Annotated in this window: 52 protein-coding genes (1 of these 52 cut by a window edge); 26 read left to right on the forward strand and 26 right to left on the reverse strand. The window is 42.4% G+C overall.

The window, feature by feature from the left end; all coding sequences use genetic code 11:
* Window positions 1–113 precede the first annotated feature (113 nt).
* A complete protein-coding gene (locus MKY24_RS26410; RefSeq protein ID WP_339201171.1) occupies window positions 114–1622 on the forward strand; it encodes an aminotransferase class V-fold PLP-dependent enzyme in 1509 nt (502 codons plus the stop codon).
* An 80-nt stretch (window positions 1623–1702) separates the two neighbouring features.
* Window positions 1703–2221, forward strand: coding sequence for a DUF1036 domain-containing protein (locus MKY24_RS26415; RefSeq protein ID WP_339202416.1), 519 nt, complete (start codon window positions 1703–1705; stop codon window positions 2219–2221).
* A 36-nt stretch (window positions 2222–2257) separates the two neighbouring features.
* Here MKY24_RS26415 and MKY24_RS26420 read toward each other — a convergent pair whose 3' ends face one another.
* Both MKY24_RS26420 and MKY24_RS26425 read right to left on the reverse strand, forming a co-directional pair.
* Window positions 2258–5755, reverse strand: coding sequence for an SIR2 family protein (locus MKY24_RS26420; RefSeq protein WP_339201172.1), 3498 nt, complete (start codon window positions 5753–5755; stop codon window positions 2258–2260).
* Between the two features lie 439 nt (window positions 5756–6194).
* A complete protein-coding gene (locus MKY24_RS26425) occupies window positions 6195–7247 on the reverse strand; it encodes an LLM class flavin-dependent oxidoreductase (RefSeq protein ID WP_339201173.1) in 1053 nt (350 codons plus the stop codon).
* 251 nt (window positions 7248–7498) lie between these two features.
* On the opposite strand from MKY24_RS26425, the gene MKY24_RS26430 reads away from it, so the two are divergent.
* Complete coding sequence (locus MKY24_RS26430) at window positions 7499–8254, forward strand: AIM24 family protein (protein ID WP_028540921.1); 756 nt, start codon at window positions 7499–7501, stop codon at window positions 8252–8254.
* Window positions 8255–8294: 40 nt separating this feature from the next.
* Here MKY24_RS26430 and MKY24_RS26435 read toward each other — a convergent pair whose 3' ends face one another.
* Window positions 8295–8633, reverse strand: a complete 339-nt coding sequence (locus tag MKY24_RS26435; RefSeq protein ID WP_068939219.1) for a zinc ribbon domain-containing protein YjdM — start codon at window positions 8631–8633, stop codon at window positions 8295–8297.
* A gap of 261 nt (window positions 8634–8894) precedes the next feature.
* Window positions 8895–9761 (reverse strand): SDR family oxidoreductase, encoded by an 867-nt coding sequence (locus MKY24_RS26440; protein WP_068939221.1) that lies wholly within the window; start codon window positions 9759–9761, stop codon window positions 8895–8897.
* A gap of 138 nt (window positions 9762–9899) precedes the next feature.
* Here MKY24_RS26440 and MKY24_RS26445 point away from each other — a divergent pair, with 138 nt between their 5' ends.
* On the forward strand, window positions 9900–10790 hold the full coding sequence (locus MKY24_RS26445) for a YegS/Rv2252/BmrU family lipid kinase (RefSeq protein ID WP_075155097.1): 891 nt from the start codon (window positions 9900–9902) through the stop codon (window positions 10788–10790).
* A gap of 18 nt (window positions 10791–10808) precedes the next feature.
* On the opposite strand, the gene MKY24_RS26450 is transcribed toward MKY24_RS26445, so the two are convergent.
* Window positions 10809–11351 (reverse strand): hypothetical protein, encoded by a 543-nt coding sequence (locus MKY24_RS26450; RefSeq protein ID WP_023991046.1) that lies wholly within the window; start codon window positions 11349–11351, stop codon window positions 10809–10811.
* Window positions 11352–11446: 95 nt separating this feature from the next.
* Between MKY24_RS26450 and MKY24_RS26455 the strand changes: the two genes are divergently transcribed.
* Both MKY24_RS26455 and MKY24_RS26460 read left to right on the forward strand, forming a co-directional pair.
* Window positions 11447–12361, forward strand: a complete 915-nt coding sequence (locus MKY24_RS26455) for a phosphatidate cytidylyltransferase (protein ID WP_339201174.1) — start codon at window positions 11447–11449, stop codon at window positions 12359–12361.
* Between the two features lie 88 nt (window positions 12362–12449).
* Window positions 12450–12617, forward strand: a complete 168-nt coding sequence (locus MKY24_RS26460; RefSeq protein ID WP_339202417.1) for an EamA family transporter — start codon at window positions 12450–12452, stop codon at window positions 12615–12617.
* 47 nt (window positions 12618–12664) lie between these two features.
* Here MKY24_RS26460 and MKY24_RS26465 read toward each other — a convergent pair whose 3' ends face one another.
* Complete coding sequence (locus tag MKY24_RS26465) at window positions 12665–14671, reverse strand: PTS fructose transporter subunit IIABC (RefSeq protein WP_339201175.1); 2007 nt, start codon at window positions 14669–14671, stop codon at window positions 12665–12667.
* Window positions 14672–14836: 165 nt separating this feature from the next.
* Complete coding sequence (locus MKY24_RS26470) at window positions 14837–16789, reverse strand: BglG family transcription antiterminator (protein WP_028540925.1); 1953 nt, start codon at window positions 16787–16789, stop codon at window positions 14837–14839.
* A gap of 150 nt (window positions 16790–16939) precedes the next feature.
* Here MKY24_RS26470 and MKY24_RS26475 point away from each other — a divergent pair, with 150 nt between their 5' ends.
* The 3 genes from MKY24_RS26475 to MKY24_RS26485 all read left to right on the forward strand — a co-directional run bounded on the left by MKY24_RS26475 (window position 16940) and on the right by MKY24_RS26485 (window position 19097).
* The gene (locus tag MKY24_RS26475) at window positions 16940–17668 is read left to right on the forward strand and encodes an SDR family oxidoreductase (RefSeq protein ID WP_339201177.1); all 729 of its coding nucleotides are present in this window, start codon (window positions 16940–16942) and stop codon (window positions 17666–17668) included.
* A complete protein-coding gene (locus tag MKY24_RS26480; RefSeq protein WP_023991051.1) occupies window positions 17662–18132 on the forward strand; it encodes a MerR family transcriptional regulator in 471 nt (156 codons plus the stop codon). The genes MKY24_RS26475 and MKY24_RS26480 overlap by 7 nt, the downstream gene beginning before the upstream one ends.
* 89 nt (window positions 18133–18221) lie before the next feature.
* The gene (locus MKY24_RS26485; protein WP_053326457.1) at window positions 18222–19097 is read left to right on the forward strand and encodes a GNAT family N-acetyltransferase; all 876 of its coding nucleotides are present in this window, start codon (window positions 18222–18224) and stop codon (window positions 19095–19097) included.
* 49 nt (window positions 19098–19146) lie between these two features.
* Here MKY24_RS26485 and MKY24_RS26490 read toward each other — a convergent pair whose 3' ends face one another.
* Entirely contained in the window at window positions 19147–19326 is a 180-nt protein-coding gene (locus tag MKY24_RS26490) for a GNAT family protein (protein WP_231517142.1), read from the reverse strand.
* Between the two features lie 111 nt (window positions 19327–19437).
* On the opposite strand from MKY24_RS26490, the gene MKY24_RS26495 reads away from it, so the two are divergent.
* Window positions 19438–20568, forward strand: a complete 1131-nt coding sequence (locus MKY24_RS26495) for an RDD family protein (RefSeq protein ID WP_339201179.1) — start codon at window positions 19438–19440, stop codon at window positions 20566–20568.
* 153 nt (window positions 20569–20721) lie between these two features.
* Here MKY24_RS26495 and MKY24_RS26500 read toward each other — a convergent pair whose 3' ends face one another.
* A complete protein-coding gene (locus tag MKY24_RS26500) occupies window positions 20722–21810 on the reverse strand; it encodes a DUF2920 family protein (RefSeq protein ID WP_339201180.1) in 1089 nt (362 codons plus the stop codon).
* A gap of 437 nt (window positions 21811–22247) precedes the next feature.
* Between MKY24_RS26500 and MKY24_RS26505 the strand changes: the two genes are divergently transcribed.
* A complete protein-coding gene (locus MKY24_RS26505) occupies window positions 22248–23288 on the forward strand; it encodes a sugar diacid recognition domain-containing protein (RefSeq protein ID WP_028540929.1) in 1041 nt (346 codons plus the stop codon).
* A gap of 138 nt (window positions 23289–23426) precedes the next feature.
* Here the strand turns inward: MKY24_RS26505 and MKY24_RS26510 are convergent, their stop codons facing one another.
* Both MKY24_RS26510 and MKY24_RS26515 read right to left on the reverse strand, forming a co-directional pair.
* A complete protein-coding gene (locus MKY24_RS26510) occupies window positions 23427–24572 on the reverse strand; it encodes a glycerate kinase (protein ID WP_076295176.1) in 1146 nt (381 codons plus the stop codon).
* A gap of 21 nt (window positions 24573–24593) precedes the next feature.
* Entirely contained in the window at window positions 24594–25889 is a 1296-nt protein-coding gene (locus MKY24_RS26515) for an SLC13 family permease (protein ID WP_339201181.1), read from the reverse strand.
* A 317-nt stretch (window positions 25890–26206) separates the two neighbouring features.
* On the opposite strand from MKY24_RS26515, the gene MKY24_RS26520 reads away from it, so the two are divergent.
* The 4 genes from MKY24_RS26520 to gnd all read left to right on the forward strand — a co-directional run bounded on the left by MKY24_RS26520 (window position 26207) and on the right by gnd (window position 31353).
* On the forward strand, window positions 26207–26938 hold the full coding sequence (locus MKY24_RS26520) for a GntR family transcriptional regulator (RefSeq protein WP_068939234.1): 732 nt from the start codon (window positions 26207–26209) through the stop codon (window positions 26936–26938).
* On the forward strand, window positions 26931–28469 hold the full coding sequence (gene gntK, locus MKY24_RS26525; protein WP_339201182.1) for a gluconokinase: 1539 nt from the start codon (window positions 26931–26933) through the stop codon (window positions 28467–28469). Before MKY24_RS26520 ends, gntK begins: the two co-directional genes overlap by 8 nt.
* Before the next feature lie 27 nt (window positions 28470–28496).
* Entirely contained in the window at window positions 28497–29843 is a 1347-nt protein-coding gene (locus MKY24_RS26530; protein ID WP_023991059.1) for a GntP family permease, read from the forward strand.
* 106 nt (window positions 29844–29949) lie between these two features.
* Window positions 29950–31353, forward strand: coding sequence for a decarboxylating NADP(+)-dependent phosphogluconate dehydrogenase (gene gnd, locus MKY24_RS26535; protein WP_023991060.1), 1404 nt, complete (start codon window positions 29950–29952; stop codon window positions 31351–31353).
* A gap of 168 nt (window positions 31354–31521) precedes the next feature.
* Here gnd and MKY24_RS26540 read toward each other — a convergent pair whose 3' ends face one another.
* From MKY24_RS26540 to MKY24_RS26565, 6 genes are all read right to left on the reverse strand, one after another.
* The gene (locus tag MKY24_RS26540) at window positions 31522–32409 is read right to left on the reverse strand and encodes a class I SAM-dependent methyltransferase (protein ID WP_023991061.1); all 888 of its coding nucleotides are present in this window, start codon (window positions 32407–32409) and stop codon (window positions 31522–31524) included.
* A gap of 245 nt (window positions 32410–32654) precedes the next feature.
* Complete coding sequence (locus MKY24_RS26545; protein WP_071558016.1) at window positions 32655–33026, reverse strand: multidrug efflux SMR transporter; 372 nt, start codon at window positions 33024–33026, stop codon at window positions 32655–32657.
* Window positions 33026–33577, reverse strand: coding sequence for a TetR/AcrR family transcriptional regulator (locus MKY24_RS26550; RefSeq protein WP_023991063.1), 552 nt, complete (start codon window positions 33575–33577; stop codon window positions 33026–33028). The genes MKY24_RS26545 and MKY24_RS26550 overlap by 1 nt, the downstream gene beginning before the upstream one ends.
* Before the next feature lie 240 nt (window positions 33578–33817).
* The gene (locus MKY24_RS26555) at window positions 33818–34774 is read right to left on the reverse strand and encodes an endo-1,4-beta-xylanase (RefSeq protein WP_023991064.1); all 957 of its coding nucleotides are present in this window, start codon (window positions 34772–34774) and stop codon (window positions 33818–33820) included.
* A gap of 323 nt (window positions 34775–35097) precedes the next feature.
* Window positions 35098–36036: an alpha/beta hydrolase gene (locus MKY24_RS26560; RefSeq protein WP_028540937.1), complete on the reverse strand. Its 939-nt coding sequence runs from the start codon at window positions 36034–36036 to the stop codon at window positions 35098–35100.
* 24 nt (window positions 36037–36060) lie between these two features.
* On the reverse strand, window positions 36061–37122 hold the full coding sequence (locus MKY24_RS26565; RefSeq protein ID WP_339201184.1) for an LLM class flavin-dependent oxidoreductase: 1062 nt from the start codon (window positions 37120–37122) through the stop codon (window positions 36061–36063).
* Between the two features lie 318 nt (window positions 37123–37440).
* Here MKY24_RS26565 and MKY24_RS26570 point away from each other — a divergent pair, with 318 nt between their 5' ends.
* The 3 genes from MKY24_RS26570 to MKY24_RS26580 all read left to right on the forward strand — a co-directional run bounded on the left by MKY24_RS26570 (window position 37441) and on the right by MKY24_RS26580 (window position 40543).
* A complete protein-coding gene (locus MKY24_RS26570) occupies window positions 37441–38022 on the forward strand; it encodes a TetR/AcrR family transcriptional regulator (protein WP_028540939.1) in 582 nt (193 codons plus the stop codon).
* Window positions 38023–38248: 226 nt separating this feature from the next.
* Window positions 38249–38695 carry a GNAT family N-acetyltransferase gene (locus tag MKY24_RS26575; RefSeq protein WP_076264598.1) on the forward strand — a complete coding sequence of 149 codons (447 nt, stop codon included), beginning with the start codon at window positions 38249–38251 and terminating at the stop codon, window positions 38693–38695.
* Between the two features lie 402 nt (window positions 38696–39097).
* Entirely contained in the window at window positions 39098–40543 is a 1446-nt protein-coding gene (locus tag MKY24_RS26580) for a DEAD/DEAH box helicase (protein ID WP_339201185.1), read from the forward strand.
* A gap of 63 nt (window positions 40544–40606) precedes the next feature.
* On the opposite strand, the gene MKY24_RS26585 is transcribed toward MKY24_RS26580, so the two are convergent.
* On the reverse strand, window positions 40607–41119 hold the full coding sequence (locus MKY24_RS26585) for a HEAT repeat domain-containing protein (RefSeq protein WP_028540941.1): 513 nt from the start codon (window positions 41117–41119) through the stop codon (window positions 40607–40609).
* 254 nt (window positions 41120–41373) lie between these two features.
* On the opposite strand from MKY24_RS26585, the gene MKY24_RS26590 reads away from it, so the two are divergent.
* Both MKY24_RS26590 and MKY24_RS26595 read left to right on the forward strand, forming a co-directional pair.
* Window positions 41374–41964 (forward strand): sigma-70 family RNA polymerase sigma factor, encoded by a 591-nt coding sequence (locus tag MKY24_RS26590; protein WP_209940698.1) that lies wholly within the window; start codon window positions 41374–41376, stop codon window positions 41962–41964.
* Window positions 41925–42992: a DUF4367 domain-containing protein gene (locus MKY24_RS26595; RefSeq protein ID WP_023991072.1), complete on the forward strand. Its 1068-nt coding sequence runs from the start codon at window positions 41925–41927 to the stop codon at window positions 42990–42992. The genes MKY24_RS26590 and MKY24_RS26595 overlap by 40 nt, the downstream gene beginning before the upstream one ends.
* A gap of 92 nt (window positions 42993–43084) precedes the next feature.
* Here the strand turns inward: MKY24_RS26595 and MKY24_RS26600 are convergent, their stop codons facing one another.
* Window positions 43085–43660, reverse strand: coding sequence for a histidine phosphatase family protein (locus MKY24_RS26600; protein ID WP_023991073.1), 576 nt, complete (start codon window positions 43658–43660; stop codon window positions 43085–43087).
* A 189-nt stretch (window positions 43661–43849) separates the two neighbouring features.
* Here MKY24_RS26600 and MKY24_RS26605 point away from each other — a divergent pair, with 189 nt between their 5' ends.
* Window positions 43850–45034: a methyltransferase domain-containing protein gene (locus MKY24_RS26605; protein WP_023991074.1), complete on the forward strand. Its 1185-nt coding sequence runs from the start codon at window positions 43850–43852 to the stop codon at window positions 45032–45034.
* A gap of 1 nt (window position 45035) precedes the next feature.
* A complete protein-coding gene (gene nudK / locus MKY24_RS26610) occupies window positions 45036–45998 on the forward strand; it encodes a GDP-mannose pyrophosphatase NudK (protein WP_076156729.1) in 963 nt (320 codons plus the stop codon).
* 69 nt (window positions 45999–46067) lie between these two features.
* Here the strand turns inward: nudK and MKY24_RS26615 are convergent, their stop codons facing one another.
* Window positions 46068–46991 carry an AraC family transcriptional regulator gene (locus MKY24_RS26615; RefSeq protein WP_068939247.1) on the reverse strand — a complete coding sequence of 308 codons (924 nt, stop codon included), beginning with the start codon at window positions 46989–46991 and terminating at the stop codon, window positions 46068–46070.
* Between the two features lie 185 nt (window positions 46992–47176).
* Between MKY24_RS26615 and MKY24_RS26620 the strand changes: the two genes are divergently transcribed.
* Window positions 47177–47923, forward strand: a complete 747-nt coding sequence (locus MKY24_RS26620; protein ID WP_053326473.1) for an SDR family oxidoreductase — start codon at window positions 47177–47179, stop codon at window positions 47921–47923.
* A 10-nt stretch (window positions 47924–47933) separates the two neighbouring features.
* On the opposite strand, the gene MKY24_RS26625 is transcribed toward MKY24_RS26620, so the two are convergent.
* From MKY24_RS26625 to MKY24_RS26650, 6 genes are all read right to left on the reverse strand, one after another.
* Window positions 47934–48059, reverse strand: coding sequence for a hypothetical protein (locus MKY24_RS26625; protein ID WP_280780765.1), 126 nt, complete (start codon window positions 48057–48059; stop codon window positions 47934–47936).
* 285 nt (window positions 48060–48344) lie between these two features.
* Window positions 48345–49844, reverse strand: coding sequence for a malate:quinone oxidoreductase (locus MKY24_RS26630; RefSeq protein ID WP_028540946.1), 1500 nt, complete (start codon window positions 49842–49844; stop codon window positions 48345–48347).
* Window positions 49845–50260: 416 nt separating this feature from the next.
* Window positions 50261–50542 (reverse strand): hypothetical protein, encoded by a 282-nt coding sequence (locus MKY24_RS26635; RefSeq protein WP_339201186.1) that lies wholly within the window; start codon window positions 50540–50542, stop codon window positions 50261–50263.
* Window positions 50543–50732: 190 nt separating this feature from the next.
* Window positions 50733–52157: an L-arabinose isomerase gene (araA, locus tag MKY24_RS26640; protein ID WP_339202418.1), complete on the reverse strand. Its 1425-nt coding sequence runs from the start codon at window positions 52155–52157 to the stop codon at window positions 50733–50735.
* 34 nt (window positions 52158–52191) lie between these two features.
* Complete coding sequence (locus MKY24_RS26645) at window positions 52192–52887, reverse strand: L-ribulose-5-phosphate 4-epimerase (protein WP_023991082.1); 696 nt, start codon at window positions 52885–52887, stop codon at window positions 52192–52194.
* A 1-nt stretch (window position 52888) separates the two neighbouring features.
* Complete coding sequence (locus MKY24_RS26650) at window positions 52889–54502, reverse strand: FGGY-family carbohydrate kinase (protein ID WP_339201187.1); 1614 nt, start codon at window positions 54500–54502, stop codon at window positions 52889–52891.
* A 290-nt stretch (window positions 54503–54792) separates the two neighbouring features.
* Here MKY24_RS26650 and MKY24_RS26655 point away from each other — a divergent pair, with 290 nt between their 5' ends.
* The 3 genes from MKY24_RS26655 to MKY24_RS26665 form a co-directional block, all read left to right on the forward strand.
* Complete coding sequence (locus tag MKY24_RS26655; protein ID WP_023991084.1) at window positions 54793–55881, forward strand: GntR family transcriptional regulator; 1089 nt, start codon at window positions 54793–54795, stop codon at window positions 55879–55881.
* Between the two features lie 121 nt (window positions 55882–56002).
* Entirely contained in the window at window positions 56003–56890 is an 888-nt protein-coding gene (locus MKY24_RS26660) for a LysR family transcriptional regulator (protein WP_264454352.1), read from the forward strand.
* Window positions 56891–56981: 91 nt separating this feature from the next.
* A protein-coding gene (locus MKY24_RS26665) for an NAD(P)H-binding protein (protein ID WP_209940703.1) crosses the window boundary here: on the forward strand, window positions 56982–57671 show its 5' portion. Its footprint extends 252 nt past the window's final position; only the first 690 of its 942 coding nucleotides appear in the window; the start codon lies at window positions 56982–56984; the stop codon falls past the right edge of the window.

The following is a 57671-nucleotide window of genomic DNA, read 5'->3' on the forward strand; positions in this document are numbered from 1 at the left end:
GCTGTTGGATGAGGCCTTTATTGTGACTAAATGATGACACTCGCCTATTTTTTTTAACCTATTCGGGCCTACCTACGTACCCTAAGAAGACAGAACGACTTGGGAGGCGCCGTATGCTCATGGCTCGAATTGGAAGCAGTAATTGTAGGTATCAGCCTTCTAACGAGGCTTATTTCCAAAGGTATCGTGAAAGTACAATCGGATATCACCAGACCTTTGAATCTCCATATGGGCAAAAAAAGCTGATTTATGCGGATTGGGCAGCCAGCGGCCGTCTGTATGGACCCATCGAGTCGAAAATAGCTAATGAATTAGGCCCTTTTGTGGCGAACACGCATACGGAGTCTAATTTGACAGGTACTCTGATGACCCAAGCCTATGAAGAAGCGAAACAAATCATTAAAAGCCACGTTCATGCCAATGAACATGATATCATCCTGTTTGCCGGGTCCGGTATGACAGGTGCAGTGAATAAGCTTCAGCGACTGCTAGGATTGAAAATACATGAAAAATTAAAGCCCCTCTACCCCATCGCCGAAAAAGAACGTCCCGTTATTTTCGTTACACACATGGAGCACCACTCCAATCATATTTCCTGGGCAGAAACCATTGGAGACGTTGTGTGTCTTCCTCCAGGTCCTGGCGGGATGGTCGATCCAACTCATCTCGAACGACTGCTGCTTCAATTCCGGCATCGCCCTATCAAAATCGGCGCCTTTACCGCCTGCTCCAATGTTACAGGGTTCGAAGTGCCGATTTACCAGCTAGCCCGCAAAATGCACGAACATGGCGGCGTTTGTTTCGTTGATTTTTCGGCAAGCGCACCTTATACCGAGATCAACATGCACCGCACAGATCCCCTTGAGAAACTGGACGGGATTGTATTTTCACCCCACAAATTTCTTGGGGGTCCCGGTACAAGCGGCGTTTTAATTATGGATTCGAGGCTGTGCCTCAATTGTGCTCCAGATCAGCCAGGAGGGGGCACAGTTAGCTGGACCAATCCTTGGGGTGGATACGAGTATAAAGAGAATACTGAAGCCCGTGAGGATGGAGGGACGCCTGCCTTTCTACAGGCCGTTCGAACGGCGCTCTGCATTCGGCTGAAGGAACAAATGGGACAGAAGCGCCTGTTGGAGCGCAAAAAGGAACTGACATCTCTATTACTAAAGAGCTTGAGTACCATACCAGACCTACACATTTTAGGAAGAAGTAGCCAAGAACGAATGGGAATCGTTTCTTTCGTTGTCGGCCATATTCACTATAACCTGATTGTGAAACTATTGAATGATCGGTTTGGCATTCAGGTCCGGGGCGGCTGCTCTTGTGCAGGCCCCTACGGACATTATTTGCTGGGCATCGACCAGCAAACATCTAAACAAATGACAGACCTGATCCATGCGGGAGACTTATCTCGAAAACCGGGCTGGGTGCGTCTGTCGCTCCATCCCATGATGACGAATCAGGAAGTCTCCTATATCGCCTCTTCCATACGGGCAATCGTGGAAAACATCATGACCTGGCAAAAAGATTATACCTATCAACCAGAATCAAACGAATGGCGATCTATGCATGAACATCACAAAATAGACATCAGCAAATGGTTCAATTTCAGCGATTAAGAGACTCCTGTCCGTTCCCTTCTTTCAAAATTCTCATAGGATACACTGTAAATTACTATATGAGGAAAGAAGTGACGACAATGGGTCTCAATTTTCGCAACAGTACTAGTGCAGCTATCTTTGTAGTCTTTGCCTACCCGGACTTCAGCTGTACTCCTGTTAACTACTCTAAAGCAGGCTGGTACCGTGTTAACCCCGGACAGACTATTCAGGTTTGGAGCGGCTTCGCAGGAGGTAATACGTTCTTTTACTACGCTGAAGATGATTTTGGACGCGAATGGCGGGGTTCATATTTCACTCAAGTTCCTGAAAATGCCTTCAATTGGTGCTGGGATACAGGCTGTACCACTTGTAGAAGCGTGGGACTGCGGAGAATCGCAGTTAGTCCGTTCGTCTTGGACTACACCATCAACTTTGTAACGAGCAGCAGTCAAAGAAAACCTGCATCATCCACACTCCGCATGACATTGCCTTCCAAAGCAACCCAAGAGAAACCTATTTTGCGCAGAGTTCCTGCAACACCTAAGAGACTAAAACAAGGAAAGCCTCAATTACAGAAACGCATCTCGCATAAAAAACGGACAAAGAATAGAGAATAAAATTTGTAGAAACAAAACATCAGCTAACATACATTTTCAATTGCATATATTCTGGTTTTTTGGGTAATATTCAGCAATTATTCCATCAAGCGTTAAATCGCTTGGAATTTCATATATCGATTCTTTGTAAGGTTCATTCGAACCAGTTATTAAACAATCAAATTTATGAATTAGCACTCTATAGTAATTTTCACGAGCTAGAAGTAGCCCTTTCTCTATCCATTCATTTCCCCCATCAAGGTTGTGATCAAGCAAATATTTAGCATAATAATAGACTGCTTCGGTATAATAATATCTAATTGGTTGTAGATCATCTATTGCAGATTCATAATAATTTCGTGCTTTCTCAGTATCATCTTCGATAAAAGCAAGCATTAATAACTTTAATCCTGAAGTATAGGAGTTAGTTACTACTAATTTATTAACTATCTTTTTTTCTATCCTGCCTTGCTTAGCTTTTATATAATTCGTCTGCATCAGCTCTGTATATTGCTTTTTATACAAAGATTCAATATATTCATCTAACAACTCTTTATCTAATGAATTGGTATTGTACTGAACTTCAAACGTAAAGAACGGCAAGTCGTTCCCTAGTTTATTTAATTTTAAATATTTCTCATATTCACCTGTATGAAATAATAACTCATTAAGAAACAAATGATTGTGGAAATCATTCTGCTTATTAATAACAAGCTTCCTTATCTCTTGAACGTTTCTGTATTTATACACATTAATCACATTAACCAAGATATAATATTGAACTGGATCATTAGCGTCTAACAAGTGCATGCTATCTATTGGTATTAATTTTTGGAGCTGAATATACGCTTCTTCAAAATCCCCTTCGTAATAATTTGAGGTTATTAATATAGAATCTAGTAAAATATCTGCTTTTTCAATATTTTCAAAATACCTTTTCAATTGTGGAATTCTTATATCGAAGTAGTTAGTTCGATTAATGTGTCTGGCCCAATAAAATACTCTAAATATGAACACTAACTTCTCTAATTCATCCCCATCATATAAGTTAAGGTAACTAATACATTTGGAACAATTTTGAATGTTCTGATCAAAAACTCGTGATCCAAGGGAATTGTCTGAAAATGAAAAAATTTTATCCACTACGAAATTAATAAAATTAAAAGCCCTCTCATAAAATTCAACCTTTTCAGCGCTTGTTCTTTTAAGGAATTGATGTTCAGCAAACCTACCAATTATTGATTGTAGTTTAATAAATCCTTTATTTATTTCAATTAATGACTTGTTCTCAAGAGCATTTATTTCCCTATCTGTTATTCTTCTAGCATCTTTTTTGTAATACCCTTGTGAAAAGAATTTTTTCACATTACTCATGTGAATTCCATCAGGAAACAAAGACAATGTCTCAAATAGAAGTTTCTCATTTGGTAAAAGCCTTTTGTAAGAATATGCTATAGATTGATAAAGTGACTTTGAACGTTCTATGTTTGCATCAGCCATATCATCAAAAATATCATCGTATCCTGACTCTGTGATACTAAAAAAGTCGGTCTCAAGTTCATTTTTTAATAGTTGCATGTTTTTTGACTTTGGGATAACTTTAGTGATAATTTTAATTGCTAAAGGATTGTTGTTTAATAGCTTTCCGAGTATATCCTCTTTTAGTACTTTAATATCGTCATTATTAATACTTGATTTGTGATACTTGTAAAATAGCTGTAGCGCCTCCTCATTCGTAAAAGCTCTGAGTTCGTGTCTTTCTTCGAATTCCAAATCTATCCATTCTCTCGATGTAATCACCACATCTGAATACTCACAAATAAAAGTTAATAAAATCTTAATTGCTTCTATATCTTCAATGTACAAAAGTGGTTCAAAATTATCTAAAATTATTAATCCATCTATTCTTATGTTATTCTGTGAAATATGATCTTTAAGATTAATTGAGCTATCAATCTCAAAGCACTGAGATATTTTGTATTCAAAGGACTGATAATTATTTATAAATTCACAGTCTATAAAAAAAATACCGTCAATATAATGTCCTCTTTCAAAAAGGTCAATTGCCACTTTTTTTATAGTAGCGGTTTTTCCAATCCCACCAGAACCCTTAATTGTTAAAATTTTGTTATTTATATCAATTAACTTTCTAATTATATCTTCTAAATCTGTTTTTCTACCTACAAAATTAATTAGATTTTTACTATCAATGCTACCAGATAGTTTTACCTTGCAACGATCACTCGGCATTGAGATTTGTGGATTTCCTTTGTTAAAAGAATTTATCGAGAAGTATTTCTTATTTACAATCAATGATTTATCTATTAATTCAAACGCTCTTTTTTGGAAAAATTTAAATATAAATCCGCTCAAATCTCCACTCCAATTAACAAGTATCGGAATTTTAATGTCATGTACATTTAAAGCAGACTCTTTATCAATAAATATTAAAACACCTTTTAAATGATCAGTAATTAAGTTCTCTTCTATTTCTTGAAATGTGACAAGCTTACTTTTTAAATATTTATCTTCAATCACCAATTTATTTCTTACAATCTGAGAAAACAAAATAATATAATCATATCCGTCTAAATTTCGAAGTGTATCAATTGAAAAGTGAAAGCAATCGATTATAACTTTGTATTTAATAAATTTCTTTATAATCTCTTCAAATGTATAAAGGATTTCTCTATCAATTGGGGTACTAATTAGGATTGCTATCGATGTTTCTGTTTTAGTTGTAGTTTCTATCTCCTCTTTTACTAGTTCTAATACAGAACTTGTTCGCTGTTGGTTATCCTTAATTTCTATTAATTTATCAAAAAAAGAATCGAGTTCGTCCCAATCATTTAATTTAATAGGCACCACATCATTTACTTTTCCAGCCAAATCATCCGTAGTAAGAAAAAAATGCCTCCTGGTAAAGCCATTATAAATTTTATTTATATAATCAAACTGTTTTCTTACATATTCGTCAGATAAACTAAAACCAATAAAAAGGATCGTATGCTCAGAAATTAAACTTTTTAATTTCTCAATTGCTGGAGTATCTGTATATAGTTCTTCATAATCATCCCTAAATAAGATGCACTTGCCGGGATTTTCTATACAGCCATGGAGTTTCAACAAGAAGTTTTCCTTCTCTAATAAATTAGATATGTGAAAGGTATTATCAAAAACAACTTTTTTAAAATTTGTAGCTGTCTCAATAATCTTGTCATAATTTGTTGTAATAATCTTTGATGATATTTTCCCCATTTTTTTATGTAATTCAAGATTTAGTTCTCCGATAGGCTTATCAATTTCTCTATCTAACACTTCATAGACTTCCTTCGTTTTGTCTTTAATTTTATCTAAAATCTCCAATGTATCAAACATACCAGATTCCAATCCTTTGATTAGAATTTGGTATTTATCATCATCCACTGAAAGAGAGTTTAATATTTTAGTAACCAGGCCATTCCAATTTGGAAAACCTAATGGTGCAGATAAACCTGCTCCAACAAATAAAATAAGTTTATTTTTATTTATTGCATCTATAATTTGTGAGTTCATAACTTCTCCTTCTAGAAAAAATTTTTTTCAGTAATAAATCATGCATACTGTTGTGATACATCTTTTAATTAGTAAAACATAATTAAACCAGAACGAAGGTGCCCTCTTATACTTCATAAATACTATATTCTAGAAAAATATAATCTTCTATTTACTTTCAAGACCTCCAGAACCCTTTTATAAGTATATTTGATGTTTAACGATGATTCCACTATATTTGTATTTTTATGGTTGAAATTAATGAAACGATATGTTACTGCTATACTTATTTATAGAAAAACAGTTCTTTAGTTTGACTCATTTACATTCCAAAAACATTTTAAATGTCTTTACACTTTATCAAGTTCAGAATATTGCACCAAATGCTAAGAAAATAAGGAGCCCGACCTTATCGCTAATAGTCTGCTCCTTTCACTCTTATTTATATGACGTAACCCGCTTATTTACTCTCGGATTCCCACTTAGATATCTCTTCACGAACCCGTGGTGCTACCTCTGTTCCCAATAGCTCAATAGCTCTCATGACATCATCATGCGGCATCGTACCGACGGGTACGTGCAACAGAAAACGTGTAATGCCTAACTGTTTACGCAGATGAATGATTTTCTTGGCAACCGTATCGGGATCGCCTACATACAACGCTCCTTCAAAGCTGCGTGCGGCATCGAAGCTGGAACGAGTGTAAGGGCCCCAACCACGTTCACGCCCAAGCACATTCATGCTCTGCTGAGTGGAAGGGAAGAACTTATCCGCTGCCAGCTCAGTAGTCTCTGCGATAAAACCATGCGAGTGTGATGCAACCGGAAGCAGCGATGCATCATGACCGGCATGCCTAGCGGCTTTTTTATACAGTTCCACCAACGGGGCAAACTGTACAGGACTACCCCCAATAATCGCCAGAACCAGCGGCAACCCGAGCAAGCCTGCACGAACCACAGATTCCTGATTGCCCCCACTCCCAATCCATACGGGCAAAGGATTTTGAACTGGACGCGGATACACACCCAAATTGTTGATTGCCGGCCGATGTCCGCCTTTCCAGGTGACTTTCTCGGATTCTCGGATTTTCAATAACAGCTCCAGCTTTTCATCGAATAATTCATCGTAGTTATCCAAATCATACCCAAATAACGGAAACGATTCGATAAAAGAACCTCGGCCTGCCATAATCTCAGCTCGTCCATTCGAAATACCGTCCAGTGTAGCAAAATCTTGAAACACACGTACGGGATCATCCGATGAAAGCACCGTAACTGCACTGGTTAACCGAATTCGTTGGGTCTGTGCTGCTGCAGCAGCGAGGATAACAGCCGGAGCAGATGCCGCATAATCTTTACGATGATGCTCCCCCACGCCGTACACATCCAGCCCTACCTGATCTGCAAGCACAATCTCCTCGACCACTTCACGTATACGTTGTGCGTGACTGATAACCTCACCCGTTTGGGTATCCGGCGTTGTTTCTACAAACGTGCTTATACCTATCTCCACTTGTTCTACCCCCTATTTTCATGCCCTATTCTCATACGACTGCTTTCGAAGCCAATCATTTTAAAAACCGATATCTTTATATTGAACCTTTTTCACATCTTTTTCAAGCTCTCCTTTTTTGAGTCTGAAAACCAGCCAAGGGAAGTGTCCAGATTCGCCGCAGGAAAAGAAGTCTCTTTGTCGAATATTTTATGGAATAAAGAAGATTCCCATCCCCACAACATGAATACAACAAGGAGGCACATACATTTATGGCTTTTGTCATTAACAATTTAAAGGATAACAGCAATGTTGCCATGACTGACCAATTAGGTGGATTTACGGTACTAGAATACATAACAGATTTGAGTTCTACCTCGGTTATGGCTGCGAAAGACAATTACTATATGAGCAAAAGTAATATGCGCCGCAAACAGCTCATGATCGAAATCAACAATAGTGAGATTATGATGAAGGCGGGAGCCATGCAATATACTGTGGGTAGCATGGAAATGACTACTGGTGTAAAAGGCGTTGGAGGCTTAATGCGAAACTTGGTGTCCGGTGCTGTAACGGGAACAGGTGCCATTAAACCACACTATAGAGGCACGGGTACGATTATGCTGGAGCCTACTTACCAATATATTTGGCTTATTGATGTCGACAATGATGATATTGCCATCGAAGACGGCTTGTTTTTGGCTTGTGACACGACGCTGGACATTTCCGTCGTTGCACGTAGTAATCTTTCCTCTGCTGCACTGGGTGGAGAAGGGTTATTTAATTTAAGCGCCCGCGGAAAAGGAGTTCTGGCACTTCAAGCTCCAATCCCTTCTGAGGAAGCGGTCGTTATAGAATTGCAAAATGATGTGCTGAAGGTGGATGGTAACTTTGCCCTCATGTGGTCCAATACCTTACAGTTCACCGTCGAAAAATCCGGGAAAACCAAAATGGGCTCGGCTGCTTCCGGCGAAGGGCTGGTAAATGTGTACAGGGGAACGGGAACCGTATGGTTAGCACCATTGTAAATAAAAAAGGAGAAGCCCTCGGCTTCTCCTTTCTTACATTTTAATTCTTTTTTACAAACTCCGATTTTAGCTTCATTGCTCCAAAACCATCAATTTTGCAGTCAATATCGTGATCGCCATCCACCAGACGGATGTTTTTTACTTTGGTGCCGATTTTCAAGACGGATGAGCTTCCCTTCACTTTAAGGTCTTTAATGACAGTTACAGAGTCACCATCCTGCAGGATGTTACCATTCGCATCTTTAACAACCTTTACGTCTTCACTGCTTGCTTCTGACTCGGCAGACCACTCATGAGCGCATTCCGGGCAAATGAAAAGACTGCGATCCTCATAAGTGTACTCTGAATTACATTCAGGACAATTTGGTAAATTAGACATGGTATTATGTACTCCATTCATTTTCAAATTCTATTGCTATGCTAAGCTTCCTTGATAGACCAAGCTTGCTCCAAGTCTTCCTTGGAGTTCCCTACAAGTATATTGGATAATCCGTCACGATTCCACTCATTGATGAAACTAATCTGAGTATTGTTGTACCTTATATGTAAGCGTTCTGTCTACTGAAAATGCCGAGAGGTAAACATGTAACTAAAAAGGACGCTGTCTTCCTAGGCAGCATCCTTTTTTACGGCACGTTTATTATGCTTGGGTTTGCTTGATCAGTTCACTAATTCCTTGACTAAGCGGTGTAAGGGGGCGTTTCAACAGCTTCTCGAAATCGTTGCTTACGACATCCAAGGCTCCTTCACGAATCGCTTGTTGAATACCGACCACAATAGGGATGGCACCTTCCGGGACTCCCGCACCAAGCATAACCTCGGCATACGTAGCATCATCCACCTGCTGTACAGGTACGTCTTTGCCCAGAACCTCAGCAAGTACCGCTGCAAACTCTTCTTGGGTAATCGGCTTACCGGAGAGCTCATATATTGTATTCTCATGCCCTTCGCCAGACAAAACGGTTGCAGCTGCTTGCGCATAATCTGCGCGGGTAGCCCAACCTACTTTACCGGACCCTGCCGAGGTTAGCCAAGGAGCTCCCGCGAGTACGGATTGGATCGTGCCTGACTCATTCTCCAGATACCAATTATTACGCAGGAAGGAGTAAGGAATGCCTGACTCACGAATGAACTCCTCCGTGATGCGATGTACGGGCGCAAGGAATAGAGTGCTGTCAGCTGCATTGGCAGCGCTAGTATAGGCGATGAAGCCTACTCCAGCACGTACAGCAGCATCAACAGCTGCTTTATGCTGACGGATTCTAGTATCATTATCCCCGTCTGCGGATATAATCAGCAGTCGATCTACTCCAGCAAACGCCTGATCCAGCGTCTCCGGTTTATCAAAATCGCCATGACGAACGTCAACACCACGAGACCGTAAGTTCTCTGCTTTTTCTGGATTTCTTACGCTAACAATAAGATCGTTTGCGGAGACAGATGTAAGCAACGTATCTACCACGATGGAACCCAGTTGCCCCGTTGCTCCTGTTAATGCAATTTTCATATGAAATCCTCCATTCAAATTGTATTCACTTTTATATAGTAACTAAAAATATAACACATGTCTAATCTAGAGTCTAAAGGTCTGCTTTTCGGGTAAGAGTTGGTAACCCAGACTTTCCCCATAGAAAGGAACATGTATATGAAGAAAGCTATGATTATTGTAAATCCCTCTTCCGGCAAAGAGGAATCCCTCCAACATGTCAGAAGCGTAGAAGAAATTCTACGTGATCAAGGATACGTTGTTACGGTTAAAGAGACGGCAAAGGAACTGGACGCCACTCGTTTTTGCGTCAATGCGTGTGAGGAAGCTTGTGACCTAGTCGTTTCCATCGGCGGGGATGGCACACTTCACGAAACAATCAACGGTTTCATTGATCAAGACCATCGTCCAAGACTGGGTGTCATTCCCCTGGGGACAGTCAATGATTTTGCCCGTGCCTTGCAAATTCCGCTAAGTCCCGAGCTGGCGATCCGTACACTGACTTCTACCCGCGTGAAAAACGTAGATATGGGTCTCTTAAACGGCCGAATGTTTGCCAATGTTGTTGCCACAGGTTCGCTTGCTGAATCGCTATCAGCTGTATCATCAGACGATAAATCCATGTTTGGCACGTTTGCCTACTTCAAAGAAGGCATGAAAGAGCTTATCAGCCATCCTGCCCACTCACTTATCGTCCGCTACGATGACAATATCTGGGAAGGAAAATCCCCACTCTTTTTGGCTACTTTGACCAATTCAGTTGGCGGATTCGAGAAACTGGCGCCCGATGCGGCTGTTGACGATGGTCTGCTTCACTGCTTTATTTTCAAAAACCTCAATATATTGAACACCGTGACGGCCAGCATATCCTTATTTTTAGGCAACCTGAAGGATCATAGTGATATCGTTTACTTTACCGCAAAGCATGTAAGTGTCAGCTCTGCAGAACCGGTCAGTACGAATGTAGATGGTGAGGAAGGGCCGTCTTTGCCTATCGAGCTTGGTATTTTACCGCGTCATATTGAGGTAATTGTGCCGGAAGAGGTTTAAGTAATGCGGTGCTGATCCTCAAGCTTGAGGATCATACTCGCTCAATTTCCCCTCGTAGATCAAATGGAATCGATCACTTTGACGAAAATCGTCTGGCGTAACAAGAGCGGGCAACTTGTTCCATATTTTTATGCCGGATCGCTGTAAAATTTCCGCAACGAATTGCGAACAAAAATAAGAATTACTGAACTCGACTGGTTCTTTGAGTGCAATACCAATCAAACCCAGTAAGTTATACATATATTTTTGACGACTTCGGATAAATACATGTAAAACTCGCTTCATTTTTTCAACTTCACGGTCGGTTACTTGAAGCTCGTAGATAACACATGTTGTATTCGGAAATCTGCTGTATGTACCTGTCTTAATATCCTCTTTCACGAAACCACCATCCAGAGGGTTATTAGGGGTCTTTCTCCCGAAGCTGTATAACTCCGAAAGTTCCCGGTTGAAGGAAATGGAGGCGTGATTGTATGGCGCTCTCGTATAGCTTTTAATGACTCTCGTAAGAAACGTTCCCGTATTCGTAAGCAAGATAAAGACGGATTGATCTGCTACCATTTACGAAATTTCCCCTTATCAAGTTTGAATTATTCCTTCATAATAACATAGGAGCCTTAATGGAATCCTATTTCGCGATAAGTTGGTGAGTGGTAATGGACAGTTCGCTATTAACGTTAATCCTTATTTTCGCAGCCTTATTGGTCATCCATCTGATTTATATAGTGGTAGTCAAAACACAGCCAGACAAAGACTATGCAGCTATTGGGCTTCGCATCAAGACATGGTGGGGTATGTTCTTTATCTTTTGCTTGGCAACTCTTTTCAATCCGATCGTTTCACTGCTTTCCTTGATGGCACTCACCTTTTTTGCGCTAAAAGAATACTTTTCCATGATTAGATCCAGAAAAGCTGATCGCAGATTGTTTCTATGGGCGTACTTAGCGATTCCCGTACAATTTTATTGGATTTATATCGGGTGGTACGGAATGTTTATTGTCTTTATCCCTATCTATGTATTCTTACTGCTACCGCTCCCGCGATTGATCAACAAAGGAACGGTTGGTTTTTTGCGCAGTGTCAGTTCGACCCAATGGGGGCTCATGCTGATGGTTTTCGGGTTGAGTCATCTGGCCTATTTTCAGTTTGCTACGCCGCAATACGGAGCAAAACTTGTACTTTTTCTAGTGGTACTGACGCAGCTCAATGATGTCGTACACTATCTAGCATCACTCTATTTCGGAAAGCGGAAAATCGTCCCGACATCCAATCCCAATATAACTTGGGAAGGCTTTGCATTCGCTTTTCCCGTAACCATAGCGGCTTCCTATCTTATCTATCCCTATCTGACGCCGTTTGACCTGAAATTTGGAATTATTTTCGGCATGCTGATCAGCTTGAGCGGTTTCTTCGGTAGCTTAACGGTTTCCGTGCTGAAGCGGGATTTATTAATCGGCGATGATGAAAAGTTCGATGCTTTGAAAAAAAGCTATTTAAGTCGGGTGGATAGCTTGACCTACACCTCGCCCGTCTTTTTTCACGTGATCCGTTATTTTTTTGACTTTATGTAGCGATTACATGGCTCAAACCTCGTATGAATAGTGATCATGGAACACGATATCTTGTTATGAAAAGGGCAGCCTATCCTCACGGGGTTGTATTCCCGTCAGTACACTGTTGCTGTCCTATATCATCCTCCGTGATTCCTTCTCATTTGCTCATCTAGCTGGTGCAGGCTTTGTGTTTCTCGGCATCATGCTCATATCACGCGGTGAACGCCGCTTATTCACGCAAAGACTTTTTCAAAGAAAAGAGACTCCCGGCTAAAACTTCGGGAGCCTCTTTTCTTTGATTCAAGTTCTTATCGCTTGGAATTAATGCACCTTATCCAGCAATTGATATGCTTCTTCCTTCGTTTTAACCGCCAGGAGCGCTTCTCTGAAATGATCATCCATCAGCTTACGCGATAACATCTGCAGTACTTTCAGATGCGCATTTTCCTTGCTGTTGCGCGGTACGGCAATCATGAAGATCAGTTTTGCTTCACTTCCGTCTGCACTATTCCAGTCAACACCGCCCTGCTTGATGCCGAAGACCACGCTTGGTTTCAGGACAGCTTCCGATTTGCCATGAGGAATGGCAATATTCATTCCAATGCCTGTGGAGCCTTCTTCCTCTCTGGCTAATATCGCCTGTTTGAAATCACTGGCAGAGCTTACGGCTCCAGTTCTCTCAAGTGCTCTGATCATTTCATCAACCACAGCATCTCGTGTCGTTCCTTCCAGATCCAAATTAATCAGATCCATTGTTACAATATCCGTCAGTTTCTCAATGTGAATGGTTTGCGAAGACACGGCCGGCCCGTTATTTGTGACAGTTGTTGATGCAGATGACTCCGCAGCGGCCTTTGTAGTAATCGCAGATTGTCCAGCCCCTGCGGTGGAATGTCCAGGCATCGCTTCCCCAGCAGCATCCGAAGTTACAGTTGCTGCAATATCCTTTTTCAGCAAGCTTACCAGGACAACCGATACGGCTACGCCGACAATAACGGCGATGAAGAACATAAGCACATGGTCCACTGCACCAAGTACAGCTACAATCGGTCCACCGTGAGCTACCTTATCACCTACATTTCCCAACATGGCGATGACAGAGCCGACCATGGACCCTACCATGATACTGGGAATAACACGCAGTGGATCTTGCGCCGCGAATGGAATCGCACCTTCGGTAATACCGAACAAACCCATCGTGAATGTTGCCTTCCCAGCCTCGCGTTCTTCAGGTGCAAATTTACGTTTGTTGATCATCGCTGCAAGTCCCATCCCAATTGGCGGGATACAAATCGCAACGGCGATCGGGCCCATAATTTCATAATTCCCTTCGCCGATCATAGCCGAACCGAATAAGAAAGCGACTTTGTTCACAGGTCCACCCATATCGAAGGAGATCATCGCACCTAGAATCAATGCCAATAGAATTGAACTTGTACCTTGCATACCTGCAAGCCAACCTGTTAAAGCTTCAAACAATTGTGCGACTGGAGCACCGATTACAAAGACAAAGATTAATCCTACAATTAAAGATGCCAATACAGGGATAATTATAATAGGCATGATCGGCTGTAATGCTCGGCCAACTTTAATTTTCCGAATCCCAAGTGCAACATAACCCGCCAGGAAACCGGCGATAATCCCGCCGATAAATCCAGCCCCCGCTTCACTTCCATAAAAGCTGCCGTTCGCAGCAATGAATCCGCCAATCATACCTGGTGCAAGCCCCGGTCTATCCGCAATACTCATCGCGATAAATCCGGCAAGGATCGGTATCATAAAGGTAAACGAAGCTGAGCCGATATCCTGAACCGTCTTCCAGAATGAACCGTCCGGTATAACCAGACCGCCTGGTGTCTTCTCACCGCCAATCGTCAACGCAATGGCAATGAGCAATCCCCCAATGACGATGAAGGGTACCATATAGGATACACCGTTCATCAAGTGGCGGTAGATGGGATTTTGTTTCGGTTTGTTCTCCTGTGAGCTACCTTCGGCAGAACGTGACTCTGCTTGGTACACAGGTACATTACCCTTCATCACCCGCTGGATCAATTCTTCTGGACGGCGAATGCCATCCTGTACGCCAACGACCAGCAGTTTTTTGCCGACGAAGCGGTCTTTAACTACCGTTTTATCCGCTGCAATAATAATGCCATCTGCCTCACGGATCTCCTGCTCGGTCAGTTGATTTTCGACTCCAATGGATCCTTGTGTCTCGACCTTCATCTCAATGCCCAGCTTTGCTGCTGCCTTTTGCAGATTCTCAGCTGCCATATACGTATGTGCAATTCCGTTAGGACATGAGGTAATCGCCAATATCTTCATAGTCATTCCCCTTCTCTCTGTTGTTTCCGCTTACATTGATAGTATAAACGCCTATCTTGCTGTTATCGGACGAACTTTTTACCGGAACTTTCGGAAAAACGGAATTATACCGGCAAAAAACAGGACTTATCTATAAGTCCTGTTCCAGAGCACAGCTTTTTTAGTTTATCCCTTCATTCTCCCTAATAATCTCATCGCATCGGTCTCCTTAGATAAGGCATGAACCAAAGCAGGCTGCTCACTGATCAGGGACAATTCCTTAAATAACTGGCGCATTTCTTCCCGCCCATCCTGTTTGACCGCAAGCAAGAACACAAGCTCTACTTTCTCGGTTCCCCAGGTAAGCGGCTGCTTCAAGGTAGCGATTACAATGGAGGACTGCCTTATCCACTCAGAACCGCCATGCGGGATGGCTATGCCTCCCCCAATCGTCGTGGCCGACATTTTTTCTCGCGCCAGTACGCTGTCCACATAACCAGGCTCCACATATCCTTTGTCCTCCAGTATTTGCGCCAGCTTGGAGATCAATTGTTCCGGATGCTGCACTTCCTGCTGGGGAAAGACCAAAAAAGGTGTTGTATATTTAAAAAATACCGATTCTTCTGCTGCCCTATGTTCCGGCTCATCCAGTCGTCGGATCACTTGCTCCAGTCGACGTTCGTCCTTGACATCCAGCAAGGGAGAGACGAGAATGTGCGGAATGTTCATCTCTGGGAGATCTACAGTGGTAATGACGAGATCCACCTCCTGGGCTGCCAGATAGTCCTGGACTTCTGCTTTGGAAAGGGTTGTCTCCACATGTACAGCCGGAAATTTACGTTCCACCTTGGTGCGTAGCAGTTGGGACATACCGATGCCCATGTGACACACGATGATGGCTCTCTGGGGATGACTCTCTTTCTGGTGCAATCGCTCCACAGAAGCCTGAAAATGCAGCGTTAAATACGCCGCTTCCTCCTCGGGGAAGGATAGCCGGATCCATTTCCCCACCTCTTCCAGTGTAATAATAACTCGGTCGAACATGTAGGGGTACATCTTCTTGATCTCGGCCAGCATAGGATTGGACACGGTCAACCCATATTGAAGACGGTTCAGGGTCGTATATAAATGGACATTCAACCCTTTCAGTAACATCTTGTCCTTGGAAAAGGCAATCATATTCAGCTCGGACATCCGCCGAACTAACTGCTCAATCAACTCAGGCAAAAGCGGGTGACTATCTGCCAGCTCACCTTGTTTTCCTGTTCTTCCCTCCTGCTGGTAACGGAACTTCCCACTAAGCAGGTGCAGAGTTAAATACGCCGTCTCTTCCTTGGAAAAAGGCACGGCAAACAACTTTTGCAACTGCTGCAAAAAAGACGTAGCCCATGTAAATTCGCGTCTCTCCTGCAAAAAGGCAATGTCCTGCTTGGAGAGCGAAATGGGTTGTCCCATCTTAGTTCGTTTGACCATTAAGAGAATATGCAGCATTAGAGCTTCGAAAGCTTCGTCAGTAAAGCTGAGCTCATGGCGTTTTTGAAATGCTTTTAATTCATGATTTATGGTTGTAATCTCGTGCGATTCAAACTGTTTGCGCATCATCTGTCCTGTTAACTCAGGACTGTCAATCAGCTGGTTCATCCGCGCCAAAGCGATGCGCTTATTTTTCTCAGAGCCTTGAATGGTCAATCCAACGCGCTGCTTGGTAATCAAGGCCAGATCAAAGCTGTGCAGCCAGCCATCGATCTTCTCCATATCTCTACGAATCACCGTCTTGTTCACATAATACTGTGAAGCTAGATCCTGGATGGTCACAGGCTTGGCATTCATCAAGAGCCGATAGGCGAGATGCAGCACCCTTTCCTCATCCGACTCATGTTGGGCTGTACTCTCGTCCGCATACAGTCGATGGAACAATTCATTCTGATCCGCTTCACCCATCTCCAGATAAATGCCGCGTCCCGGCCTTCTCACTAGATTGGCATCAGAATGCTTGACGATATAATCTTCAATTACTTTCAGATCGTTGCGGATCGTCTTTTCAGAGCAGTCGGTCAGATCCGCCAGATCCTGCGCTAACCACAACCGGTCCGGTTCAGTTAACAACATGCGTAAAATTTCCATTTGCCTTTTATTCATTCCATTCTCCCATCTTCCAAAATAAAGAATGTCCAGGGCATTTCGAGCTATATTTTTGCTGGTTTTGTGTTGACTTTAAGTATACTCCAAGTAGTACATTTAAAGCATGGTGGCCGCCAAATTCAAGAATAATGAAAAGAGGAATCGCTCATGACTATTGGGAAAACAGCTCTTATTACTGGGGCCAACAAAGGCATCGGGTATGAAACAGCCAGACAATTGGGGGGGATGGGTATTACAATCCTGATTGGCTCACGGAATGAGCAGAGCGGCCGGGAAGCGGTGGCTAAGTTGGCTAATGAGGGAGTAGAAGCCCGATTGATTTTGTTAGACGTGACGAATCAAAGTACGATTGATTCCGCAGTCCAACAGATCAAACAAGAATTCGGTTCCCTTGATGTACTAATCAACAATGCCGGCATATCTTTAGGAGGAGCCACTCCTCCAAGTCAGTTCTCTTTGAACGATTTAAGAGAAACGTATGAAACGAACTTTTTCGGTTTGGTCGCCGTGACGCAAGCCATGCTACCTTTATTGCAAGAATCTCCTTGTGGTAGAATCGTTAACTTGTCGAGTGGCCTTGGTTCGTTAACCTATAATGGCGATCCTGAGCATGAGCATGCACAATTTAATTTGCTTGCCTACAATAGCAGCAAGGCAGCGGTTAATATGTTCACCGTCACCCTTGCCAAAGAATTCAAAGACTCACCTCTCAAAATTAATTCGGCTGACCCTGGCTTTACCGCCACTGACTTAAATGGCTTTACAGGACTGGGTTCGGTACAACAAGCTGCTGCTGTCGTTGTTCGTTTAGCCACTTTAAATAATGACGGGCCGTCAGGAGGGTTTTTCGACTCGAATGGAGAAGTGCCTTGGTAATCGTTACAATTAAGGAGTGGGATACTTTGCAGGAAATTCCGGAGACCATAACCTCTATTAGTCAAGCTGCAGAACTAACAGGTTTAACAGAAGATACTATACGCTATTATGAGCGAATTGGCTTGCTGCCTTATGCAGAACGAAAGGCTAACGGACACAGGTTCTACAGTAGAGATCAGATTCTGGGGATTATCTTTTTAACCCGATTAAAAGCTACTGGAATGACTATAGAGGAAATGAAGCATTATCGAGAACTTTCGATGCAAGGCAACAGCACCATTCCGATCAGACACTCCTTACTTGAGAAACATAATCAGAAGATTCAACAAGAAATTTCCAGACTGATGGAAACCCAAAAAATTATTGAATATAAGCTCAACCATTATCGTGACCTCTCTACCAATCCTGATCTTAGCGACACGAATTGCAACCCTACAACACCCAGCACCAATCCCCTTTTTTAAGGGGTTTTTTTATTTTCAGCGGGAGATTGATGGAGCTCCCTTAATTCCCTATAATCCAAATATAGTATGAATTTCTAGGGGGAATAACGGTGATCACCTATGTGAGATGCAATGACGTCAGTATGGAACACATTTTCCAAGCATTTTCGCTTGGGTTCTCGGATTATTCCATTCGTCTGACCACGGATCAGGACGATTTCGCAGCACGTTTTTTTGGTCCAGAGGGTAATACACGGAATCACTCTTTCCTTGCCATGGATGAGGATCAACCGATCGGCTTAATTCTTGGCGGTGTCCGGCAGTTCGACGGGTACAAGACCATGCGTTGCGGCACGCTATGCATCGCCCCGGCTTACCGTGGTCAGGGGATTAGCAACAAGTTGCTGGAATTACATAAACAAACAGCCATCTCCGCGGGTTGCCAGCAGCTATGGCTCGAAGTCATCAAGGATAATCATCGGGCCGTCAAATTATATGAAAAGCAAGGCTATCAGCCACGCTATACGCTGAAATACTACAACGGCACTCTGCCCTCCACCCCACCCGCTGCCCTCTCATCTTCGTATATTCTTAAGGAAGTTACATTTGATGACATCGCAGCTTTTCGAAAGACCCTTATCGACTGCCACATCCATTGGCAAAGTGACACACCTTATTACGCCACTAGTACACAGGAAGCTTTTCTCGGCATCTACGAAGTAAATCAAACGTGCCTCGGCATGGTGAGCATGAGTGCTAAGGGTAAAATCAACTTTCTTTGGGTCGATCCTAAGCATCGCAACCAAGGATTAGGATGCGCCCTCCTTCATAGAGCAGCAGAGATCCAAAAGATTGAGAAGGTGTACATCTGTCTGTCTGACAATGACTCTCTTGAAGGCTTTATCCAAAAAATAGGTCTCTCGAAAGACCCCATTGAGCAATATGAAATGGGTATGCCGCTGAAGGTCGATCATGTTGTACAATGATCAACCTTCTTCCTATCTATGCTCCCCCTGCTTGATTCACCTACATCTATCATTTCTGAGAACGATTGATATACTCTGATTTGACCAATGCGCACATGTAAAGATCATCATATTTCCCTAACGTAAATTCATATTGGGAGAGGAGCCCTTCTTGCCGAAAGCCTGCTTTTTCAAGCAACCGCAAGGATTGTGCATTCTCTGGCTCTACTAGCGCCTGAATGCGGTTCAATGAGAGGAAGGGATATTTATAATAATTTCTTTGTTTATAGAATGTTTTCCTAAACATGGATTGTAAAATGACCGTTAATATAAGGAGTGTGTTTTCAATTATTAAGAAGAGGTGTATTTTTTGGACGAACAGCACATATCACACAATCCGCAGGAAACTTCAAGACAGACGTACATTCAGCATGGTCAAAATTATGGGGTAGATCCAAACAGGATGGCGGCGTTATCAAAAACATACGGGAATTCTACTCTGTTTAGACGGTGGGGAGCAACAGTTTTTGATTGCATATTTTTTGTAATCGGGTATATTTGTTTTTTTATTTCTGTCATTCAAATAACGGACAGATGGTTTTTGCCTTTAGCGATTGCAACCCGTTGTATTCTGCTTATTGCTTTCTTCAGCTATTATTTGCTTTTGGAAGGTTACACAGGCTATACGCTGGGTAAGTTCGTTTTTCGTATTAAGGTGGTTAACGGGGAAGGAAAGCCTCCTGGTTTTCTTAAATCACTCATTCGTACGCTGCTCAGACTCATAGACACCAATCCGTTGCTAATGGGTGGGATACCTGCTGGTATCAGTGTGTTAGTAACTGCATCAAGACAACGAATTGGTGATTTAGCTGCAGGTACATATGTTGTAAAGGTACGGGATTTAGAGCCGATTAACAAAAAGACAATGAAACGTTCGCTCTTTATATTTTTTACTGCAATGGTGATCTTGGGAGCCTCGTTTGTAAATGCTATTTTTATACTTGCAGACAGTTACGTACCTCCTGAAGCTCCAGTGAGCAAGAAAGAGCAAAGCTATGTAAGTAAAGATGGACGATTTCAAATCACGGCCCCGCTGGACTGGTCAACAGACCCGGACCGTGAAGGAAAAGCAGAGATTGCGATATTCAATCCGTACATCCAAAAGTCCGTTGTGGTACTATCCCACTCGAAAAAGCAATTGGGCAATATAACTCTTCAACAGTATGGTAAGAAAGCTGAAAATAACTTAATCAAAGAGTGGAACCTGTCCAGTGTAGGACCTGTCTCTAACACAACCATTCAAGGATATCCTGCCCTTGAGTTCGTGATTAAAGGTAAAAAAGATGTGGACAAATATGTTACCCATGTAGCGATTATTGAGACCGAAAAGAAGTACTACCAAGTGCTTGGATATGCACCAGCGTCTAAAGACGGCCGTTTAAAGAAAGAACTGCACGACATTACCTATAGCTTCCGCGAGGTTCGTCATTAGACAGCGTGGCTGGCAATAAAAAGGATAAGACACAAAAAGCAGGTGCTCCTTAGAGCCCTGTTTTTGACACTTGTTACCTGATATATAAACTAAACTTTAAAAATCACATGGGGAACTGAGCAGGTGGGATAAGTACTGAATGAGGTTACCGTTTTACTTAAAATTAAAATTAAATATTGGTAATCCCTGCGTATAATCAACTTCTATAGATACACTTTCAAAATCGACTATATATTTTGAATCTTTTTTTAAAATTTCTTTTGTTGGGCGTTCTAATTCTAATGCATAGGAAAAAAGCTCTAAAAAATCTGCATCTAAACCATGACTATTCGATTTATATTTTATATGATCTACATCTTCCTTTTTAACAAGTATAAAATCTGAGTTATTGATAGTCTCAACAATACGTTTTTTTTCTACATGGTTAACTAAATTATCCTCATCTCCTTGGAAAGATAAAACCTGTGTATTTCCAAGAAAATCTTTATACAATGTCTCTAAGTTTAAATCCTGCCTATTTTTCACTATTTTCTTCGCAAAATAGTCAAATTCAAATGCAAGCATTGAATTTCCTATACTCTGATATAGAAATCTACTGCTGGATAAATATACCGGTTCTATCCAGGCTGAGTTATCTATTAAATATGAAAATAAAGTAGGTGCTAACCTATTGCTTAAGTGTAATAGATACGCTCCATGTGAGTGTCCGTATCCAATAATTCTATTAGAATTAAATACTAAATCATTTCCACTCAGTATGATTTTAACCGACTCTACAGCGCTGATAATATCTATTGCCTGCATATAACTCATATCATTAAACTCTTCTATACTTTCATCTATATTAGCAATCACAGGGATCAGGATGTTTTTTTCAGACAATATATTTAGTAAAATAGAAGAGTCTCTATTTATTCTCTCCAATTCATCTACCGTAAGAATAGTTTGTAAAATTTGAGGATCTTTAAACTTGAAATGATTAGCTGATGATTGCATATATGAACTACCAAAATAATTACACTGAATCGTTACCATATTGTATTTGTCAGCAAATAGTTCCCTCATTTTTATGTAAACTTTAGAATCAATATTACCGCCGAACCCAGGGACGAAAATAATCAATCCTGTGTTTTCATTAACTCCATTTTGTGGGATAGAAAAGTCAATTCGTAGTTCTCGATTAGACTTACCTGTATATATATTATGATGTGCTGGAATATTAATACTATGTTGTTCAGACATACTCATTTATTCCCCCATTTAAATATTAAAGTCCCATTTCATAAAAATAATTTCGATCAATAGGTACATCAGCATATCAAGACAAGATTTTCTGATTAAATCCCCATATCGTATTCTTCTAATATTCTGATTAAAACACAAAAGACCCACAGGAGGGTCATCTTTTTTTCAAAATGTCCTTTTTGTGGGTCACATTCTACTTTCTCGGTACAACTACACTCCCCTCCGTAGTTTACAACTCAATACTAGAATATATAACCATCGTCTAATGGATTATCATAATACGCTGCAATTTCACACCTATGATAAAATTGACTGACATGTTCGACAACCTGCCTTATCATATTGTTCAGATGCACAATAAATTGAAAACCCTTTCATTAAGGTGATACATTAAAATACGCTATATCACTATAGATAAAGGAGGAATCCGGATTTTGTTTCAGCTCTCCGAAAAACAAGCCCAAGACATCGTAGACAAAATGATGAAGGATATTCCATACAATATCAATATTATGAATGAACGAGGCATCATCATTGGCAGCGGCGAGAGTGAACGAATCGGAACCATTCACCAAGGAGCTGTTCAGGCGCTCGAAACTGGGAAAATGGTTGAAGTGTGGCAGGACGGCCACTATGAGAAAAAGGGAACCAATGAACCGATTGTCATTCATCATGAGTTAGTTGGTGTCATTGGTATTTCAGGCAATCCCGATGAAGTGCGTCCTTTTTGCAATATTGTTAAAACTACGGTGTCTCTCCTGATTGAACAGCGGATCTCCTTGGAGCATCTGGCCCACGAAGCCAACCGCAAAAAATCTGTGCTGGAAATGCTGTTAAATCATCAGGGAGCCTACACGCAAAAAATAAAAAAAGAAGCAGCCCAATATCACATTGATTTGCTTCTAAAAACTTCGGCTGTATATGTAAAGTACCTGCCTACTGATCCAGCTCATTTAGCCGAGTTGTCCAATATATTTATGCAGCATCCATCCTTTCGTATGGAGGAAGACTGCTATCTCATCCTAATACAAAATCAGGAGCCGACAGACAAACTGCTAGAGCCACTTGTGCGCAGCCATCCCGATGTGCTGGTTACGGTCAGCAGACAAGAGATCAACATTGCGGATGTTTATATGCAGGCCAAGTCAGCTATGAATGTTTTACTGGCTTTGCGCCCGCCTGTGCAAAAAATTTCTTTTGCGGAAGTCGAATTTCTGGTCAAATTGAGTCAAACGAACCTGACGAATACGATCTATCTGGTTAGCAAGCTGGAAGATACCGTGGATTTGCTGGATACGCTGCGAAGCTTTATTAACCATAACGGCAGTGTCTCCTTTACCGCAGATGAATTAAATATTCACCGAAATACGCTGCAATACCGCCTGAAGCGCATTCATACCTTAACCGGTAAAGATCCCCGGAATCTCCTTCAGCTTTTTGAGCTTACGCACGGCTTATTGGCACTGTATCAATGAACTGCTGTATCACGCCAGACCATGCGCCAGTAACACCATATTTTCGCTCGCCGTCTCCCAAATTTCTCAGGCGAGCGCTCGTATTATATCGTATTTGTATGATGCCGTTTTATGTTTAAAACCCGCTTCTCCATCTGTTCATTTCTCGCTCAATTGAAGTACTCTTGCGATATTCTCGCACGTACGCTCTACGTTTTGCGGCCCTTCGGCCAGCAGCTTACCGAGCTCCGAGGCTCCCGGTACGATGCCGAACACCGCATCTATTCCTTCCTTGTACAACGTGTCGATCCCTTCCCCGATATAACCTGCGACCGCAATGACCTTTTTACCAGACTGTTTTGCCGCCTGGGCTACTCCATAAGGAGTTTTACCGAATTTGGTCTGAAAATCAATACCGCCTTCCCCCGTCAAAACGATATCGGCAGTGGCGAGCTTTTGTTTTAAACCGGTGTATTCAATCACAATTTCAATGCCTTTTTGCAGCGCCGCCTGAGTGAAAATTAATAAGCCCGCACCCAATCCACCTGCTGCGCCTGCGCCTGGGAGATCGCGCACATCCTTGCCCAGCTGCTGCTTCACCACATCGGCGTAATGAGCAAGATTGGCATCCAATTGCTGCACCATTTCCGGAGTTGCCCCTTTTTGTGGCCCAAATACTTGAGATGCCCCATGCTCTCCGCACAGCGGATTTGTCACATCACAGGCTACAATTAACTGTACCTGCTGCAAGCGGTCATCCAGTGATGAAATATCAACACTGGCCAGCTCGCCCAGACTACCGCCGCCGCGCGGAAGAGTATTGCCTTTTGTATCCAGAAATCTGGCGCCCAGCGCTTCCGCCATTCCTGTACCGCCATCATTCGTCGCGCTTCCACCAATGCCGATGATAATTTTTCGAATTCCCTGGTTCAGACATTCACGGATTAACTCCCCTGTTCCGTAGGTTGTTGTCTTTAACGGGTTTTTGTTATCCTTGTTCACCAAATGGATTCCACTGGCGGATGCCATCTCGATTGCCGCTGTGGTGCCGTCTCCCAGCAGGCCGTATGCAGCAGTTACAGGTTCTCCAAGCGGTCCTGTCACCTCGATATAACGAATCTGTCCGCCTGTCGCATCCACCAGTGACTGCACCGTTCCTTCACCGCCGTCCGCCATCGGTACGTGGACATAATTCGCCGCCGGATAGACCTTGCGCAGTCCTTTCTCCATCGCGATACACACTTCTTTAGCCGTCATGCTTTCTTTAAAAGAATCTGGTGCCAGCACAAATGTTTTCTCTCTCATCTTCTCACCCCATCGTGAATATTAAAGTAAAAATCCATACATGATTGTCGCTACAATTGCCATCGTTCCACCCACAATAGCTTCGTAAGGAATCAAGCCCATCCGTTGTTTAATGCTCATTTTCATGCTGTCTGCCGTGACGTGGAAATAGTTGCCCTGCGGCAAGGAATCAATGACTGTAGCTCCTGTATGCACCATCACAGCTGCAGCGAGCGGGGCCGTTCCCATGTTCAGAATGGCTTCCCCAAACGAGCCTGTCGCCAAAATAACGCCCGTCGAGGTGGACGCCGTAGCAGCTGCCATCAGAATGCCTGCAAGCGGTGCCAAAAATGTACCGGAAACTCCTGAAGCTTCAATCAGGCCAACCACCTGAGCAGACAAGTTGGAGGCAGAGATCAGACCCGCAATCCCGCCCGCACCGATCAAAATCAGCACAGTCGCCGTCATTTTATTTAAACCGGAGGCCGAATACTTCAAGATATTGCGCCCTTGTCCCATGGCCAGCATACCCACAATCCCAGCAATCGGCAAAATGTACATCGCATCCACCTTGAAATTCGAAAGTACTTCAATACCGGAAATAGAACCAATCGGGTTAATCATCAGCAAAATAACAGCTACCAGCGGGGCTACAATCGCCCGTCCCAACGCTGGATATTTCGATGTATCGACGTCACTGTCCATGATATCCTGATCAGACACCTTCACACCTTTGGTTTTCAACATAGATGCCACCAAAACAGTCATGATTAAACCACATATTGCAGGAACCACACCCGTCAACATAACGTGGCTTAAATCCAGATTAAATCCGCGCGCCGCCGCAATCGTATTAGGATTGGGAGAGATGATGTTCCCCGCTTTTCCGCCTCCAGACAAAGCCAACAGGAGCGCCAGCTTGGAAATCCCCATTTTGTTACCGACCGACAATGCAATAGGTGCCACAATCAACACGGCAACGGGAATAAATACACCTACCGCCGTAATAATCATCGTCGCCAAGGCTAGTGCGAGTATCGCTTTACTGCCGCCGAACTTCTTTACAATAGCCTGCGCAATCGTCTCCGCTGCCCCGGATTCCATCATTACACCTGCCAATACACCTGCGGCAAGCACACGAATGACCGTCCCCATCACACTTTGCGTACCGCTTATTAACACGCTGATCGTCTGTTCCAAATTGGCTCCGCCCAATAAAGCGCCTACAATAGCTCCCAAAAATAAAGCGTAAACCGGATTCAGCTTTCTTAATATCAGAATAATTGCAATAGCCAGCCCTGCCAGAGCTCCTATCCAACTGATCGTCAATCCTTCCATCTGTCTAACCCCCCGGGTAATTTTTGATTACGCTTTCATTATATCGATTGCCGCACGTTAAAAATATTGAAGAACAGACGAAATTGATTGTGCATTTGAACAAAAAATCCGAACTTCAATTGGAACCTATAGATGAAATCAGTATTGAGTCTAGCATTATATATGAGAAGATCCAAACAGGATCTATGTCTTAATATGCAATTTTCATTTTATGTATCGAGGAGTTACAAAACAAATTTAATGTATACGCTTGCAAATTTAAAATTTCAGATTATAATACCTGTATACAAGTATACTTGATTAATTGAGAAGGTGAAATGATGGTCGAATCAGAATTCCTATATCCCTCCAAATGGCTTTTAAAAGCCTCTGCTGGTGATCGCGTAACATCCGAGCTTAGAATGCGCATTATTTCTGGCGGGATTGAAAGCGGTACCATATTATCCGAAAATAAACTAGCTGCTGATTTCACTGTAAGTCGCTCACCCATTCGTGAAGCGTTAAAAATACTGGCATCCGAAAATATCATTCGATTAGAAAGAATGGGAGCCGTTGTTATTGGCCTATCAGAAAAAGAAATAGAAGAAATTTATGATGTCCGTCTGCTCATAGAATCCTTCGTATTTGAGCGTCTTGTAAAGATGGATACTAATGATTTGGCGAAGGAACTTAGTAAAATACTCGAAATGATGAAAGTCGCCGTTAAATATAGTGATGCTGATGAGTTTTCATATCAAGATGTCTTGTTCCATGAAACGATTATTCGTGCAGTCAATCATTCGCATATTCTGATGATCTGGAATAATTTAAAGCCTGTTATGGAAAGTCTCATTCTTTTGTCGATGCGTATGCGTTTTAAAGAAAAGTATGAAGACTTTACACGGATTATAAACAATCACGAACTTTATATTGAAGCAATCAAAGCAAAAGATAGAGACCTCATGATCAAGTCTTTACATGAAAACTTTGATGATGTTCAAGGTAAAGTAGAAGACCTATGGATGTCACAACAAATGCTATCTAAAGGAGTCGTGCAACAAAATGACTAACTATATGTTAGGTGTAGATATCGGAACCACAAGTACGAAAGCCGTTCTATTTAGCGAAAAAGGCGAAGTCATCCAACAAGAGAATATTGGATACCCGCTTTATACCCCGGATATAGCAACAGCTGAACAAAACCCAGAAGAGATTTTTCAGGCTGTTCTGCAAGCCACTTCAAATATAATGAAACATCACTCACAAAAAAAGCTATCGTTTGTTTCATTTAGCAGTGCCATGCATAGTGTCATTGCGATGGATGAAAATGACCGCCCACTGACGCCTTGTATTACATGGGCAGATAATCGCAGTGAAGCGTGGGCACATAAAATAAAAGATGAGCTGAATGGCCATGAAGTCTATAAACGAACAGGAACACCCATTCACCCCATGTCACCATTAACAAAAATAGCTTGGATTGTGAATGACCTTCCTGAAACCGCTGTCAAGGTTAAAAAGTATATCGGAATTAAAGAATATATTTTTAAAAAGTTCTTTGATCAATATGTAGTGGATTATTCCCTAGCTTCTGCCATGGGTATGATGAATCTAGAAAAATTAGATTGGGATGAAGAGGCATTAAAAATTGCTGGTATAACCCCTTCTCAATTATCTGAGCTCGTGCCAACAACCAGAATATTTACCAACTGTGATTCAGATTTAGCAAAAAAGATGGGGATCGATCCACAAACATCGTTTGTCATTGGAGCTAGCGATGGAGTCCTTTCTAATCTAGGTGTAAATGCGATACGAAAAGGCGAAGTTGCCGTCACAATCGGGACAAGCGGTGCCATTCGAACCATTTTAGACAAGCCTCAAACAGACGAAAAGGGAAGAATATTTTGTTATGCCTTAACAGAAAAGCACTGGGTTATTGGGGGGCCGGTGAACAATGGCGGGATGGTCCTTCGCTGGATCCGCGACGAACTTGCCTCATCAGAAGTGGAAACAGCGAAAAGGCTAGGAATTGATCCATATGATGTACTAACCAAGATTGCTGAACGTGTAAGACCAGGATCTGACGGATTGTTATTCCATCCGTACCTGGCTGGTGAACGTGCGCCATTATGGAACCCAGACGTACGTGGCTCATTCTTCGGTTTAACGATGTCACATAAGAAAGAACATATGATTCGCGCAGCCCTAGAAGGAGTCATTTACAATTTGTACACCGTATTTTTAGCATTAACCGAATGTATGGACGGTCCTGTGACCCGAATCCAAGCTACTGGAGGCTTCGCAAGGTCAGCTGTTTGGCGGCAAATGATGTCCGATATATTCGCATCTGAAGTCGTCGTTCCAGAAAGCTACGAAAGTTCTTGTCTAGGAGCTTGTATTTTAGGCCTGTATGCCACCGGACAAATCCAGTCCTTTGAAGTCGTTTCTGAAATGGTTGGCAGTACCAACAAACATACACCAAAAGAAGAAGCGACCAAGGAATATAGGAAATTGCTGCCGATTTTCATTAACCTATCCAGAGTATTAGAAGATGATTATACACGGATTTCCAATTATCAAAGAAGCTTAATTAAACACTAAAAAGATAAAAAGCAGGGGGTAATTACAATGCCATTAGTTATCGTAGCGATTGGAATTTTAGCATTATTAGTTTTAATCATGGGCTTCAAATTGAACACCTTTATTTCATTAATCATTGTATCGTTCGGCGTCGCTTTAGCACTTGGAATGCCATTAGAGGAAATTGTCAAAACCATCGAAGCCGGATTAGGCGGAACCCTTGGTCACTTAGCGTTAATCTTTGGACTTGGAGCGATGTTAGGTAAGTTGATCGCTGATTCTGGTGGTGCTCAACGAATTGCCATGACCCTCGTAGACAAATTTGGTGAAAAAAATATCCAATGGGCAGTCGTAGCTGCTTCATTCATTATCGGTGTGGCGTTATTTTTTGAAGTAGGATTAGTATTGTTAATTCCAATCATATTTGCCATTTCAAAAGAATTAAAGGTTTCTATTTTATATCTCGGGATTCCGATGGTTGCAGCTTTATCCGTAACACATGGTTTCTTACCTCCACATCCAGGACCAACAGTTATTGCTGGTGAATATGGCGCGAACCTTGGTGAGGTTTTACTTTACGGTTTCATTATTGCCATTCCAACTGTTATTTTAGCTGGACCTGTATTTACTAAGCTTGCCAAAAAACTCGTACCTGCATCATTTACGAAAACGGGTAATATTGCCTCTTTAGGTGAACAAAAAGTATTTAAATCCGAGGAAACTCCTGGATTTGGCATCAGTGTATTTACTGCAATGCTTCCTGTTATTTTAATGTCTATTGCTACGGTTATTACTTTGCTTCAAAAAACAATGGGCTTTGAAGATAGTAGTTTACTAGCAGCGATCCGTTTTATTGGTGATGCATCAACTTCCATGTTAATTTCCTTACTGGTAGCTGTCTACACCATGGGAATAGCAAGGAAAATTCCAATTAAAAATGTAATGGCATCTTGTACAACTGCTATTACTCATATTGGGATGATGCTCTTAATCATTGGGGGTGGCGGAGCCTTCAAACAAGTACTGATTAATGGCGGCGTAGGTGACTATGTAGCTGAATTATTCAATGGAACTACATTATCACCCATCTTGCTTGCCTGGATCATCGCTGCAATATTACGTATTTCCTTAGGTTCTGCAACTGTTGCAGCTTTAACAACCGCTGGTTTAGTTATTCCGATGTTAGGACAATCCGACGTTAATCTTGCTTTAGTTGTGCTTGCAACGGGAGCGGGTAGTTTAATAGCTTCACATGTTAACGATGCTGGTTTCTGGATGTTTAAAGAATATTTTGGTTTAAGCATGAAAGAAACATTTGCAACATGGACATTACTTGAGACCATCATTTCTGTAGCTGGATTAGGATTTATTTTAGTACTAAGTTTATTCGTATAAATCATGATTCCCGGGCGGTAGATCCCCACTTATTTTTCTTAGAATCTTCTAAGCCTATAAGTGAGGATCTACGGCCTATTCATTTCAAATAAAAGGAGCAGAAAAAATGTCCAACACAATTGGTGTCATTGGTTTAGGGGTAATGGGCCGTAATATCGCTTTAAACATGGCTGGTAAGGGTGAGCAAGTCGCTGTCTATAATTATACGAGGGATTTAACGGATGATCTTGTTAAAAAAAGTGAAGGTCACTCCATCCATCCTTACTACGAAATTCAAGATTTTGTTTACTCCTTAAAAACTCCAAGGAAAATCTTCCTTATGGTAACAGCGGGCAAACCGGTCGATTCGGTAATAGGTACATTAGTACCCTTCCTTGAAGCAGGCGATGTGATTATGGACGGTGGTAACTCCCATTACAAAGATACGGAGCGTAGATATGATGAATTGAAGTCAAAAGGAATCGGTTATTTAGGAATCGGTATTTCCGGCGGCGAAGTCGGGGCTTTAAATGGACCTTCGATCATGCCTGGTGGAGATAAAAACGTATATGAAAAGGCAGCTTCTATTCTAACAAAAATAGCAGCCCACGTGGACGCAGACCCTTGCTGTGTTTATATGGGTCCAAAAGGGTCCGGTCACTTTGTAAAAATGGTACATAACGGAATCGAGTATGCAGATATGCAATTAATCGCAGAAACCTATACATTTTTAAGAAAAAGGTTACGTTTATCTGTGAATGAAATTGCTGATATCTTTGAAATATGGAATCAAGGGGAGCTAAAAAGTTATTTAATCCAAATCACAGCAGAGATTTTACGGAAAAAGGATGATGTAACAGGCTTACCACTAATCGATGTGATTCTTGATAAAACAGGGCAAAAGGGCACTGGTAAATGGACAAGCATTCAAGCAATTGACAATGGGATCCCATCATCCATTATTACAGAGTCATTGTTTGCCCGTTACATCTCCTCTTTAAAAGAAGAACGAGTTTATGCAGAAAATATTCTAACAGGACCAGGGATTGATCAGCGAAGTTTAAATAAAGATTTGTGGATTGAGTACATTAGACAAGCTTTTTATATGGGTAAAATTTGTGCCTACGCGCAAGGATTTATACAATATAAAATGACTTCTGAACTTTACGGATGGAATTTACCTTTAAAGGATATTGCCCTTATTTTCCGTGGTGGTTGCATCATTCGTGCTGAATTCTTAAACGTAATAAGCGAAACATATCAAGAACAGCCGAATTTGGCTAATCTATTAATCGCCCCGTATTTTGCTGAAAAAGTTAAAGAGTATCAAAAAGGATTACGAAAAATTGTCTGTGAGGGTATTAATTCTGGCACTTCGTTTCCATGTTTAAGTGCTTCACTTACTTATTATGATAGTTACCGGACAGGCATTTCGAATGCTAACCTTTTGCAAGCACAAAGGGATTATTTTGGTGCCCATACTTATGAACGAAGTGATGCAGCAGGGTCCTTTCACACAAACTGGCAGTGATCGATAGTGGTAGTAAATCTCCAGTGCCCTAATGAAGTGGTTTTTCCCTTCATTAGGGCACTCCTTTGGAATACATTTTCCCCACAATGCTCTTGTGTCTATATTATGTAACAGACGTTGAGATTCTGAAGGGCAAGGGGAATAAATAGAAGCTACATGACAAAACGATTAATACATGTGCTGATTCTTTATACGGACCAGAACTTTACCAAAGCGTCCTCCTTGCTGAACAGGAATTCTCTTTCCTGCGTACGTCCTTCTTAAATAAGTTTCGGCCTTCTGTAATGACTGTTCATCTGTCGGCATCCCGAAGAATGAGAACCAGCCTAATGTATGTTTTACCGCCTCGTCCACCGACATCATTACCGTTTGGGTTTCACGAGTAATCAGGGTTTGAAAAGAATAGCCATATATATTTAATAGTTGGATGATATATGCCATATCTGACGTTTGTACTAGGTCCTCTTTTATTCCGACTACAGGGCGCAATTCCTGAATCAGACTATGCTCCTTAGGCCCAGCACTCGTACTGATGTAACAAAACTGGCTGGCACAGGCGAGCGCCTTCTCTACCATTTCCCAACCGAAAATGGCTGGACACATGGATGCAAACACCAGATCAAATTTGTTTTGCCATCCGTTCGTCTCAATAGATAACTCCTCAAATTGTTCCCGTACGATTTTAATGTTTTCCTTTATCGATGGCTTAATACTCTCTTCCATTAAGGCTGTCAACGGTCCTGAAGGCTCAACGGCAGTAACATTTGCCCCTTCCTCTGCAAAAGGAATACTGAAGACACCCGAGGCAGCACCAATATCTAGGATAGAGGAGTCTTTAATGGTAACTCCCTGTGTCCTTAGCCATCCCATAATTCTGGCTGTTCTTTTTATTCCCTCTTCATTAAATGCCTGCTTGTGGAAGCTTCTTGCCCTTGCCATATCATCAAACGAATGAGCCGGTACCGTTCCCGCTCTAAGCATTCGATTTACACCAGCTTCCGGATCGTTTATCCAAGCAGCCTTCCATACTTCGGGATCAAATAAAGACTGGGTCATTAATTAGACTTCCCTTCTACTAATTAGATTTTAAAGTCTACTAATATCTACACCTTGCTTCCGTATGGTGGTAAATATGAAACACCCTACAATAGACATTATAGACTTATTATATCTGCAATTCAATCAAAAAAATTTAAATGACTAAAAATTCATACCCTCACGCCGTGCGGCACAAGAACTTTCTCGACGAATGCCCTTATGCCTTCAAGCGTGTTTATATCCTCGGTCCGAAAATCTTTATCTCATTTTTGAACGATTGGACTAGTTGCTTCTGTTGTAGCTTTTGCCTCACCATGTCCTGCACCAAATAGGTTCAGTACCACCACGCCAATAACAATTAAAGCAATACCTGCGATACTTCCTGTATTGATTTTTTCTTTCCAAATCAATACTGAAATAAGCGTTGTAGCAACAGCCCCTACACCTGACCAGATGGCATAAGTCATATTTAAAGGAAGCGTCTTAAGGGATAGAGAGATAAAGAAGAAAGAGATCACAAACGCAACAATTGTGAATAGAGTCGGATACAATCTGGTAAAACCTTCTGAAGCTTTAAGCATTGAAGTTCCAATAAGTTCACCAACAATAGAGATTGCCAAGAAAAGATAAGCCATTATTCATTCTCCTTTATATATGTCTTCAATTCTTCCATCATTTTTTGCCTCATTTCCTCATTAGGAGGAGCAAGCCCAAACATTTCGGCAAACCACAAGCCGTCTATAGCTAATCGGACTATCGTGGAACGAACGGGATCCAATTCGTCGTTTTCAATTTTGTTTTGGATATTCTCATACTCGTCCTGAAGTAACTTTAGCATTTGAGGGTTCGTAAACTGTGCTGCTGAAAGAGCGGTATACAGGTCACTTGCATTCCGATCGCCAGAAAATGATGTATTCATATAAGCGCGAGTCCATCTTCCTTTGGAATGCATATCGTTTTCTGCTCTCTCATTAAATTCGGAGACAAAGCTGGTCGATAGTTGCTCAACCATTCCCAAAACCAATTCATCCTTATTCGGAAAATGGTAAAGCAATCCTCCTTTACTTATTCCCGCTTTCTTAGCCACCGCTTCTAACGTTAACTTCTCTACTCCTTCTTCGTGCACAATCATGGAGGCCGCTTTAAGAATTAATTCTCTTTTTAATGTTTTTTTAGTTGTATTCATATTGATCACCCCTCTTTACTATACCGTCCAGACGGTTTTATTTCAAGTGGGTTAAAGTTATGGATTGGGTATGTAAGCCTAATTGAGTTGGATTAGGTTTTGATACGTTAGGTTTAAGCTAAATAAAAAGAAGCCTTGGGCGTATAACATTTCAGCCAAGACTTCGTCAAATAAACATCTACCCAGCCCAGACATTTGGAAAAATTTCGCATCTGTTGGGTTTTAAGTGCCACCTATAGTTTAACTCTGCACATATTGTCTCAGCCATTGGAGCGCGGGGCGTTCCGTGCCGTTCGAGTTCAGCAGATGTGTATTCGATATCCAGGTTTGCCCCTGAATGTATCCCCAGAGCGTAACTCCCTTCACCGCGGAATGCTTCCATAATACCGGAAATTTCTCCTTGTATCTGGCAAGCTGGGTGTTGTCGTCGCCAGTTATATCCAGTTCCGACACATAGATTGGCAATCCTGTTGCCGCCAGTTTGTTCAGTACAGTGTTCATCGTGTTAACTGAAACAGTGTCCATGCTAAACTGGTGGCATTGAATACCAATTCCGTCAATCAGGCCTCTGCTCTTGAGCTGATTAATAATATTGACATATTGGTCGGTTAACGAGGGATCGTTGATAATTCCATATTCATTAATCATCAGCTTGGCATTCGGGAAAGCTTGTCTGGCCTGTTGGAATGACCATATGACCCAATCCCATCCGGTCGATCCGTCACCTCCTATGGCATTGCGGAAGGATGGCTTCTGATGCAGGGGCTCATTCACCACATCTACAAACTCCGCATTCGGATAGCGTTGACCTGCTGCTTTAATCCACTGGGTCACTTCCGCCTTCTGATCAGCAGCCGACAGTCCGCTAATCCAACCTGGCTCCTGAGCACCCCATACCAATGTATGGAACTTGAACGGGAAGCCATTGTTACGGGCATAATTGTAGGCGGTATCCGCCTGCGACCAGTTCATGTTGTTACGACTGCCTTCAACCGACCCCCATTTGGTCGAATTCTCTGGCGTCACCTGGTTCCAGTATGTTCCGAAACTTGCAGGGACACTTCCAGCAATGATATTCCCGAGGAATTTGCCACCGTTCGCCATACTGGCACTAGCCGGGTTTATCAGAACTGATGATAACAACACACCCGCCAACGCCAAGCTGCTTACCAACTTGCCCACTTTAAATTTCGACATACAATCTCCTCCTCATACGTATAGTTTTTTAATATCCTCGCCTCTAAATAAATCGCTTACATTTCCAATTATAAGAATGAAAGGTTATTATCCGCTACATGTAAAAGTAAAGATTTTACCCGAAAAACTTTACATCATTGCGGGGCGACTGAACACCTGATGCTCCTTTAACACATCGTTTCGGTTAAAATCTAGCCTCGTATCAAACGACAAAAAAGATTACTGCAAAAAGTGATATGCTCCCCTTACAGTAGCAAGTTTTATTATTTAACCTGTCTACTTTTTTGGAAGCATATCACTTTGGAGACTGCCCATTTAATAGTTTAAGAATTAAGGGCTCGTGCAATTGCATCTACATAACTTTGGCTAGCACGTTGGCTTACTTCTGCTTGCGGAACCATCCCCTCAAAGTTGTGGAATGTGCCGGGATACAGATGGAATTCAACGTCTACCCCAGCTTGGGCAAGGCGTGTCACATATTCAATCGTCTCATCTCGGAACAGATCGAGCTGGCCAATGCACGTATAGGTCGGCGGTAGCCCAGCCAAGCATTCCGCTCTCGACGGCACAGCGTATAGGGACACCTCGGTGTCTTCAGTACGATCCCCCAAGTACATGTTCCAAGCCGCCAAGTTGTTCTTCCGGTTCCATGGTGCGTTATCGGCCGTAATCTCATGACTTGACGCCGTAATACTACGGTCATCGATCATCGGATACAGCGGCATTTGGAAAATGAGGGCTGGCCCGCCTTTGTCACGGGCCATTAAAGCAAGTGCTGCGGTCAGACCGCCGCCCCCACTTGCTCCGGCAATTGCGACTCGATCTAAGTCGATGCCCAGCAGCTCAGCTTCATCGGTCATCCACGTCAAAGCGGCATAACAGTCATCGATGGCAGCTGGGTAGGGATGCTCGGGAGCAAGTCGGTAATCGACCGATACGACGACGCATTTGGCCGCCTGCACGAAGCGTTCGCACAAAGCATCGTCCATATCAGGATGCCCCATCACATAGCCTCCCCCGTGAATCCACAGCATGGCCGGAAGCCTAACGTCAGTTCGCTGGGCAGGTTCGTAGATTTTAACTAATATCTCGCCTGCTACGCTCGGAATCATCCGGCTTGTCGTGTGTACGTGCTTCGACTGCTCAATGGGAGGACTCGACAAATAGCTTCTACTCAGTTCTAAATTTTCTTCCAATTGAAATCCAGGAAATTGTGCAATTACCGACCTAAATTCTGGGTACAAACGATTTTCAAAATCCATGTGAATCACTCCTATGTTTGGTTTTTATAATCTTTTTTCCGTCTCCGCTTCCCACTGGGCTATTTCCTTCCGAACTCGGGGTGCTACCTCTGTTCCCATCAGTTCAATGGCTCTCATCACCTCGGCATGCGGCATTGTACTTAACGGAACATACAGCATAAAGCGTGTAACACCTACATGTTTGCGAAGGTGAATGATCTTCTGGGCAACAGTCTCAGGATCGCCAACATACAGCGCACCTTCAAAGCTGCGCGCGGCATCGTAGCTAGAACGATCATAATGCGCCCAGCCCCGCTCCCTGCCTAATCTATTCATACCTGCCATCGTAGAAGGGAAATATGTATCTGCAGCTCGTTCATTATTCTCTCCAACAAATCCTATCGAGTGCGATCCAACCTTAAGCTGCGATTCGTCATGACCAGCGTGCGCTGCTGCCTTCTTATAAAGCTGTACAAGCGGTGCAAAATTCATCGGATTTCCACCAATGATCGCCAACATCAAGGGCAGTCCTAACAGACCTGCACGGATAGCAGAATCCTGCCTGCCCCCGCTGCCAACCCATATCGGTAAAGGATTCTGAACCGGCCGTGGATACACACCCAAATTGTTAATCGCTGGCCGATGTCCGCCTTTCCAGGTTACTTTTTCGGACTCCCGTATTTTAAGGAGCAATTCCAAATGTTGTTCAAACAGCTCATCATAGTCTTCCAAGTCATAGCCAAACAGTGGAAAAGATTCAATAAAGGAACCTCGGCCCGCCATAATCTCCGCACGTCCATTCGAAATACCATCCAGCGTAGCAAAATCCTGAAAAACGCGAACGGGATCAGCTGAAGAAAGCACTGTGACTGCACTGGTCAGCCGAATCCGTTTCGTCTGCGCTGCAGCCGCTGACAGCACAATTGCTGGTGAAGATGCCGAATAATCCTTCCGATGATGCTCACCTACCCCAAACACATCAAGTCCCACTTGATCAGCAAGGATAATTTCCTCGACAACTTCGCGCAATCGCTGTGCGTGACTTATCACTTCACCTGTCTGAACGTCAGGCTTTGTTTCTACAAACGAAGTAATACCTATCTCCATGGTCCATCTCTCCTATTCTAATAGCTTTCTTTGTATGACAATCAAATACCGATAAAATATCATACCGATCGGTAATATATTTTTCCCAGTAAATATAACTCATTAAAAAGAATACTGTCAATAAATATAGTAAAAATACTTTGTTTTATCCTCATACTGATATCTCCTTGGTGCGATAAACCAATCTGCATTTGACAATATAACGGGCTAATTATAAGATAATAACATACTAATTGGTACGCAAATAAAAAACCCTGACAATTATAATCAGAGTTATTGAGTTAAGAATAAAATTACGAGCAATGAGAGGTATTGATTATGGGACGAATCCGCGAATTTGACGAAGATAAAGTATTAGATGCAGCAATGCAAATATTTTGGGAGAAGGGATATGAAGCTACCTCGCTGAGTGATTTAACTTCCAGAATGGAAATTCAACGACCTAGTATATACTCCACTTTTGGAGGCAAAAAAGAATTGTTCGAAGCTGCGCTGCGCAAATACATGATGTCCCGTGCTTCTCTGATCCGAGCCAAGCTTCAAAGCAAACCATCTGTAAAAGAAGCATTTCGAGCTTTTTTTGAAGGTGTGGTAGATGAGGAATATACAGAAAACCCTAGAAAAGGATGCTTTTGCATCAATACAATGGTTGAACTTGCACCTCATGATGAGAAATTTGAAATTCTTACAAGGGAACATCAAATGTACCTATCGGTTATATTTCAAGAAACCATTGAACGAGGTATACAATCAGGTGAGCTTGAGATCGGGCTCAATGCGAAGGCTGTATCACAGGCGCTAGTCGTATCGTTAATTGGACTGACCGTAATGATAAAATCTCGTCCAGAACGATCATTTATTAATAACACGATAGAGGTGACACTTACACTTCTTAAGTAATTCGGAGTAAATTCAATTTTAACGAATGGGTGTATTCTCGATGCACATGTCCCTCAGCGCAACAAAGACTGCCGGATACATTTCCTCGGCAGCCTTTGTTGCGCTCATATTACATACTTCTTCGCATTTGCATGAGTTCAAAAGATTCTTTCACTGATCTTAATTTTGCATATATATACTTTACGATGTATATTAATTCAAAACTAATGAAAAGGGAGTACATCTAATGTCATTTTTAATAAGAAACGCTAAGCCTGATGATTTAAACAATTTAACCGAGTTAATGTATGAATACATCGTTGGTTTTTATCAAAACCCTAGGCCACCTATCGAAAAAATTCATAATTTGATTCAAACCCTTTTTGAGCAGCAAAACGGTATACAATTTGTGGCGGAACAAAATGGAGAATTAATCGGCTTTGCTACATTATTCTTTACCTTTAGCACGATGAAAGCAGACAAAATCACCGTTATGAACGACCTATTTGTATTGGAACCATTTAGAGATACAGAAGTAGAATCACAGCTTTTTTTAGAATGTCAAAAGTACTCACAAAATTATGGATATGCTCATATGACCTGGATAACTTCTACTGAGAATAAACGCGCTCAAATTTTCTTTAAAGAAATGGATGCTGTCCAAGGGAGAGATTGGGTTCACTTTTCATCGTAACAATACTTTTGATACGGTTTTCCGCGCTAACGGCAGTTCAAAGGGCACCTAATTGGTGCCCTTTATGCGTAACACATGTTTTCACGCATGCGGATATGGAAATGCCGATACAATTGAAGATAAGTAATTCTCCATGAAATTGTTCAACGTAGATCCATATGGGGTAAAGTTTGTTGGTCGTTAAATTGCGAAATAGCTCAGTCGACCAACACATCAGATACCATACACGAGAAAATGGACGAGCCCTTCGTTAAACGCTCCAAGGATACGATTAGACAAACAGTAACATGGATATGTATTAGAGTAAGCCTGGATATAGAGTATACTAGATGAGTATAAGTTCGATACACGATGACATTATATATGTATTGGTATTCAAATACAGCGCAGAAGAGGTTGAAAATGAGTCAGAAGCATTTTACAGATTACGCATTAAGTGAAGAAATTGTAAGAGCGCTCAATAGCTTGGGCTATGAGACGCCAACAGAGATTCAAACGGAAGTTATTCCTGTTGCGCTTGAGAAGAAGGATCTTGTCGCCAAATCGCAAACAGGTAGCGGCAAAACAGCAGCATATGGTATTCCAATTTGTGAGCTAGTAGATTGGAATGAGAATAAGCCCCAAGCTTTAATCCTGACGCCAACCCGTGAACTCGCGTTACAGGTCACCGAAGACATCACGAATATTGGACGCTTTAAGCGGATAAAAGCAACACCCCTTTATGGAAAACATCCTTTTCATATCCAAAAAGCTGAGTTAAAACAAAGAACGCATGTGGCTGTAGGTACGCCAGGACGTGTACTGGACCATATCGAACGAGGCACGCTATCGTTAGATCGGATTGCCTACCTCGTGATTGATGAAGCTGACGAGATGCTGAATATGGGCTTTATCGAGCAAGTCCAGTCGATTATTCAAGCGCTGCCTAGTGACCGGGTTACCATGTTATTCTCCGCTACCTTCCCTGAGGATGTAGCCACACTGTCACGTAAATATATGAAAGATCCTGTTAGAATTGAGATTAAAGCAACTGGTATAACGACCGCCACAATTGATCACTCTCTTATTCAGGTGAAGGAGTCAGACAAGCTGACACTACTGCAAGATCTGCTCATTGTTGAGAATCCTGACAGCTGCATTATTTTCTGTCGTACGCAGGAGAATGTAGATACATTATTCAGAGCATTGGCTGATCTCGAATATCCATGTGATCGCATTCATGGTGGCATGGAGCAAGACGAGCGATTTGAGGTAATGAATGCATTCAGAAGGGGTCAATTCCGTTACTTGATTGCGACAGATGTTGCCGCCAGAGGGATTGATATCACGAATATCACCCATGTCATTAACTACGATATTCCCCTTGAGAAGGAAAGCTATGTTCACCGTACAGGACGTACGGGACGTGCTGGCAAAACGGGGAAAGCCATTTCCCTCATCACTCCTAAGGATGGCAGAAGATTAGCTGATATTGAAGCATATATTGGATTCGCGATTCCGCAGGTAAAGGCCCCCTCAGAAGAGGCTGTTGATCTCCGTAGAGAAGATTTTGAGCAGAAACTGCATGTAAAAACCGCACTCAAAAAAGATAAGCGCGAGCAACTAAACCAACAGATTATGAAGCTGAATTTTAACGGCGGTAAGAAGAAAAAACTTAGAGCTGTCGACTTCGTGGGGACCATCGCTAAGCTTGACGGAGTCACCGCAGATGATATCGGGATCATTACGATTCTGGATTATGCGACAGATGTTGAGATTCTGAATGGTAAAGGTCCACTGGTGCTTGAGATTATGAAGAATACGACCGTAAAGGGTAAGCTGTTAAAGGTACGCAAAGGGAATAAGTAGAAGATACGCTGCATAAAAGAGAGTGAGGCAATCCCGCCCAGCATAGCCGATGGTTATCGTTAGCTATACGGGCGGGATTGCCGAGTTTATCTCTTGATCATTTAATTCATCTTTCCATTTTTTCTGCAATGCAATTAATGCCCTTCTTCTGACATATTCGTGCTCATCATTCGAGAGCTTAGACAAAAGACTATTTACTTCATCCCTCATTCCTTTTACTTCACCTAATCCATAGGCTATTTGCCATCTGGCTTCGTAATCAGAGTATGTAATTGCACTGTAGGCTAAAGACAAAAATATTTTGGGTTGTACAATTAACAACTGCAATACATTCTCAACTTCATTATCCCTTGCCAGTGTATATAAGATCAGTTCATAAACTTCTGTCTGCCATTCAGCTAATGAAGTATGTTCTAACACTTCCTCAACAGCATTATAAAGCTTATCCCAATAAAGATAATTCGTTTCCCATTCTCCATGTTTTTCAGCTATGCTAGCTCCCCATTGTTTGAATGTTATGACTTGCTCTTGAAGAGTGCGGAATAAAGCATTTTCTCTATTATCATAAAACCCCATTTCCCATCTCCTTTTTTCTTTACAATCTATTTCCACTTTTTTGATAGGTATATTTTATCATTCTATTTATTTCCACAATAAAAATTCAAGCTCTATGAAATCAACAACGTTGGTGATAATTGTTCTGCTTTATCGTATTCTCTTAGAGAGTTGATTACTACTTAAAAAAATTTTAGAAAAGGTGTCCCTTTCGGTCCTCTTCATTTGTTATACAGACATAGTTTTCTTTTTAATCAGAGGGGGTGCCTAAATCTTTGAATGAGGAAATCGAATATAGAATTAAACGGGTCCAAGCTGGCGAGATCCATGATTACGCCTACATTGTAAAGGAGTATCAGCGTCAGATTTTTGTGTACTGCTGGCGACTACTAGGCAGTGAGCAGGAAGCAGAAGAGGCTGTACAGGATATTTTCGTTAGTGCTTTCGAGAAAATCAGTATGTACAAGCCCACAGTGGGCTTCTCCTCCTGGCTGTATAAAATGGCTTATCATCACTGCCTGAACCTGATTCGCAGGAAGAAATTACAGCGCAAATTTAAAATGACCCTGTTCACCTCAACTAACATGACTTCAGACAGTGCTGCGCAGGTTATGGAACGTCAGCTTTTCAGTGAACCGCTGAGCCGGGCATTGGACCAACTGAATGCAGAGGAGCGAAACCTGTTGGTGCTGCGCATCTTTGAAGAAAAATCGTTTGGAGAAATCGGGGAAATTATGAACAAAAGCGAGGAAGCGATCAAGAAAAAATACGGCAGAACAAAAACAAAGCTCAAAAAAATGATGGAGCCCATAGAGGAGGACCCAAAATGCGTGAATTACAAGACAGAACTCAGGAACAAGGCCTGAAATACACCGATCTAAAAGACAGAGGCTTAAAAAACATGGACATGCTGACAGAACCAGAGAGTGTCCTAAAAATCCAAGCTTTTGACGTCTCTGATAAAGTGATGGAACAGGTCTACCAAAAGGCGAAATCCAAAAAGGGACTCATTGTAAAAATGCGTCTTCAGCCGCGCATCACCGCTCCTATCATGATCTTGCTTTTTGTATTGAGCGCCTCTGTGACTGGATACGCCGCTTCGCAATATCTGGAATTCCGTAACAGTAAAGGCGATGTCGTATTAAATACCGCCAAAACACCAGCCGAAACGGACGCTTCCAAAACGTATACAACCACCTACACACAGTGGAACGAAGAGGTGACAGACCGTCTACAGCCTGGAGAGTATGCCGCCTATTACGTTAAGGACGATTCTATGAATCAACAAAATTCGTCTAATCCCGTCCTGTTTGCCTACAAACCGACTGAACTTTCTAGCTTCAGCAGTCTGCAGGATGAAATCAAGCGGACAGAAGCTCCGCTGTTGCATAGTCCCACTCATCTGCCGAATGGCTACCGGTTTGATTTCGGATACGTCTACCCAGTCGCTGCATATCCTGGGATGATGAACAAAGAGGAATATCGGGCTTTAACGGATAAACTGACGCAACAGGCTAAAGCTGCACCGAAAGGTGAAAATCTGTTTATTCAAAAGCTGAGCTGGGACAAGTCAGACTTCACCCTCGCCCGGTATGCGAGAGGAAATGACTATGTAAATATCGCCGTCACCAAATACGCTCCCGAAGTCACAAAGACGACCGTGATGCAAAATGAACAGGATTCGGCTGAGGAACTGATGATTAAAGGAACCAAGGCCTATTACATCAGAGCAAGCGAAACAAGCAAGCCCTTGGAGGTAGGAAAAAATCGACTGGGATGGCTCGATGAAAAAAGACGGTTACACTACAACATATCTGATAACCAGGACAGCCCGCTGAGCAAAGAAGACCTGGTAAAAATAGCTGAAGATTTGCTTAACGGTTCACCGCAATAGCTATAAAAGAAAAATTTTGAAGAGAGACCATCCCTTTTTTAAGGGTGGTCTCTCTTTGAAGAATAGTCCTTATACCTTTTCCTCACAAACTATTACGGCATGTTCCACAATCTTTTTACCTCAACTAATTCCTGATCATTGAATTCCATTCTGTATACGTCTGGTTTGGATGTGTGTAGTAAAAAATTCAAATCATACTGCTTGTCATAATACTCCATCATTAAAGTCATTACAGCTCCATGAGTGCCTAATGCGACTTTCTGTCCTCGGTAGATTTTTAGCAATTCCTTTAAGACTGTTATACTTCGGTTCTGACAAACTGCATTAGACTCTCCTCCCGTTAAAGCAAAGTTGGGATCAGAAAATGACTTATCTAACAAAGGGAATAATTCATCATCGGGGATTCGGTTATCTTCACTAGAAAAAATTCTTTCTTTAAGATCCTCGAATATTAAAACTTCTTGTCCTGAGCATTGAGCTAATTCTTGAATGGTTAGGATTGCCCGTTGATATGGACTTGAAACGAAAACCTCGATCCCCTCTCCTCTCAATAATTCAGTTATTTGAAAAGCATCTGACTTGCCTTTATCAGTCAAACCTCTTGTTCTTTCATTTCCTTCCGTCTTCGGTGATTCGCCATGTCTCACCATGTAAATGAAAGTTTTCATAGTAGCCTCCATGAAGAGCTGATGAATTTTTATTACATGATATTCGTGACTAACTACCAAGTTACCTTTTGCTAGGGTGGTTTTCTCTTGTTTCTTATTGCATAAATTTTTCTTGAAGGTGACGTTACGTCATTTGCTATACTGACTGAGAACGACATGCTAGAGCAATCAATTGGATGTGAGCAATGGATGGACAAAGAGAACTATCTGACGACAGGACAGCTTGCCAAACGTACAGGGATAACGGTCAGGACATTGCGATATTACGACCAAATTGGACTTCTGAGTCCAGGAGGTCATCGCACTGGATCCATAAGACTGTACAACATGAAAGATATGGAAAGACTACAGCGAATTCAGATGTTGAAGTATCTAGGGTTATCGCTTCAAACAATAATGGACATTTTAGATGCAGAGTCGCCATCCAACGGAGAGATCAGACACTCGTTGCAAGCACAACTCGATGTTTTACAAAAGAAAATTGCTCATACAGAGCACGTAGTACATGCAATACGAGATGCTATGGAAATGTCGGCTTATGGCTCCGATTGGAACCATTTGGCGGATGTTATTCAAACCGTGCAGAGTGAGCAAAATTGGGGGGAGCAATATCGGACGGCGAACCGCCTGCAAACGCGGATACATCTTTACGACAAGTACAGTACAAATCCCCAAGGCTGGCATCGTTGGATCTTTGAACAACTGGAGGTGCAACCGGGAGCCCACATTCTCGAGTTGGGCTGCGGCGACGGGACCTTTTGGATAAGAAACGCCGAACGAATTCCAAGCAGCTGGCGTATCACGCTTACCGATATGTCAAGCGGGATGGTGGAAGAAGCACGTTGTCGCTTGGGAAGCAACAATCCGCAGTTTAAGTTTTTATCTGTTGACGCGCAACAGATCCCATTCCATGAAGAGCAATTCGATATGGTTATCGCTAACAACATGCTGTACCACGTGCCGGACATCCCTAGAGCAATCCGCGAGATGCACCGTATCTTAAAGCAAGGAGGTATAGTATGCACCTCTACAATGAGCACTCAACACCTACAAGAGGTCGAACATTTGGCGGTTTCGTTCGATCCTGAGCTTCATGTGTTGGATCATGCTATTAAACGGTTCCACCTGGATAACGGAGGGGACTTGCTGTCTTCTTGCTTTTCCGATCTTCGGTTGCTTCGATACGAGGACTGTTTGTTGGTCGACGAAGCGGAACCCCTGATCGAATATATAATCTCGACTCCGATGAACGCAAGAGAGCGACTTGTCGGAGCGGCTATTGACAAGTTTCGAGACCACGTCAATCGGCTTCTGCAGCAGAACGGAACTCTCGAAATGACTAAAGAGAACGGAATCTTTCTAGGGAGGAAATGAGATGAAGTCACAACAGTATCACCCAAGAGTACGGATTGTAAAAGAGGAGCTTCTATCGGATAACTGGTACATCTTAAATAAGGTCACATTCGAGTTCGAAAAAAATAATGGACAATGGGAGACACAATCCCGTGAAGTGTACGATCGCGGCAACGGCGCAACGATCCTGCTCTATAATCAGCACAAACAAACCGTTGTACTGACCAGACAGTTCCGGATGCCTACTTATCGGAACGGCAATGAAACTGGGATGCTTATCGAAACCTGTGCAGGACTACTCGATAAAGAAACACCGGAAGAAGGTATTCTTCGGGAGACGGAGGAGGAGACGGGATACCGTATCGACCGTGTGCAGAAAGTTGGCGAGGCCTATATGTCACCGGGCTCCGTTACCGAAATCCTGCACTTCTATGTAGCCGAGTATAGTGAAGATATGACAACGGGTGGCGGTGGTGGCCTTGAGGAGGAGCAGGAAAACATTGAAGTGATGGAACTCCCGTTTGCTCAAGTGCTAAACATGGTCGAAAGCGGTGAGATTCGTGACGCCAAGACGATAATGCTGCTCCAATACGCTCAGATCCAAGGTCTCTTGAAAGTGAAATCGAAACCGCTTCATATCCTTATCGCAGGCCCGTATCGATCTGGAACGAATGATGATCATGTATTAATTGAGAAGAACGTCAACTACATGAATGAAATTGCTCTTCAAGTTTACGAGGCTGGTCATATGCCGGTGCTGGGGGAGTGGTATGCTTTGCCCCTTATCGCGACAGCTGGTTCCACTGCTTTAGGAGACGAGACTTTTAACAGAATCTTTCATCCGTCTTCCATTCGCCTGCTTGATTGCTGTAACGCCGTGCTTCGAGTTGGAGGACCTTCTCAGGGTGCCGATGAAATGGTAAGGGTGGCGAAAGAGAAAGGATTGTTGATTTACGAACGGCTCGACGAACTTCCGTTGGTGTGATATATCCTCTTTGACCAGACCAAAGACAACTTGCTCTGGGCCTCCTCCACGGATCACCCGAAGAATCTCTCAATCAACTGAGACACTAAGGGAATTGCGCAAATGTTTAACATCACTCATCGGTGGACGCCCAAACATGCGTCCATATTCCCGGCTGAACTGCGAAGGGCTCTCATAGCCAACGCGAAAGCCTGCATTGGCGGCCTCCACTCCCTCCGAGAGCAGCAAGCGGCGTGCAGTCTGCAGTCGAATGGCCTTCTGATACTGCAGAGGACTTATAGCCGTTACCTTTTTAAAATGCTTGTGTAAGGAAGAAGGGCTCATATTTACTTCCTTCGCCAATTCTTCAATCACAAGAGGCTTAGAGTAATCGCGGGTTATCAGATGGATCGCTTTGGAGATGCTATGTGCATAGCTACCAACTACGGCAAATTGCCTGATTAAAGCCCCCTGCTCACCTTGTAATACACGATAAAGGATCTCGTGCGTGATAAGCGGCGCAAGAAACTGAATATCCGCAGGCGTATCCGAAAGTCTGACAAGCCGAAGCAGCGCATCAAGCAGCAGAGGGTCAAATTGGCTCACCAGTATGCCGCGTCCAGTCTTTACGTTACATTGAGGAGGACTCTTCTTGATAATATCCAAAATGACGTCTGGACTAATGGATAATTGAAGACTTAGATAAGGGAGCTCCGACGAGGCCTGAGTTATTTTACCAGTTACGGGAAGCTGAACTGATGTGACCATGTAAGTTGTTGGATCGTACACATAGTTTTCTCCAGCCAGCATTGCTGTCTTTGAGCCTTGTGCAACCACGTACAGGGAGGGCATATGGACCGTATGATTTAGCTCCGACACATCGCTTGCACGTCTGAAATAAAGTCCTGGCACAGACGAGACAAACGTACCATCCGAAGACGCATGTTGATGAATTAAATGAATCAGTTCTTGTAGATTCGTAGAAATATCAGAGGGGGGAGGAGACGAAATCATTCATGCTTCACCGTCCTTTCCGTTGAACGCTAATATTGATGTGCTAATTATATGCACGCCGAATAGGATTAGGCAAGAATTGGACTTGATCGGTCTACCTGTCTCAATCGAATTCTACTTAAAATTTACTTGCAAGGCCAACAAAGGGCCTAAGGCAAATAGATTAGAGGAAGAGGGATTGGGCTATGCATTTGGAAGGAAGAATAGAGAACAAAGTCGTCGTGATTACAGGTGCAAGCAGCGGAATTGGAGAAGCAACAGCACTGTTGCTTGCCGAGCGTGGGGCAAAAGTCGTGCTTGGAGCGCGCGGAGCGGATCGCCTTGAAGCGCTGGCGACACGCATTTCAAATGGAGGTGGCGAAGCTGTTTATGCACGCACTGACGTGAGACGGCGCGAGGATCTGTGCAACCTCGTTAATTTGGCTTGCGAACGGTACGGGAAGCTGGATGTTCTCGTCAGCAACGCTGGCGTTATGCCCATTTCCCCTCTCGAAGATCTGTGTGTCGAGGACTGGGAGGACATGATTGACGTCAACATTAAAGGCGTTTTGTACGGTATAGCCGCAGCGTTGCCTATCTTTCATAAGCAGGGTTCCGGACACTTCGTGAACATCGCTTCTGTAGCAGGACATAAGACTGTGCCGAACCAGTCGGTCTACTCCGGTACGAAGTTCGCTGTGCGCGCCATCTCAGAAGGGTTGCGCCAGGAGGCTGGTGACAAGCTGCGCGTGACCATCATTTCGCCTGGTATTGTGCAGACGAATTTCACGGAGGGTATGACCAATCCCGCATTGAGAGATCAACTCGCTGCCATCCGGGATAAACTAGCCATGACACCGGACGCGGTAGCCCGCGCAATTGGATTCGCAATTGAACAACCGGCCGATATTGATGTGAACGAAATCGTAATCCGTCCAACCGCACAAATGTAATATAAATGCTTTACCCTGGAAGCTGATCATCCATGTAATAGAATCTGCCCGTTGGACCATCCTCCGGCAGGGTCGCCAGTCGGACCGCCATTTTCGCTACATCCTCCACCGACAGCTCTGTCTTTTCTCCGCCCATCTGCGTTTTAACCAAGCCGGGGTAGCAATCCGCTGCACCAGTTTATTGGACAACTGGAACTGAATAGAGCCTATAGCGGTCTACATAATTACTGTGATCACTGTAGCAGACACCGAAAATGCAGAAGGATTGCAAAATTTTGTATTGTTAAGCAAGCATTTTAGCGGTGGGAATTCCTTCCCACCGCTTGGTGTTGTTATTTATTCAACTTTAAAATATATCGTAAGATTACTGCACATTTTATTAAAGAGTAGTGGGATGATCCAGTTACCAGCCATGCAAAAATTAACGATGAAGCGGTTCTTTTTCGCCCAGTCCCAGCACCTCCGTTGTGGAATCGTAAATTTCTTGGTAAAGCTCTGGGTTTTCCGCTAGTGACACCCCATAAGAAGGAATCATCTCTTTTATTTTTGGTTCCCACTCTTCCATATGTTGTGGGAAGCATTTTTCCAATACTTCCAGCATAACGTGAACAGCAGTAGAAGCACCCGGAGAAGCGCCGAGCAGTGCAGCTACCGAACCATCAGCGGCACTAACCACCTCCGTACCAAATTGAAGTGTTCCTTTACCGCCCTCCGTATCTTTGATCACCTGCACACGTTGACCCGCTACCACAATCCCCCAGTCCTCGATTTTGGCGTTCGGAATAAACTCGCGTAATTCTTCCAGACGCTTTTCATTCGATAACATTACTTGCTGGATCAGATATTTGGTCAATGCCATCTCTTTTGCGCCTGCGGCCAACATCGTGATGAGATTATTGGGTTTTACAGAACCGATCAAATCCAAATTTGAGCCCGTTTTCAAGAACTTCGGTGAGAAGCCAGCAAACGGCCCAAATAGCAGTGCTTTTTGGTTACCGATGTATCTTGTATCCAGATGCGGAACAGACATGGGAGGAGCACCAACCTTAGCTTTACCGTATACTTTTGCATGATGCTGGGCGACAATCTTAGGATTGTTACATACCATAAATAGTCCACTTACCGGGAATCCCCCGATATATTTGGACTCAGGAATACCAGTTCGTTGTAGCAAAGGTAGACTGCCACCCCCACCACCGATAAAGACAAATTTGGCATTATGGTATTCGATTTTACCGTTGTCCAGATTATGGACTTTGACTTTCCACGAGCCGTCGCTCGCACGTTTAATATCCTTAACACTATGTTTGTAATTGATCTCGACGTTTTTACTTTTTAAATGCTCAAACAACATGCGTGTTAAAGCACCAAAGTTGACATCTGTTCCAGAGTCGATTTTGGTTGCCGCGATTGGTTCATTCAATGTACGGCCTTCCATAATCAACGGAATCCATTCCTTCAGCTTTTCAGGGTCGTCGGAAAATTCCATGCCTTGAAACAGAGAAATAGTTGAAAGCGCTTTAAACCTTTTTTTCAAAAAAGATACATTTTTCTCTCCTGTTACCAAACTCATATGAGGTATTGGTTTGATAAAGTCCTGTGGATTACGAATCAAATTGCTGTTTACAAGAAAAGACCAAAACTGTCTTGAAAGCTGAAACTGCTCATTAATGTCTACAGCTTTACGAATATCTATAGATCCATCAGCTTTCTCGGATGTATAGTTCAGTTCGCACAGTGCAGCATGGCCTGTACCTGCATTATTCCATTCGTTAGAGCTTTCTTCTCCCGCGTTTGCGAGTTTCTCAAACACTTGAATTTCCCACTCCGGTGCTAACTCTTTCAGCAATGATCCCAGAGTCGCGCTCATGACTCCGGCACCAATTAAGATAATGTCTGTTTTTTTCTGAATGCTATTCATAAAAACCTTCCTTATCTCTTATATTTGCAAAAAAGAGCAGGCCCTCCTGCTTAGATGATACAAGAAGCAAGGCTCCACTCAGGAACATATCTTTTCTGTCTCTATTATAACTAAAATATAATCTTTTAAAAATTATATTGTCTATTATCTGATAATTATAAATCATTTCTGCTAAAAAGTGAGAATTTTCTTTGCAGAAATAATAAGAATTGATCTCAACACGCTGTATTATTTGAGCTTCACTTACTAGCAGTAATAACAGACACCAAAAAAGCGTTTAGAAGCAAATGATGTAGAGTACAGATTTCCAATGATCGAATCAACAGTCCATGTATATGAATAATTCGGTAAAATATGTCTTTACGGGATAGGCCCTTTCTAATTGCACTAACGTTTTCTGGAATGAGCTTCACGGTTTATAAATACTTCATCATAATATTCAAAACGGTCTGTTGTTGATTCTCCCAAACATAATCGGAGTTATCCATAATAAATGATTGAAAAGGGAGTTGCTCAATGATTTGCAATTCTAGCTCACGTCGATGTTCAAGGAACTGAATATATCCTTCGTACCCGTGCAAACCCTTCCTCTTTCCATAATCTTGATCCGTATGGTACCAAATCGCGAAATCTAACCATTCTTGAGATCTCATTGTTTTAACTCGCTCAATCGTCTCACGCACATTCGGTTGCTTCAAATAGAACAAAATTGGACATAGTATCACATCCTTATGAATTAAATGATTACCTTAAGGAGAAACCAATTATCCCGTTATATCGCCAGATAGCTTAGGAACCTTCCCATATCTATACATTCTTAGAAAACTAATAAAAAGCACTGGGTCCTGAGGACTGACCCAATGCTTTTAGTAGATGGCTATCTTCTAGTTACTTAATAATCACGTATTCCAGGCTAACCAGTTTTGCATAAGTAACAATTTGGTCTGTGGTTAGATTCAAGGAAACCACGGTATGGTGACCACCGCCGTTCTCAATCCATGCTTTAACCCCATCTTGGAAGTTTGGCTTCACGTTCCACAGTACACGGGCCACTGGAAGATTTGGAGCAGGAACTGTCGGTTCAAATGCAGTAACCTCATTGATCAGCAGTTTATAATGCGTGCCAAAGTCAGCCATGGAAACAACTACACCGTCTCCTGCCTTGCCGTCAAACACCAGACGGGCTGGATCTTCACGATCGCCGATACCTAACGGTGAAACGATGATTTTAGGCTTGTTGCTTGCCAACGTTGGGTCAACTTCAAGCATATGGGATTGAAGGATCGATTCCTGACCAGCCGCCAATTCATAGGTGTAGTCTTCCATAAAGCCAGTGGATTGGTTATGGCTCATTACTTTAAGCAGGCGATCGAGCGCTGCCGTCTTCCAGTCCCCTTCACCGGCGAAGCCGTATCCTTGTGCCATCAAACGTTGAACGGCAAGACCAGGAAGCTGTTTCATACCATAGAGGTCTTCGAAGTTCGTAGTGAAGGCAGTATAGCCACCATTATCCAGGAACCGTTTAAGGGCAATTTCATAGCTTGCTTGCACTCTTACGCTGGCTTCCCAAGCTTCCTTGCTGTAAGTACCATAATCAAATTCATAGAGTTCGGAGTATTCTGCAAACAAAGCATCAATCTCTTCTTCTTTCACAGCATTGACGTACTGAACAAGGTCGCCAATTCCGAAGTAGTCAACGGTCCATCCAAATTGAATTTGAGCTTCGACCTTATCGCCTTCCGTAACGCCAACGTTACGCATGTTGTCGCCAAAGCGGGCAACTTTGATATTGAAGCTTTCGTTATAAGCAACCGCTACATCCATCCACTCTGCGATTTGCTTCTGCACTTCCGCACGTTCCCAGTACCCTACGACCACTTTATTCTGTTTCTTCAGACGGGCATTGATGAATCCATATTCACGGTCACCATGAGCTGCCTGATTGAGGTTCATGAAGTCCATGTCAATCGTAGCCCAAGGAATACTTTCATTGAACTGTGTAGCAAGATGAAGCAGCGGCTTTTGCAGCAATTTAGTACCACGAATCCACATTTTTGCAGGTGAGAAGGTATGCATCCACGTGATGACACCGGCAACCTCGTCGCGATAGTTGACTTCTTTCATAAGGCTAGTAATTTTGTCTGCACTAACCGCCAGATCCTGCAATACAAGCGGATAAGGCAGAACGCCACTCTTATTTAAGGCATCGGTCATTTCTTGTGCGTGTGCTTTGACTTCTGCTAATGCTTCTTCTCCATACAGATGTTGTGAACCTACGACAAACCAGAACTGTTTTGTACCTACTGTTGACATCATTCATCCTCTTTTCATAATTTTTTAGTTTATATTACTTTTGCCCGTAGTACGCGTCTTTCCCATGTTTGCGTAAATAGTGTTTATCTAGAATGCGTTGCGGCAATTCTTCAGCAAAATGATTCAATTCTCGTGCGAATAAATTCATTTTCGAAACTTCTTCCAACACGACGCTATTCATGACTGCCGATTTTGCATCTTTCCCCCAAGTGAAGGGAGCATGACCCTTAAGCAGAACACCCGGCACTGCTAAAATATCCAGCCCGCGCTGCTCAAAAGTTTCGATGATGACACGGCCAGTTTCCGCTTCGTAACCACGATCAATCTCCTCTTGTGTCAAGAAACGGGCACAAGGAACAGAACCATAGAAGGTGTCTGCGTGAGTAGTCCCCATTACAGGTACATCCAGGCCTGCTTGAGCCCAAATCGTTGCCCAAGTCGAATGCGTGTGTACAATACCGCCGATCTCTGCATAATGCTTATAAAGTACGGCGTGAGTCGGTGTATCTGATGAAGGTCTCATTTCTCCTTCAACAACATTGCCATCAAAATCAACAACCACCATATCGCTAGGTTTCATCGTGTCATAACTAACACCACTAGGTTTGATAACGAATAAGCCGCTCTCACGATCAACAGCGCTTACGTTACCCCAGGTGTATTTCACGAGTCCATGTTTAGGCAAATCCAGATTGGCTTGATATACTTCTTCTTTCAGTTGCTCTAACACATCAATCCCTCCAGTTTTCCACTAGATTATCTACAGCAGCCTGTTCAATCGCTAGACCTTGTGTATAGCGTTCCATGAATGCTTCGAATCCCTTAACGTCGGAACTGTCAGGAGAAATTTCTTGCCCCTCAGCATCTCTAAATACTTTTTGGTCGAGGAAGTCTTCCAGACTTTCTTGTTGAGCCTTGTTCATCATGTAAGAAGCCAGAATAGCAATACCCCACGCCCCGCCTTCTCCAGCTGTTGACATCACTGATACCGGGACATTCATGGCAGCCGCAACGATTTTTTGTCCGACGATAGGGGTTTTAAATAAACCACCGTGAGCCAGTATGCTATCAATTGCGACATTTTCTTTCTTTGTCAAAATATCCATTCCGATTTTCAAAGCAGCAAACGCAGTGAAAAGATGAGTCCGCATGAAATTGGGCAAATTGAAACGGCTCTCAGGGGAGCGGACAAACAATGGCCGGCCTTTCTCTATTCCGGTGATATTCTCTCCTGACAAATATCCGTAGCTAAGTAAGCCGCCGCCATCTGGATCTGCTTCCAAAGCCTTGTTCAGCAACACACTGAATAATTGGTTTGGATCGGCCTTTTGCCCCATTGCCTCATAGAACTCACGGAACAATCCCAGCCAAGCATTGAGATCACTTGAACAGTTGTTGGCATGAACCATTCCGACCGGATTACCATTCGGTGTAGTCACCAGATCAATTTCCGGATATACCGCTGAAAGATCCTTCTCTAATACAAGCATGGCAAAAACCGAGGTTCCCACAGAGACGTTGCCAGTCCGTTTCCTCACACTATTCGTAGCGACCATCCCTGTTCCCGCATCACCTTCTGGAGGACAAAGCGGAATACCTGGTTGTAAATCTTCGGATTTATCTAAGATTTTGGCTCCCGCGGCGGTTAGTACACCTGCCTGCTCGCCTGAAATATAAACTTTAGGGAGAATTCCTTCTAACTTCCAATCGTAACCTTTGGCTGCAATGAGTTCATCGAACTGCTTAACCATCGATTCGTTATAATCATGTGTAGTCTCATCAATTGGGAAGATACCCGAAGCATCTCCGATGCCAATGGACTTATTGCCAGTCAGCAGCCAGTGAATATATCCAGCTAACGTCGTCATAAAATCAATCTGAGGGACATGTTGCTCTTCGTTCAATATAGCTTGATACAGGTGAGCAATACTCCATCGCTCAGGGATGTTGAATTGGAATTTATCAGTTAACACTTTTGCCGCAACACCGGTTGTCGCATTCCGCCAAGTTCGGAACGGAACAAGCAACTCACCTTTGCTGTCAAAAGCCATATATCCGTGCATCATTGCAGAGAATCCTATAGAACCAACGGTACCAAGAGTGATTCCATATTTTCGCTCAACCTCTTGCTTCATTTCACTATAAGCCTCTTGCAGACCCGTAATAATACTCTCTAAGTTGTACGTCCAATATCCGTCTACCAAGAGATTTTCCCACTCATAGCTTCCAGATGCGATTGTTTCAAAATGATGATCAATCAGCACTGCCTTGATACGTGTGGATCCAAATTCGATACCAAGTGAGGTTTCTCCCTTAGTAATCGCTTGTTTAATGTCTTGATCCATGCTCACGTGACTCCTCTCTCTGAACAACTGTTATAATCGCAATAATTGAAAGAAGGCGCTTTCTTTAATTTACAACCTTAGTATATTTTTTGTTCGTACATTTGTCAACACGAATACATAGTTATACCTACAAATATTCTTACGAATTGAATGTTTCTCTATTTTTCCTTTAGTATTACTGCATGTTGGGCAATGGATTATAATAAGTTCATAATTATGCTAAAATATGTACATACAAATATTATGGGTGGGTAAATTGGTATTAGTACAACCAGGAAAGAAGGAATAAAGTGAAACCAAAGTATCAGGTCATCCTTGAGGATATAAAAAGCAACATTCTATCAGGAGCATACAGCGTAGGAGAACAAATTCCAACAGAATCGGCCTTGCAGGATATGTATAAAGTTAGTCGCCAGACGGTACGAAAGGCAATTTTAGAACTATCCAACGAGGGCTTTTTAAGAAGTGAAAAAGGATCGGGCACCTATGTCAGCAACCAATTCCGATCAAAAACCGGCGGGAATTCCAGTAATAAAACCATCGGAGTCATCACGACCTATATTTCCGATTACATCTTCCCTTCTATTATTCGCGGGATTGAAGCTAGATTGAATGAAGATAATTATTCATTGCTATTAGCTAGTACAAATAATGATGTCGCACAGGAAAAGAAAGCTTTGGAGATGATGTTGTCCTTTGGTGTGGATGGCTTGATCATTGAGCCTACAAAGAGCAATCTATATAATCCCAATATCTCTTACTATTTGACGTTCAAGGAGCAGGATGTTCCGTTCATCATGATTAATGCTTATTATGAAGAGTTGGAAGTTCCCTTCTTTTGTCTCGATGACGTACAATCCAGCTATCTGGCAACAAAAGAATTGATTGCTAACGGACACACACACATTGGTATCATTGCCAAAATGGATGATTTACAAGGAAAGCATCGAATGAAGGGCTATATCAAAGCGCTTGGAGAAGCCAAATTACGGTTTCACCCAGAGCAAGTGCTCTCATTCTATACAGAGACGAAGCAGGACCTGTCCGCCAACTTAAAAAAATTCCTTACCGAACAAAGAGACGGGTTAACCGCAATTGTCTGCTATAACGACGAGGTAGGATTAGAAGTTGTACATGTATGCAGACAACTTGGGATATCTGTTCCCGAAGACATATCCATTATTGGTCAAGATAATTCCTATATTTCCAAAAATGCAAACATCAAGCTAACGACATTAACACACCCACAGGAACAAATGGGACGTGATGCCGCCGATTGGGTTATTAAGAAACTGCAAGGAAAGAAGGATCTACGCAACCACACCTATTATCAGCCCGTGTTAATTGAAGGGGAGACGGTAAAGAAGAAACTGAAGTAGATGGTGCTCACATTACCTCCAAATTATGAACCGCCAGTTTGCCATTAACATTAGGGTATGCTGGCTTGAATTTATGGCGGGAACGTAAGTTTTAATAAATTTCATACAATTGGAGGTAAACATGAATCTAAAAAGGATAAAATATTTTATAGATCTCGTTGAATGTAGAAACTTCACAGAAACAGCAAAGAAGAATTTTGTATCGCAAACTACGATTAGCCAACAAATGGCCTCACTTGAGAATGAGTTCAACATTCAGTTAATTGATAGAAAACAAATTCCGATTGAGCCCACCAAAGCGGGATGGCTGTTTTATGCAGAGGCCGTCGTGCTCTGGAAGCAATATAATCATATGAAAACAAGCATGGAAAATTTTCAAAAATATAATACCCAGCTATTGAGTATCGAATATGCTACAATCACAGATATCCAAAGCTTATTAAAATTTATCCCTTCATTTAAAGAAAATCATCCAAAGATTAAACTTGAATTAAATAAAGTATTGCTAAAGGATATCGCTGAGTATCTGCAAAAAGGAATACATGACGTGGCCGTTGCCTTTGACTCAGAGTTTAAAGGGAAAGAAGAAATCCTAACCCATACATTATATAGCGGACGATACTGCGCGGCCGTAAGTAAACAACATCCCCTCTTCAGTTTTGAGTCCATCTCAAAGGAAGAATTATATAAGTATCCGCTTGTCATGCTGAATCCAATGGTTATTGGAGACTCCTATTATTTAATGATTCAACATGCCATGGAAGATGGTTACCAGCCCAACATCCTTAGAACCGCAGACGATGTCGAAACAAAGCTGTTTTATATCATCACAGAGAATTTAATTGGCTTTTTCCCAGATAACTATGATCTTGCTGACCTGAAAGAAGAGGTCCGACTCATTCCCATACAAGGTTCACACCATACTTTTAAAATCGAAATAGGCTACTTGAAAAATAATTCTAATCCAGCATTATACTCATTCCTGCAACAAATACAAAATTCGTTTTAGCAATAGCCCATAAGTTTTTTGTATTATACTTTGTTATTTTTTTCACATAATATATAAGTATAGTTCATTTCAGCAAGGAGTGACGACAAACATGGGTAAGTTATTATTAACGGGTGTGGATGGCAATCTGGGCAGACAAGCGGCTGAATTTTTATTGAAATTAGTAGAAAAAGACCAAATTATTTTTTGTGCATATGATCCGGCATCTTTACAAGGGTATGCAGAACAAGGTATTGAAACGCATGTGACCAATTTCAATAAAATAGACGGCCTTGCAGAAGCCTTTGCTAATGCAGATAAAATTGCTTTAATCTCCATGCCTTTTGTGGGGGTAAAACGCCAAAATGCGCACAAAAACGTGGTCGATGCGGCGAAAGAAGCTGGAGTAAAACAAATCATCTATACTTCATTGGTTAACGCGGCGGATGAATCCAATCCAAGTGTTGAAAAACTGGACCATGTCTATACAGAAGATTATATCAAAAGTGTCGGGTTAGATTATATTTTCCTGCGTAATTCGCAATATGCGGAAGCTATGGTTACCAATTACTTCACCTATGTGAAGTCTGACGGCGTGTTGAAAAACAACCAGGGTGACGGCAAGATGGCCTATATCTCACGGAAAGATTGTGCAAAAGCTGTCGCTTATGCATTAGCAGCAAGCAATTATCATGAGGCGATATTAAATATAAATGGTCCTGAATTAATAACAATGTCCGACTTTATCGAGATTGGAAATAAAGTAACGGGTCATCATATTACCTACAAGCAGATCACGGAT

It is taken from the genome of Paenibacillus sp. FSL P2-0322, assembly GCF_037975315.1.
Taxonomy (GTDB): domain Bacteria; phylum Bacillota; class Bacilli; order Paenibacillales; family Paenibacillaceae; genus Paenibacillus; species Paenibacillus polymyxa_B.

Coding starts and splice junctions, on each gene's coding strand:
- MKY24_RS26410 (WP_339201171.1), top strand. CDS start 114: ATGCTCATGGCTCGAATTGGAAGCAGTAATTGTAGGTATCAGCCTTCT.
- MKY24_RS26415 (WP_339202416.1), top strand. CDS start 1,703: ATGGGTCTCAATTTTCGCAACAGTACTAGTGCAGCTATCTTTGTAGTC.
- MKY24_RS26420 (WP_339201172.1), bottom strand. CDS start 5,755: ATGAACTCACAAATTATAGATGCAATAAATAAAAATAAACTTATTTTA.
- MKY24_RS26430 (WP_028540921.1), top strand. CDS start 7,499: ATGGCTTTTGTCATTAACAATTTAAAGGATAACAGCAATGTTGCCATG.
- MKY24_RS26435 (WP_068939219.1), bottom strand. CDS start 8,633: ATGTCTAATTTACCAAATTGTCCTGAATGTAATTCAGAGTACACTTAT.
- MKY24_RS26440 (WP_068939221.1), bottom strand. CDS start 9,761: ATGAAAATTGCATTAACAGGAGCAACGGGGCAACTGGGTTCCATCGTG.
- MKY24_RS26445 (WP_075155097.1), top strand. CDS start 9,900: ATGAAGAAAGCTATGATTATTGTAAATCCCTCTTCCGGCAAAGAGGAA.
- MKY24_RS26450 (WP_023991046.1), bottom strand. CDS start 11,351: ATGGTAGCAGATCAATCCGTCTTTATCTTGCTTACGAATACGGGAACG.
- MKY24_RS26455 (WP_339201174.1), top strand. CDS start 11,447: ATGGACAGTTCGCTATTAACGTTAATCCTTATTTTCGCAGCCTTATTG.
- MKY24_RS26465 (WP_339201175.1), bottom strand. CDS start 14,671: ATGAAGATATTGGCGATTACCTCATGTCCTAACGGAATTGCACATACG.
- MKY24_RS26470 (WP_028540925.1), bottom strand. CDS start 16,789: ATGAATAAAAGGCAAATGGAAATTTTACGCATGTTGTTAACTGAACCG.
- MKY24_RS26475 (WP_339201177.1), top strand. CDS start 16,940: ATGACTATTGGGAAAACAGCTCTTATTACTGGGGCCAACAAAGGCATC.
- MKY24_RS26500 (WP_339201180.1), bottom strand. CDS start 21,810: ATGTCTGAACAACATAGTATTAATATTCCAGCACATCATAATATATAT.
- MKY24_RS26510 (WP_076295176.1), bottom strand. CDS start 24,572: ATGAGAGAGAAAACATTTGTGCTGGCACCAGATTCTTTTAAAGAAAGC.
- MKY24_RS26515 (WP_339201181.1), bottom strand. CDS start 25,889: ATGGAAGGATTGACGATCAGTTGGATAGGAGCTCTGGCAGGGCTGGCT.
- MKY24_RS26520 (WP_068939234.1), top strand. CDS start 26,207: ATGATGGTCGAATCAGAATTCCTATATCCCTCCAAATGGCTTTTAAAA.
- gntK (WP_339201182.1), top strand. CDS start 26,931: ATGACTAACTATATGTTAGGTGTAGATATCGGAACCACAAGTACGAAA.
- MKY24_RS26530 (WP_023991059.1), top strand. CDS start 28,497: ATGCCATTAGTTATCGTAGCGATTGGAATTTTAGCATTATTAGTTTTA.
- gnd (WP_023991060.1), top strand. CDS start 29,950: ATGTCCAACACAATTGGTGTCATTGGTTTAGGGGTAATGGGCCGTAAT.
- MKY24_RS26540 (WP_023991061.1), bottom strand. CDS start 32,409: ATGACCCAGTCTTTATTTGATCCCGAAGTATGGAAGGCTGCTTGGATA.
- MKY24_RS26545 (WP_071558016.1), bottom strand. CDS start 33,026: ATGGCTTATCTTTTCTTGGCAATCTCTATTGTTGGTGAACTTATTGGA.
- MKY24_RS26550 (WP_023991063.1), bottom strand. CDS start 33,577: ATGAATACAACTAAAAAAACATTAAAAAGAGAATTAATTCTTAAAGCG.
- MKY24_RS26555 (WP_023991064.1), bottom strand. CDS start 34,774: ATGTCGAAATTTAAAGTGGGCAAGTTGGTAAGCAGCTTGGCGTTGGCG.
- MKY24_RS26560 (WP_028540937.1), bottom strand. CDS start 36,036: ATGGATTTTGAAAATCGTTTGTACCCAGAATTTAGGTCGGTAATTGCA.
- MKY24_RS26565 (WP_339201184.1), bottom strand. CDS start 37,122: ATGGAGATAGGTATTACTTCGTTTGTAGAAACAAAGCCTGACGTTCAG.
- MKY24_RS26570 (WP_028540939.1), top strand. CDS start 37,441: ATGGGACGAATCCGCGAATTTGACGAAGATAAAGTATTAGATGCAGCA.
- MKY24_RS26575 (WP_076264598.1), top strand. CDS start 38,249: ATGTCATTTTTAATAAGAAACGCTAAGCCTGATGATTTAAACAATTTA.
- MKY24_RS26580 (WP_339201185.1), top strand. CDS start 39,098: ATGAGTCAGAAGCATTTTACAGATTACGCATTAAGTGAAGAAATTGTA.
- MKY24_RS26585 (WP_028540941.1), bottom strand. CDS start 41,119: ATGGGGTTTTATGATAATAGAGAAAATGCTTTATTCCGCACTCTTCAA.
- MKY24_RS26595 (WP_023991072.1), top strand. CDS start 41,925: ATGCGTGAATTACAAGACAGAACTCAGGAACAAGGCCTGAAATACACC.
- MKY24_RS26600 (WP_023991073.1), bottom strand. CDS start 43,660: ATGAAAACTTTCATTTACATGGTGAGACATGGCGAATCACCGAAGACG.
- MKY24_RS26605 (WP_023991074.1), top strand. CDS start 43,850: ATGGACAAAGAGAACTATCTGACGACAGGACAGCTTGCCAAACGTACA.
- nudK (WP_076156729.1), top strand. CDS start 45,036: ATGAAGTCACAACAGTATCACCCAAGAGTACGGATTGTAAAAGAGGAG.
- MKY24_RS26615 (WP_068939247.1), bottom strand. CDS start 46,991: ATGATTTCGTCTCCTCCCCCCTCTGATATTTCTACGAATCTACAAGAA.
- MKY24_RS26620 (WP_053326473.1), top strand. CDS start 47,177: ATGCATTTGGAAGGAAGAATAGAGAACAAAGTCGTCGTGATTACAGGT.
- MKY24_RS26625 (WP_280780765.1), bottom strand. CDS start 48,059: ATGGGCGGAGAAAAGACAGAGCTGTCGGTGGAGGATGTAGCGAAAATG.
- MKY24_RS26630 (WP_028540946.1), bottom strand. CDS start 49,844: ATGAATAGCATTCAGAAAAAAACAGACATTATCTTAATTGGTGCCGGA.
- araA (WP_339202418.1), bottom strand. CDS start 52,157: ATGTCAACAGTAGGTACAAAACAGTTCTGGTTTGTCGTAGGTTCACAA.
- MKY24_RS26650 (WP_339201187.1), bottom strand. CDS start 54,502: ATGGATCAAGACATTAAACAAGCGATTACTAAGGGAGAAACCTCACTT.
- MKY24_RS26660 (WP_264454352.1), top strand. CDS start 56,003: ATGAATCTAAAAAGGATAAAATATTTTATAGATCTCGTTGAATGTAGA.